The sequence below is a fragment of the Rhodovulum strictum genome (genome assembly GCF_009649175.1).
GTDB classification, from domain to species: Bacteria; Pseudomonadota; Alphaproteobacteria; order Rhodobacterales; family Rhodobacteraceae; genus Rhodovulum; species Rhodovulum strictum.
In genome coordinates this window covers 1-56117 of record NZ_WJPO01000001.1, presented here as the reverse complement: position 1 = coordinate 56117, position 56117 = coordinate 1, and the positions used below count along the sequence as shown (strand labels likewise).

Sequence of the window (56117 nt, the reverse complement as noted above, 5' to 3'; positions counted from 1 at the left end):
AGGCAAAGCCCCCCGAGCGATCCATCAGCGCGGGCACCGCCCACCCGCACGGCCCTGCGGGGGCTGAACCGGCTGGACACGGGATACCTACAGTTTCCAGAGCATCGGCCGGGGCATGGGCAACCGGGGCTGGCGGACCCGGTGTTCAGGACGTGATCGCGCCATGAACGCAATAGCCAGCCATTCCAGAGCCAAGGTGCTTCCCGTCCGCACCCGGCTCGACGCACAGCCCAAGGCCCCGAATGACGCCGCGGCCCGCGTAGAGCCGCCCTGCACGACCGGTCAGCGCAGCCGGGCTGCGGCCAGGATGCGCCCCGGCCCCGCCTTCTGGATCAGCGCCACGATCGGCTGTTCGCCCTCGATCTGGACCGTCACCACCAGCGGCTGGGCGCCATCCCAGCGCGCCACCGCCTTCCAGGCATCGACGATGTTGGCATAGACATAGGTCTGGCCCGCATTCTCGCCCCGCGTGATCTCGACCTCCTCGGTCGGGCGGTAGCGCACCAGTTGCAGGACCACATCCTCGTCGAACGATGTCTCCGAGCGCGCCCGGATCGTCACACTGTCGCCCTGCCGCTCCAGACTCAGCGCCACCGGGCTCGGCAGGACGCGATGCGCCTCGATCAGTCGGGCCACATCCATCGGGCTGTAGCCGACAACATGATCCTGCCCGCCCACCACGATCTGCGGCGTATAGACAGACCGCTGCCCGATGGCCCGCGCATAGGCTTTCTGGCGCCGCGTATAGGCGGGGTCGGCAAAGACGTCCTGCCAGCCGATATAGTCCCAGTAATCCACATGCAGCGCCAGCGGGATCACATCGTCGCGCTTGGCCAGTTCCGCGATCAGCGCATCCGCGGGCGGACAGGAGGCGCAGCCTTGCGAGGTGAAAAGCTCCACCACCACCGGCCCCCCCTCGGCCCGGGCTGTTCCGGAAAGCGCCAGCCAGGCCGAAATCAGAACCGTGATGAATGCCCGCATGATCCCTGCCCTGTTCGCCCTGTCCCCACCTTCCTACAGAACCGCCCCCTCCCCTGCCAATCAAGGATTCGGGAGGGCGCGCGGCATCCGGGCACCCGGATCCGCGACCATGTGCACCACGGTATACATAAAAATACCGTGCCCTCTTGATCGCTTGCGGCCGTTAGGGCAAGAGCATCATCAAGAGATGCGCTTGAGCCATGGAGACCGCCCCACATGCCGATCATCGTTGGACAGGATACCGCCCGCACCCGCAGGACCTTGACTGCCGGCGGCGCGAGCGTTGCGTACTACTCGATCCCGGCCGCCGAGGCTGCGGGGCTGGGCCAGTTCGCCCGCCTGCCCGCGGCGCTGAAGGTCGTGCTGGAAAACCTGCTGCGCTTCGAGGATGGCAAGACGGTCAGCGTGGACGACATCCGCGCCTTTTCCGACTGGGCGGCGAATGGCGGGCGGTCGGATCGCGAGATCGCCTATCGTCCGGCGCGGGTGCTGATGCAGGATTTCACCGGGGTTCCTGCGGTCGTCGATCTGGCCGCGATGCGGGACGGAATCGTGGCGCTGGGGGGCGATGCACAGAAGATCAACCCGCTGAACCCGGTCGATCTGGTGATCGACCATTCGGTGATGATCGACGAATTCGGCAGCCCCCGCGCCTTCCAGTTGAACGTGGACCGCGAATACGAGCGCAATATCGAGCGCTACACCTTCCTGAAATGGGGCCAGAAGGCGTTCGACAATTTCCGCGTCGTCCCGCCCGGCACCGGCATCTGCCATCAGGTGAACCTTGAATATCTGGCCCAGACCGTCTGGACCGATACCGACCAGAGCGGGGAAACCGTGGCCTATCCCGATACGCTGGTCGGCACCGACAGCCATACCACCATGGTCAACGGGCTGGGCGTGCTGGGCTGGGGCGTGGGCGGCATCGAGGCCGAGGCGGCGATGCTGGGCCAGCCCGTGTCGATGCTGATCCCCGAAGTGGTGGGCTTCCGCCTGACCGGCGCGATGATCGAGGGCACCACCGCCACCGATCTGGTGCTCAAGGTCGTGGCGATGCTGCGCAAGAAGGGTGTCGTGGGCAAGTTCGTCGAATTCCATGGCCCCGGGCTTGACCATCTGCCGCTTGCCGACCGCGCCACCATCGCCAACATGGCCCCCGAATATGGTGCGACCTGCGGTTTCTTCCCGATCGATGACGAGACGCTGCGCTATCTGCGCCAGACCGGCCGCGACGAGGCCCGCATCGCGCTGGTCGAAGCCTATGCGAAGGAAAACGGCCTGTGGCGCGGCCCCGATTACGCGCCGGTCTATACCGACACGCTGGAACTGGACATGGCCGAGGTGGTGCCCGCGATCTCGGGGCCCAAGCGGCCGCAGGATCACACGCCGCTGGATCAGGCCGCCGACAGCTTCTTCCGCGTGGTGGCGGAATATCGCGGCGAGGACGAAAGCGCCGCCGCCCATGACATGAGCGCCGAAGGGCCGGTGCCCGACACGCTGCTGGACCCGCGCCGGTCGGCCGCGGTGGCGGGGCAGGATTACGCGCTGCGCGACGGTTCGGTGGTGATCGCCTCGATCACCTCCTGCACCAATACCTCGAACCCCTATGTGATGATCGGCGCGGGGCTGGTGGCGCGCAAGGCGCGCGCGCTGGGGCTGAAGGCCAAGCCCTGGGTCAAGACCTCGCTCGCGCCCGGCTCGCAGGTGGTCAGCGAATATCTGGAAGCGGCGAACCTGCAGGAGGATCTGGACGCGCTCGGCTTCAACCTGGTGGGCTATGGCTGCACCACCTGCATCGGCAATTCCGGGCCGCTGGCCGAGGAGATCTCGAAGACGATCCATGACAATGACCTGATCGCGACCAGCGTCCTGTCGGGCAACCGCAATTTCGAGGGCCGGATTTCCCCCGACGTGCGGGCGAACTACCTGGCCTCGCCGCCGCTGGTGGTGGTCTATGCCATCGCGGGCGACATGAATGTGGACCTGACCCGCGATCCGATCGGCACCGGCAAGGACGGCAAGCCGGTCTTCATGAAGGACATCTGGCCGACCAGCAAGGAGATTGCGGAACTCGTCGAACAGACCGTCACCCGCGCGGCCTTCCTTAAGAAATATGCCGATGTCTTCAAGGGCGACGAGAAATGGCAGGCGGTCGAGACCACCGACAGCGAGACCTATGACTGGCCCGCCGCCTCGACCTATGTGCAGAACCCGCCCTATTTCCGCGGCATGGCGACCGAACCGGGCGTGATCGCCGATATCGCGGACGCCCGCGCGCTGGCGATCCTGGGCGACATGGTGACGACCGACCACATCAGCCCGGCGGGCAGCTTCAAGGACACGACACCCGCGGGCCGCTATCTGGTGGACCGTCAGGTGCCCGTGCGCGAGTTCAATTCCTACGGCTCGCGCCGCGGCAACCACGAGGTGATGATGCGCGGCACCTTTGCCAATATCCGCATCCGCAACGAGATGCTGCAAGGCGTCGAAGGCGGCTATACGCTGGGTCCGGACGGCGCGCAAAGCTCGATCTATGACGCGGCGATGGCCTGGCAGGCGCAGGGCGTGCCGCTGGTGGTGATCGGCGGCATCGAATACGGCGCGGGCAGCTCGCGCGACTGGGCGGCCAAGGGCACTGCACTTCTGGGCGTCAAGGCGGTGATCGCCGAAAGCTTCGAGCGCATCCACCGCTCGAACCTGGTGGGGATGGGCGTGATCCCGTTCGAGTTCACCGGCGGCGACAATCGCAAGACGCTGGAGTTGACGGGCGACGAAACCTTCTCGATTTCGGGGCTTGCGGGCGATCTGAAACCGCTGGCCGAGGTGCCCTGCACCATCCGCTATGCCGATGGACGCGAAAGGACGATCACGCTGAAATGCCGGATCGATACCGCCATCGAGAAGGAATATGTCGAGCATGGCGGCGTGCTGCACTATGTGCTGCGCGACCTCGCCCGCTCGGCCTGACGCCTGCACCGCTGCAAACAGAAACGCCCCCGTCCGAAAGGCGGGGGCGTTTGTCATTTCGGCGCGGCGCGATCCTTATTCGGCGGCGGCAGCCCGTTCCATCGCCGGGCGCAGGCTTGTCTCGATCACCGCCTGGGTCAGCGGCCCGGGATGGCGCAGCACGACGCGCCCCTGCCCGTCCAGCACAAAGGTTTCCGGCACGCCATAGACGCCCCATTCGATCGCCGTGCGCCCCGCCGGATCGGCGGCGATGCCCTCATAGGGATTGCCCAACTGGTCAAGAAAGCGCAGCGCGTTCGCGGGCTTGTCCTTGTAGTTGACGCCATAGATCGCCACGCCGTCACCGGCCAGCGCCGCGAGTAGCGGGTGTTCGTCCCGGCAAGGGCCGCACCAGCTTGCCCAGAAATTGACCAGAGTCACCTCGCCCTGACGCAGCACCGCATCGCCAAATATCTGGCCGTCCAGCGGCTCGACCGCCAGCGTGGGGGCGGGCTTGCCGATCAGCATCGAAGGCAAGGCGTCGCGGTCGTCCCGCCCGACGCCGAAGAAGAAAAGCGCCGCAAGCGCGACAAAGATCACCGGCGGCAGGAACATCAGCGGAGAGAGGCGTTTCTTCTCAGTCATCACGCGTCCTGCGGGCTTCGACTTCGTCCAGTTGCCGCCGCACCCGCGCTGCACGCCAGAGCGAAAGCCCGATCAACGCGGCCAGCAGAACCAGCGTGATCGCATAGGAGGACAGCACCGCGCCTGCATATTTGCCGAGATCGGGGATCATGCCATCCGCTCCCGCGCGATCAGCGCCTTGATCCGGCGAACACGAATCTCTGTCCGAGTGCGTTCCAGCACAAGCGCCACGAACAGCAGGATGAAGGCCCCGAGACAGACCAGAAGCGGCAACCAGAAGACGTTGGCAATGTTCTCCTGCTTGTCCAGCGACAGCGTCGCACCCTGATGCAGACCCTGGTTCCAGAAATTCACCGCATAACGCGACAGAACCGCAAAGACCGACCCCACGATGCACAGAACGGACGTCAGATCGGCCGCGGCATCGGGATTCTCGATCGCCTCCCACAGCGCGATATAGCCCAGATAGAACAGGAACAGGATCAGGAACGAGGTCAGCCGCGGATCCCAGGCCCAATAGGTGCCCCACATCGGCTGCCCCCAGATCGCCCCGGTCGCCAGCGCGATCAGCGTCATCGTCAGCCCCACGGGGGCCGCGGCGCGTGCCGCCAGTGCCGAAACGTGATGACGCCGGATCAGCCAGATCAGCGAGGCCACCAGCATCATCACCCAGGCATTGATCGCCATCATCGCGGCGGGCACATGCAGGTAGATGATCTTGACCGTCGAGCCGAAATTCTCGGCCTCGGGCGTCAGGAAGAAGCCCCAGACCAGACCGACCACCATCGACAGAGCCGTCAGACCCCAGATTGCGGGCAGAACGGCCTGCGAGGTCTGCATGAACTTTTGCGGATTGGCATATTCCCAGAGCGACATGAGCGTTTCCTAGAGGGCTTTTTCCGTGGTCTCAACTGAATAGCGCGTGAACCCTAGCGCAGGTTGATGCGGATCGCCGCAGCCGCCGCAAAGGGCAGAAGCGCAAGCGTGGCCAGCGTGATCCCAGCCAGCATCAGCAGCGGCGTCGCGTTCGCCTGCCCAGCCGCCCCGCGCGCCACCGCTTCGGCCCCGAAGATCAGGGTCGGCACATAAAGCGGCAGGACCAGCAGCGACAGCAAGAGACCCCCGCGCCGAAGCCCCACGGTCAGCGCCGCGCCGAAGGTGCCGATCATGCTGAGCGCGGGCGTGCCAAGCGCCAGCGACAGGACCAGCCAGCCATAGGCGGCGGGCTCCAGATGCAGCAACAGGCCCAGAACCGGCGCCGCCAGCGTCAGCGGCAGCCCGGTCGTCACCCAATGCGCCGCGGCCTTCATCGCGACCACGCCTTCCAGCGGGATCGGCGCGGTCGCCAGCAGGTCGAGCGAGCCATCCTCGAAATCGAGCGCGAAGATGCGGTCGAGCGACAGGAGGCAGGCCAGAAGCGCCCCGACCCAGAGGATCCCGGGCGCGATGGCGGCAAGGATGCCGCGCTCGGGGCCGACGCCGAAGGGCACCAGCACCACGACGATCAGGAAAAATGCCAGCCCCAGCCCGAACCCGCCGCCTGCCCGGATCGCCAGCGCAAGGTCGCGCAGGAACAGCGCGATCATGCGAAAGCCTCGTCGAACCGGTCCATCGCACGGGGGCGCGCGCGGAAGGGGGTCAGGTCAAGCTCCACGGCCTCGAATCCCAGATGGATATGGGTGGCGATCAGCGCAGACCCGCCCATGCGCAGATGCTGCGCGACGGCTGCACCGAACAGCGCGACCGAGGCGGCGTCGAGCGAGACGGTCGGCTCGTCCAACACCCAGATCGGCCGCCCGGTCACCAGCAGGCGCGCGAGCCCCAGCCGCCGCTTCTGCCCGGCCGACAGGTTCTGCGCCGGACGGTGGGCCAGTTCGGTCAGGTTGAACTCGTCCAGCGCGCGCGCGATGTCGCGCTGGCCGAAGACCCGGGCCCAGAAGCGCAGGTTCTCCTCGACGCTCAGCGTCGGCTTGAGCCCGTCGGCATGGGCAGCATAGGCCATCGCCTCGGGTGGCGCCGAGATGGTGCCGGACAGGGCGGGTTGCAGCCCCGCCAGCGTGCGCAGAAGCGTGGTCTTGCCGATGCCGTTCGGCCCGCGCAGCATCAGCGCCCGGCCCGGGCGCAGCGTGAAGCTGACCCCTTCGAGCACGGGCAGGCCGCCGCGGGCACAGGCAAGGTCTTGCACGGTCAGATCCATGCGTTTCGCATAGCCGATAGGCGGGCGGGCGGGAAGCGGGAAAGGGGGCACTCCCGTCCCCGTCCGGCGCAGGGCGCAAGCGCCCCGCTTGTCCGGGGTTGGGCCTGGCCGCGCGCGGCGCCTCCGGCGGGGGTATTTGGGCCAAGAAGAAGGCTCAGGGCGTCGGGACGGCGGCAACCGGGATCAGGGCGACGGCGACGCGGCGGCCTTCGGCGAGCAGGATGTTGTAACCGCGCGCCGCCGAGGGGCTTGACATGATCTCGACGCCGAGCCCAGCCGCTTCGAGCCGGGACTGGAGGCCACCCGGCAGCGGCACGAGGCTGTTGCCGGTGCCAATGAGCAGCACATCGACACGGGTGGCAAGTGCAAGGAGCGGCTCGGGATCCTCCGGGCCGGCCCAGGGGAGCGCGCGGCCTTCGGCGACGATAACCGCGCCCTCATGCACGCTGCCCGCGATGCGGAAGAAGCCCGGGCCGTAGCCGTCGATCGGCAGGCCGGCGGGCGGCTGGATCTCGGTCAGGCGCATCGGACCCTCCCTCCGGTCGCTGGGGGGCGGTTCCCCCCTGCTGGCAGCGCGGGGCTGCGGCCTAGCCGTCGGCCTTGGCGAATTGCGTGCCCGCGCCGCCGTCCTGATCCTTGGACCAGTCGCGCTTGACGCCGAGGAACAGAAGGATGTTCGAGGCCACGAAGACCGAGGAATAGGTGCCGACCACGATCCCCCAGATCATCGCGAAAACAAAGCCCCGGATCACGTCGCCGCCCAGCACGAACAGCGCGATCAGCGCCAGAAGCGTGGTCACCGAGGTCATCACGGTGCGCGAGAGCGTGTCGTTGATCGAGAGGTTCAGCAGATCCCTCAGTTCCATCTTCTTGTACTTGCGCAGGTTCTCGCGCACCCGGTCGAACACGACCACGGTGTCGTTCAGCGAGTAGCCGACGATGGTCAGAAGCGCCGCGATGATCGCCAGATCGAACCGGATTTGCAGAAGCGCGAAGACACCGATGGTCAGCGTCACGTCATGGACAAGCGCCACCACCGCGCCCAGCGAGAACTGCCATTCGAAGCGCAGCCAGATATAGAACAGCACCGCCACGAGCGAGAGCGCCACGGCAAGGATCGCGGTCCGGACCAGTTCGGCCGAGACCTTGGGGCCGACGCTTTCCACCGAGGGGAAGGTGATCGAGGGGTCGACGGCCTTCAGCGCGGCCTCGACCGTGTTGATCGTCTCGGGGGTGATGCTTTCCTCGGCATCCTGGGCCTGAATGCGGACCTGGGCGACGTTGCGCTCGGGGCCGAAGCTGGGATCGAAGACCTGCGAGATCGCGACATCGCCCAGATCGAGCGCCGAGAGCGCCGCACGGTAGGCGCCGACATCGACGGCCTGGGTGCTTTCGGTGCGGATCGTCGTGCCGCCGCGGAAGTCGATCCCGTAATTCAGGCCCATCACGAAGAACAGCACGATAGAGGCCACCATCGCCACGACCGATGCGCCGAAGGTGATGCTGGCAAACCGGAAGAAGTTCCAGTTGGTGTCCGAGGGGACGAGTTTCAGGCGCATCCGGCAACCCCTATACGGTGATGGTCCTGGGACGGCGGCGTTCCATCCACATCACGACCATCAGCCGCGTGACGAAGATCGCGGTGAAGACCGAGGTCAGGATGCCCAGCCCCAGCGTCACCGCAAAGCCCTTGACCGGGCCCGACCCCATCGTGAACAGGATCGTCGCGGTGATGAAGGTGGTGATATTGGCATCAAGGATCGCCGACAGCGCCTTTTCATAGCCAAGCTCGATGGCGCGGGCCGGACCCTTGGCGGATTTCAGCTCTTCGCGGATCCGCTCGAAGACCAGGACGTTGGCATCGACCGCCATCCCGATGGTCAGAACGATCCCCGCGATGCCGGGCAGCGTCAGTGTCGCCCCGATCAGCGACAGAAGCCCGAAGATCATCGCCACATTGACGATCAGCGCGATATTGGCGAACAGCCCGAACAGACCGTAGCTGGCCACCATGAAGAACAGCACCGCGACAAAGGCGACGACGCAGGCGATCTTGCCCGCTGCGATGCTGTCGGCGCCCAGTTCGGGGCCGATGGTGCGTTCCTCGAGGAACACAAGTTCCGCAGGCAGCGCGCCCGCGCGCAGCAGGATCGCCAGCTGGGTCGAATCGTCAACCGTGAAATTGCCCGTGATCTGGCCCGATCCGCCCAGAATCGGCTCGCGGATCACGGGGGCCGAGATCACCTCCTCGTCCAGCACGATGGCGAAGGGCGCGCCGACATTCTCCTGCGTAAAGCGGCCGAACTTGCGCGCACCGGCTGGGTTGAAGCGGAAGGTGACCGAGGGCAGCCCGTTCTGGTCGAAGCCGGGCTGGGCATCGGTCAGTTCCTCGCCCGAGACCACGGGCGTTCGTTCAAGCACGTAATAGATGCCCCGGTCATCCAGCGAGGGGTAAAGCACATTGCCCGCGCCGGGCGCCTCGTCGGGATTGTCGGTGCGCGAAACGACCGGGTGAAAGGTCAGCCGCGCCGTGGTTCCGATCAGCGCCTTGAGTTCCTCGGCCGAGCCTATTCCCGGCACCTGGATCAGGATGCGGTCGGCCCCCTGGCGCTGGATCGTCGGCTCGCGGGTGCCGACCTCGTCGACGCGGCGGCGCACGATTTCCAGCGACTGCTGGATCGTGCGGTTGTCGGTCGCCTCTTTCTCGGCCTCGGACAGCTGAACGATCAGCAGATCGCCCGCGCCGCGCACCTCGATATCGGAACTGCCGACCCCGGTCAGCGTGACGGTGGGCCGGGCGATCTGGCGCACCGCGGCGATTGCGGCGGCCATGCCCTCGGGCCGACCGATATTCACATGCAGCTCGGCAGGCGGCGAGTCGGCACGCCGGATCGGCCCTACCTCGTCGCGCACCGCACGCAGCGCATCGCGCACATCGGGCCAGAGCGCGTCCATGCGGTCGGCATAGACATCCGCGACCCTGACCTCGGCCAGAAGATGCGCGCCGCCGCGCAGATCGAGGCCGAGATTGACCAGCCCCGAGGGCAGCCAGCCGGGCCATGCGTCCCGGTCAGCCACAAGTTCGGGGGTCGCGCCCTGGAGTTCGATCGCCTGAACGGCGTCGTTATGCCGCTCGACCCGTTCATAGAACAGGTTCGGCATGGCCAGCGCCAGGCCGATCACGACAAGCGCCCAGATCGTGGACCGTTTCCAAAGCGCGAAGTGCAGCATCTGCGATCAGGCCTTCTCGGCGGGCTCGGTCTTGTTCAGCACCTGAACGATGGTGTGGCGCACGACGCGCACGCGCACGTTCTCGGCGATCTCGACCTCGACTTCCTCGTCATCCTTGACCTTGGAAATCTTGCCGATCAGCCCGCCCTGGGTAACGATCTGGTCGCCGCGGCGCAGCGCCTCGACCATCTGCTTGTGCTGTTTCATCTTCTTCTGCTGGGGCCGGATCAGCAGGAAATACATGATCAGGAAGATCAGGATCAGCGGCAGGAAGGTCGCGAAAGCGCCCCCGGCGCCGCCGCCACCGGCCGCTTGCGCGAAGGCAGGCGTGACAAACATCGTGAGAATCCCCGTATTCTGCGGGCAGGCGCGCTGCCCGGGTCCTTGGTCGCGGCGCACCCTATTCGGTGCCCCCCGGCTTGGCAAGGCGAAGCCGCGCGGCTTTGACCTCGGGCGGGTCCGGCGCATATCTGGGGCATGAAACGCGCGTTCCGCCTGATCGTCCTGCTGGCAGCCTGTTTCGCCGCGCCGATGGCCGCGGCAGGCGACGACCCCGTGCGGCTGAGCGATGCCGAGCACCTGTCCTGGCGCGCGATCGGTCGCATCAATGTGACCGGGTTCGACAGCGGGGGCATGTGTACCGGAACGCTGATTGCCCCCGATCTGGTACTGACCGCGGCGCATTGCCTGTTCGCGCTGAACCCCAACCGCGTGGTCCGGCCCGGACAGGTGCATTTCCTCGCCGGCTGGCTCAAGGGCGGCTACGCCGCGCACCGGGTCGCGGCCGAGATCAAGCTGCATCCCGATTACGATCAGGCCAACGGCATCAATTTCCAGACCCTTGCCAGCGATCTGGCGCTGCTGCGCCTGGCAGCGCCGATCCCGCCCGACGAGGTGCAGCCCCTGCCCGCCGATCTGGGCGCGGCCGATGGCGGCGCGCTGTCGCTGATCGGCTATCGGCGCGACCGGACCAGCGCGCTCAGCCGGCATGACGATTGCCGCGTGCTGAACCGCTGGCCGGGGATCCTCGGGCTCGATTGTCCGGTGGTCTTCGGGACATCCGGCGCGCCGGTGCTGACCCGCACCGATCAGGGCTGGCGGGTGATCGCGGTGGTCTCAGCGGGCAGCACGGGACCGGGCCGGATTCGCACCGTCGCAGCAAAGCCGGATGCGACCTTCCTGACGCCGGAGTGACCGCCCCCGCGATTCCCGGTTCAAAACCCCGTGCGGCTGGGGCATATGGGGCCGAAGACGGTCCCGCCGCCCTGCAACGGAGCCCCCATGCACGATATCCAAGCCATCCGCGAGCATCCCGACGCCTTTGACGCGGCCCTTGCCCGTCGGGGCCTTGCGCCGGTCGCAGCCGAGATTCTGGCCATCGACGCCGCGCGCCGGGCAAGGATCCAAGCCGCGCAAGAGGCGCAGGCCGCCCGCAATGCCGCCTCCAGGGAGGTTGGCGCCGCCAAGGCCAGCGGCGACGAGGCCGAGTTCAAGCGGTTGCGCGCGCTGGTCGCCGAGAAGAAGCACGAGATCGCCCGGCTGGAGGACGAGGCCCGCGCCGAGGATGCCCGGCTTGATGACCTGTTGATGCGCCTGCCCAACCTGCCGCTTGACGATGTGCCGGACGGCGCCGACGAGACGGACAATGTGGAAATCCACCGCTGGGGCAGCCCCCGCGCCTTCGACTTCGCCCCGAAAGAGCATTTCGACATACCGGGCGTCCTGCCGGGGATGGATTTCGAGGCGGCGGCGAAACTTTCGGGCGCGCGCTTCGTGGTGCTGAAAGGCGCGGTTGCCCGCATCCACCGGGCGCTGGCACAGTTCATGCTGGATACCCATGTCACCGAGAACGGGCTGACCGAGGTCAACGCGCCCGTGCTGGTGCGCGACGAGATGATGTATGGCACCGGGCAATTGCCCAAATTCGGCGAGGACAGCTATCAGACCCGCGAGGGATGGTGGCTGATCCCCACCTCCGAGGTGACGCTGACCAACACGGTCGCGGGCGAGATCCTCGACGCCACCGACCTGCCCCGCCGGATGACCGCCCATTCGCTGTGCTTCCGTTCCGAAGCGGGGTCGGCGGGCAAGGACACCCGCGGCATGTTGCGCCAGCACCAGTTCGAGAAGGTCGAGATGGTGTCCATCGTCCATCCCGATCAGGGCCGCGCGGAACTCGAACGGATGACGGCATGCGCCCAGGGCATCCTGGAAAGGCTGGGCCTGCCCTATCGCACCGTGGCGCTCTGCACCGGCGACATGGGCTTCGGCGCGCGGCGCACCCATGATATCGAGGTCTGGCTACCCGGCCAGAACACCTATCGCGAGATCTCGTCGGTATCCCTTTGCGGCGATTTCCAGGCGCGGCGCATGAACGCCCGCTTCCGCCCCGAAGGTGGCGGCAAGCCGGACTATGTCCACACCCTGAACGGTTCGGGCGTGGCGGTGGGGCGCTGCCTGATCGCGGTGCTGGAAAACGGCCAGCAAGGGGACGGCTCGGTCACGCTGCCCGCGGCGCTGGCCCCGTATCTGGGTGGCAGGACCACGCTGACGGCATCGGGGGAGCTGGTCTGATGGACCCGGTCAAGGCGATCCTTGTCTTCGTCGCGACGCTGTTCTTCGTGCTGTCACCGCTGATGTCTGGCGGCTTTTCCGGCTTCGAGCCGGGCCAGTTCCCGATCCCGCAGGAAAACCCGCCGGTGCAGCCCGCAGGCTATGCCTTCGGCATCTGGGGGCTGATCTATGTCTGGCTGATGATCTCGGCCGGGGTGGGCCTGTTCCTGCGCGCCAAGGACGAGACATGGGAGCCCGCGCGCTTGCCGCTGATCCTCTCGCTCGGCCCCGGCGCAGCCTGGATCGGGGTCGCCTCGATCTCGCCCCTCTGGGCCTCGGTTCTGCTGTGGCTGATGCTGGCCATGGCGATCTGGGCACTGGCGCGCACGCCCTTCACCGACCGCTGGACCCTTCAGGCGCCGGTGGCGGTCTATGCGGGCTGGCTGACCGCGGCAAGCTGGGTCGCGGTGGGCCTGCTGGGCGGAGGCTACGGGCTGTTCTTCGGCCCGGTGGTCTGGGCACTGATCGCGCTGGCGGGCGCGCTGGTGACGGGGGCATTGGTGCTGCTGGCGCTGGACCGCGCGCCCGAATATGGCGGCGCGCTGATCTGGGCGCTGGTGGGCGTGATCGTGGCCAATGCGACCACGACCCCGATCATCGCCTTTGCCGCCATCGCGGGCGCGGTGCTGATCGGGCTGCTGACGGTGCGGGCGGCTACCTAGCCGCCCGCCGGTCCCTTGCCCAGATGCTTGCGCAACCGCGAGGGCGTCTTGCGCTTCTTGGTCCGGAACGGGTTCTGGTCGCCCTGCCCGCGAAAGGTCAGCCGGATCGGCGTGCCCGGCATGGCGAAATCCTCGCGCAGCCCGTTGACCAGATAGCGCCGGTAGCTCTCGGGCAGCTTCTCGGGGTTCGAGGCCATCACCACGAAACCCGGCGGCCGCGTCTTGACCTGGGTCATGTAGCGCAGCTTGATCCGGCGCCCGCCCGGCGCGGGTGGCGGGTGCAGTTCCAGCATGCCCGCCAGCCAGCGGTTCAGCTTCGCCGTCGAGACCCGGCGGTTCCAGACCGCATAGGCCGACATCACCGCCTCGTTCAGCCGGTCAAGCCCGCGGCCCGTCAGCGCCGAGACCGTCACCAGCGGCGCGCCCTTGATCTGGGGCAATGCGCGGGCGAATTCCTCTTTCAGCGCTTTCAGCTTGCCCTGCCGGTCCTCTTCCAGATCCCATTTGTTGACCGCCACGACCACCGCGCGCCCCTCGCGCTCGGCCAGATCGGCGATCTTGAGATCCTGGGTCTCGAACGGCGCCTGCCCGTCCAGCAGCACCACCACGACCTCGGCGAACTTGATCGCGCGCAGCGCATCGCCCACCGACAGCTTTTCGACCTTGTCCTGCACCCGCGCCTTCTTGCGCATGCCTGCGGTGTCGAAGACGCGCATCGGCACGCCCTGCCAGTCCAGCACCACGGAAATCGCGTCGCGCGTGATCCCGGCCTCGGGGCCGGTCAAAAGCCTTTCCTCGCCGAGAATCGCGTTGACCAGCGTCGACTTGCCCGCGTTCGGGCGGCCCACCACGGCGATCTGCAACGGCTTTGCCCGGGTCGGCACGCGGGGGCCGGTCTCCTCGTCCTCCTCGCCGATATCGACATCGGTCTCGGGCGCGGCCTCCTCGATCTGGCGGATCTCGGCCTCCTCGACCAGCGGCGCGAGGGCTGCGTAAAGATCGCCCATCCCCTCGCCATGCTCGGCCGAGATGCGCACCGGATCGCCCAGACCCAGCGCAAACGCCTCGATCACGCCCGCATCCGCCGCCGCGCCCTCGGCCTTGTTGGCGGCCAGGATCACATGGGCGGACTTGCGGCGCAGGATATCGGCAAGGATCTCGTCGGCGGGCAGCACGCCCACCCGCGCGTCGATCAGGAACAGGCAGGCATCCGCCATGCCCACCGCCCGCTCGGTCAGCTTGCGCATCCGGCCCTGAAGGCTTTCATCGGTTGCTTCTTCCAGCCCGGCGGTGTCGATCACGGTGAACCGCAGATCTCCCAGCCGCGCCTCGCCCTCGCGCAGGTCGCGGGTGACGCCCGGCTGGTCGTCGACCAGCGCCAGCCGCTTGCCGACAAGGCGGTTGAACAGCGTGGACTTGCCCACATTGGGCCGGCCCACGATGGCGAGGGTAAAGCTCATCGAACGACACTCCGGACGGATCGAACCGCCCGCCTACACCAATCACGCCTCAGCGGAAAGCGTGGAGTTGCCCGCGGGTCGAGACGACGTAAAGCGTGCCGCCCGCCACGACGGGACGCGACGCCGCGCCTCCGGGCAACTCGACCGTCTGGACCAGCGCCCCGCTTTCGGGGCTGAAGGCACGCAACAGCCCGTCATCGGACGCCACCCAGAGCCGTCCACCGGCCAGAACCGGCCCGTAATGGGCATGGATCGCCTTGAACCGCTTGGGTTTTTCCTTGGTGAAATAGGGCAGGTCCACCGTCCAGATCGTGGCGCCGCTTGCCGCGTCCAGCCGCACCAGCCGCGCCTGGTCGGACACCAGGAACACCGAGCCCCCCACCGGCAGCACCGCACCATAGGCGCCTTCCTCGGCGGTCCAGAGCCGTTCGCCCGAACTGGCGGCCAGCGCCGCCGTGCGGCCCGACTGGTTGCCGACGTAAAGAACCTCGCCCGCGATCACCGGATCGGCGACCAGATCGGTCACATTGGCATAGACATGGCCGCGGCGCTGGCCCGCCACCGTCGCCTGCCAGACCCGCACGCCCGACTGGCGCAGCGTCGCCACCAGTTCGGCCGAGCCGAAGGGAAAGATCGCCAGCCGGTCGGACACCGCAGGCGCCGCCGCCCCGGTCATGCCCGCGGGCGAGGGCGTTCCGGGCAATTGCCATTGTACGCGCCCATCCTCGGCCCGGACCGCCCAGGCCCGGCTGTCGCGGCTGACCACATAGACCAGCCCATCGCGATAGGCAGGCGCCCCCGACACCGGCGCATCGGTGCGTTGCGTCCAGAGTTGTGCCCCCGTGGCGGGATCGAGCGCGACCAGCGATCCGAAGCCCGTTGTCGCGAACAGCCGCCCGTCGCCAAAGGCCAGCCCCCCGCCCGAGGCCGAGCGCGCACGTTCCGAGGGCGGTGTCAGATCGGCCGCCCACAGCACCTGCCCCCCGGTCGAAACCGCGGTGACCCGGCTTTGGGCGTCAAGCGTGAAGATGGCACCGCCCGCCACGACCGGGCTGGCGGTGATGCGGTGACGGCGCGTGTCGCCCTGCCCGATACTGGCCGACCAGATCCGCGCGGGTGCGGCCGAAAGCGCGGCATGTTCGGGCAGATGGGTGGCGCTGCCGCCGGGCTGGGGGTGATCGGCACGGGACACGGGTGCGGGAAGCGTGATCGCGACTGCGACCGGGGCCACCGGGGCGCTGGCCGCATCTTCGAGGCCCAGCGCCTCGCGCACACCCAGACGCTCGCCCGGCAGGATCGCCTCTTTCTGGCCGCATCCGGCCAGAAGTGCGACCGCCGTCAGGGTTCCGATTGCAGAAGCGAATTTCACCGCGCGAGTCCCCTCGTCAAACCAGAAACCGGGCCGTCAGCCCTCGTCGGACCCGCCGCCGAGCGCCACAATCAACTGAGAGGCGCGCTGACGCAAGCCCGCGCTCGCACCTGAATCCTCGACCAGCGCGCGCAGATGGCCAAGCGCGGCCGCCGGGTTGTCCGCGTCGATCTCGGCCAGCGCCATCTGTTCCAGCGCCAGCGGGCGGAACGGCCGCCCCGGCTCGGCCAGCGGGGCAAGGGTTTGCAGACGCTCCGCGGGGCTGGCCGCGCGCCCCTCGATCATCACCAGCTTGAGCGCGGCAAGATGGGTGTAATGCAGCGGCAGCGACGGATCGTCCGCCATCGCCCGCAAGGCCGGTGCCGCCTCGGCACCGGTTTCGCCCGCGATCAGCAGCTTGACCAGCCCGCGCGCCTCTCCGGTTGCGGGCAGCGCCTCGAGCGCGGCAACGCGCGCGGCCGGATCGGGCGCCTCCAGCGCGGTCAGGATGCCGTCGCCCAGCGCCTCGGCGGCCGCCCGGTCCTGCGCGGCACGCCATTCCCGCCAGCTTGCGCCGCCCACCAGCAGCAGTACCGCCAGCACCGCGATCCAGCCATAGCGGCGCATCCAGCGGAAAAGCCGGTCGCGGCGCACCTCTTCGGTGACTTCCTCGATGAAACTGTCGGGGTTGCTCATCCTGCCTCGCTCGGCCCGGTCAAGTCTGGCCTCGGGCCTCTCATACCCCAGCCCGGACGGGATTGCAAAGCCCCGCCGACCGGCGCGGCACAGGCTTGAAAGACGGGCGTTTGCGCTATAATCTGAACCAATTGGTTCACCCGATTGCAAGCATCCCGTCCCGGCCCGCGCGGCGGCGCCGAGTGCGGGAAAGGGACGCGGATAACCGACGAAAGAGGCAGAGCCCCGATGCGCTGGATCTCGATGCTCACCGCGTTGATGGTGTGCCTGTCCCTTTATCTGCTGCTGATGCAGCGCGAACGGGTGATGGCCTTCGCCGGGGCCGAGCCCATCCCCGCCACCGCCGAGGCCGCAGCGGAGGAGGCCGAGCGCCGGGTATCCGTCGTGGTGCAGAAAAGCCGGGCCGAGACGGTCCAGGGCGCGGTACGCGTGCGCGGCGAAACCCAGGCGGCGCGGCAGGTCGAGGTGCGCGCGGAAACCGGCGGGCGGGTGATCTCCGAGCCGTTGCGCCGCGGTGCGACGGTCGATGAGGGCACCGTCCTGTGCGAGCTTGATCCCGGCACGCGGCCCGAGGCGCTGGCCCAGGCCGAGGCGGCCCTGGCCGAGGCGCGCGCGCGGCTGCCCGAGGCACGCGCCAACGTGACCCAGGCCGAGGCCCGGCTGTCAGAGGCCGAGATCAACGACCGCGCGGCGCGGCGGCTGGCGCAGGACGGGTTCGCCTCGGACACGAGGGTTGCGGGCACGCAATCGGCGGTGTCTACGGCCGAGGCCGGGCTTGCCTCGGCACAGGCCGGGCTTGAGGCGGCGGAAACCGCGATCCGTGCGGGCGAGGCAAATGTGGCGGCGGCGCTGACGGAAATCGGGCGGCTGACCATTGCCGCACCCTTTGCCGGTCTGCTGGACGCCGACACGGCCGAGCTTGGCACGCTGATGCAGCCCGGCTCGCTTTGCGCAACGGTCATCCAGCTCGACCCGATCCATCTGGTCGGCTACGTCCCCGAAACCCAGCTTGACCGGATCGAGATGGGCGCACTGGCGGGCGGGCGGCTTGCCTCGGGCGCCGAGGTAATGGGGCGGGTCAGCTTTGTTGCCCGCACCGCCGATCCCGCCACCCGCACCTTCCGGGTCGAGGTTGCAGTCCAGAACGGCGCGGGCAGCATCCGCGCGGGCCAGGCCGCCGAGATGCTGATCGCCGCGCCCGGCCAGACCGCCCATCTGGTGCCGCAATCGGCGCTGACGCTTGACGATGCCGGGCGGCTTGGCCTGCGCCTGTCGGATGCGGATGCGACCGCCCGCTTCTACCCCGTCGAGATCCTGCGCGACACACTGGACGGGTTCTGGGTCGCGGGCCTGCCGGACGAGGCAGAAATCATCGTGGTCGGACAGGAATTCGTCACCGATGGCGTGCCGCTGGCCGTCAGCTATCGCGGAGCGCCCGAATGACCGGGATCATCGACTGGGCCGCCAGCCGCGCCCGGATGGTCGTGGCCTTCGTCATCATGTCGATCGTCGCCGGGTCCATGGCCTATGTCGGACTGCCCAAGGAGGGCGAGCCGGATATCGAGATCCCCGCCCTTTTCATCTCGGTCCCCTTCCCCGGCATTTCGGCCGAGGATGCCGAAAAGCTGCTGGTCAAGCCGATGGAGACGGAACTTTCCGATCTCGACGGTCTGGACAGCATGACCGCCACCGCGCGCGAGGGGTTTGCCGCGATCGCGCTGGAATTCGAATTCGGCTGGGACAAGACCAAGACCATCGCAGATGTCCGCGACCGGATGAACACCGCCGAGGGCAAGTTCCCGGCAGGCTACGAGAAATATTCGATCACCGAGATCAATTTCTCGGAATTCCCGATCATCATCGTGAACCTTTCGGGTCCGCTGCCCGAACGCACGCTCTTGCGCGTGGCCAAGGCGCTTCAGGACCGGCTGGAGGCGCTGGACCCGGTGCTTGAGGTCGTGCTGACCGGCCATCGCGACGAGATGGTAGAAGTCATCATCGACCCGCTGCGGCTCGAATCCTACAACGTCACCGCGGGCGAACTGATCGAGGTCGTGCGCAACAACAACCAGCTGATCGCCGCGGGCGAGGTCGACGCGCCGCAGGGCACCTTCTCGGTCAAGATCCCCGCCTCGTTCGGGGGTGTGCAGGACATCTATGCGCTGCCGGTCAAGGTGAGCGGCGACCGGGTGGTGACGCTGGGCGATCTGGCCGAGATCCGGCTGACCTTCGAGGATCGCACCTCGACCGCACGCTTCAACGGCGAGCCGACGGTTGCGTTGCAGATCGTCAAGCGCAAGGGCTTCAACATCATCGACACCGCCGCGCTGATCCGCAGCGAGGTTGCGGCCGCCCGCGCCGCCTGGCCTGAGGATCTGCGCGATGCGGTGATCGTCGGCACCTCGAACGACCAGTCGCACACGGTCGATTCGATGGTGCGCCAGCTCGAAGGCTCGGTCCTGACCGCCATCGCGCTGGTGATGATCGTGGTGCTGGCCTTTCTGGGCACCCGCTCGGCGCTGCTGGTGGGCTTCGCGATCCCCACCTCGTTCCTTTTGTGCTTCGTGCTGTTCGGCATCCTTGGCGTCGCGATCAACAACATCGTGATGTTCGGGCTGATCCTTGCGGTGGGCATGCTGGTCGATGGCGCCATCGTGGTGGTCGAATATGCCGACCGGCGCATCTCCGAGGGATCAGGCCCGATGCACGCCTTTTCCGAGGCTGCCAAGCGGATGTTCTGGCCCATCGTCAGTTCCACCGCCACCACGCTTTGCGCCTTTCTGCCGATGCTGTTCTGGCCCGGCGTCGCGGGCGAGTTCATGGGGATGCTGCCGATCACGCTGATCTTCGTGCTGTCGGCCAGCCTGATGGTGGCGCTGGTCTACCTGCCGGTGGTGGGGGGCGTCGCGGGCCGCTTCTCGCGCATCCTGTGGCGCATCACCACGCGCGTGCGCCCCTGGCCGCTGGCCACGCGCGCCGGGCTGATGGCGCTTGCGCTGGCACTGACCTTCCTTGCCGCGCTCAGGATGCTGAACCCCGCTTTCCCGGCCGCCTCGCCCGGGCCTTCGGGGCTGGCCGACATGCTGCCGGGCGTGCTGCTGTTCATGGCCGGGCTCGTGCTCTGTTCCATCGCGGTCAATGCCCTCAAGACCCCGCGCCGTCCGCCCGTGCGCGCAGGCTATCGACGCACCGCCTTTGGCCATGTGATCCGCGCGATTGCCGGAAATCCCGTCATGCCAGTTGTCACCGTGGCCGCCGTGCTGGCCTTCGTGGTCGGCGTGTTCCTTTATTTCGGAAAGCATAACAACGGGGTAGAGTTCTTCGTCCAGTCCGAACCCGAACAGGCCATCGTCTATGTCCGCGCCCGCGGCAACCTTTCGCTGGACGAAAAGGATGCGCTGGTGCGCCGGGCCGAGGCGGTGGTTCTGGCCGAACGCGGGGTGCGCAATGCCTTTGCCTTTGCCGGCGAAGGCGGGCTGAACTCGAACACAGCAGGCGCCAGCCCGCCGCTCGACACGATCGGCCAGATCCAGATCGAGCTGATCCCCTGGGAGGAACGCGCCGGGATTGTCGAGCTTGGCGGCCATCTGGTGCTCGACCGCATCATGCAAGGGCTGGCGACCATTCCGGGCATCCGCGCCGAGATCCTCGATCTTGCGATGGGGCCCGCCTCGCCCAAGCCGGTGCATCTGCGCGTGATGGGCGAGGATTGGGACAGCCTGACCGTCGCCGCCCGGACCGTGATCGCCCGGTTCGAGGCGACCGAGGGGCTGCGCGACATCGAGGATACGCTGCCCCTGCCCGGCATCGACTGGCAGATCGACGTCGATGTAGAAACCGCAGGCCGTTTCGGCGCCAGTGCAGCCAGTGTCGGCGCCATGGTCCAGCTTGTCACCCGCGGCATCCTGCTCGACACGATGCGGGTGCCCAGTTCCGACGAGGAAATCGAGATCCGCGTCCGCCTGCCTGAACAGGACCGGCTGCTGTCCACCCTCGACACGCTCAAGCTGCGCACCTCCGAGGGGCTGGTGCCGCTTGCGAATTTCATCACGCTGACCCCGGTGGAGAAACTCGGCCGGATCAACCGCGTGGACGGCAAGCGCTATTTCGACGTCAAGGCGGCTGTCGCCAGCGGGCTCGGCAACGAGGCAGGCGTACCGATCAACGCAAATGAACGCATCGCGCATCTGACCGAATGGCTGAACACCAACCCGCTGCCCGCGGGCGTCACTTGGGAATGGACCGGCGATCAGGCCGACCAGCAGGAAAGCTCGGCCTTCCTGTCCAAGGCCTTCGGCGCGGCGCTGGGGCTGATGTTCATCATCCTGCTGGCGCAGTTCAACAGCTTCTACAACGCGGTGCTGGTGCTGCTGGCGGTGGTGCTGTCAACCACGGGCGTCCTGATCGGGATGCTGGTGATGAACCAGCCCTTCTCGATCATCATGACCGGCACCGGCATCGTGGCGCTGGCGGGCATCGTGGTGAACAACAACATCGTGCTGATCGACACCTATCAGGAATACGCCCGCTACATGCCGCGGATCGAGGCCATCGTGCGCACGGTCGAAATACGCCTGCGCCCGGTCCTGCTGACCACGGTGACGACCATGGCGGGGCTCAGTTCGATGATGCTGGGGGTCAGCTTCGACTTCCTGAATGGCGGCTATACCATCGACAGCCCGACCGCGCTGTGGTGGAAGCAGCTTGCGACCGCGGTGGTCTTCGGGCTGGGCATCGCGACGCTGCTGACACTGGTCTTCACGCCCTCGCTGCTGGCGATCCGCGTATGGTTCTGGGCGGGGGTCTACGGCTCGGCCCGCCGCTTCATGGCAGCCATGGCCGGCCCCGACAGCGCCGCCGCCCGCGAGATCGCGCTGGACCAAGCCGCACGCGGCGTCGGCTCACCCCAGTTGCTGTGGTCCGACCTGCCCCCGGACGGCCCCGAGCCCGACAGCGCCAAGCCCCCCGGCACGCTCCGCGCCGCCGAATAGGGCGCAGGGCACATCATCACCGGGCTTCTTCTGGCCACAAATATCCAGATCCCGCGCTCACCACCCACCGCAGCGACCGGCAAGGAAAGCGCGCCATCCGTCTCACGCCGCTTCCACGTCCTCGTCCTCGCCCGCCTGCTGGCGCGCCCACATCGCCGCGTAGCGCCCACCGCGGGCGACCAGTGCCTCGTGGCTGCCGCGCTCGACCACCTGGCCGTCTTCCAGCACCACGATCTCGTCGGCATCGACGATGGTGGACAGCCGGTGCGCGATCGCGATCACCGTGCGCCCCTCGCCCATCGCCTTGAGCTGGGCCTGGATGCCTGCCTCGGTCTCGCTGTCCAGCGCCGAGGTCGCCTCGTCCAGCAACAGGATCGGCGGGTTCTTCAACAGGGTGCGCGCGATCCCCACCCGCTGCTTCTCGCCGCCCGACAGCTTCAACCCGCGCTCGCCCACCATGGTCTCGTAGCCCCTGGGCAGCCCCGCGACGAAATCGTGGATCTGGGCGGCGCGCGCGGCGGCCTCGATCTGCTCCCGCGTGGCGTCGGGGCGGCCATAGGCGATGTTGTAAAGGATCGTGTCGTTGAACAGCACGGTGTCCTGCGGCACCACCCCGATCTGCGCATGCAGGCTGTCCTGCGTGATGTCGCGCACATCCTGACCGTCGATCAGCACCGCGCCACCCGTCACATCATAGAACCGGAACAGAAGCCGCCCGATGGTGGACTTGCCCGCCCCCGACGGCCCGACAATGGCCACCTTGCGCCCCGCGGGCACCTCGATGGTCACGCCCTTCAGGATCGGCCGCTCGGCATCATAGCCGAAGCGGACATCGCGGAACGCAACCGCGCCGCCCGTCACCGCCAGCGCGGGCGCGCCGGGCTTGTCCATCACTTCGGCGGGCTGTTCCAGCAGGGCGAACATCTCGGCCATGTCGACCAGGCTTTGCCGGATCTCGCGATAGACGGTGCCCAGGAAATTCAGGGGCATGGTGATCTGGATCATGTAGGCATTGACCATCACGAAATCGCCCACGGTCAGCTTGCCCGCCTGCACCCCCATCGCCGCCATCACCATCACCGCGACCAGACCGCCGGTGATCAGCAGCGCCTGCCCGAAATTCAGGAAGGCGAGCGAGAGCGAGGTCTTGATCGCGGCATCCTCGTAGCCCTCCATGGCGCGGTCGTAGCGGTCTGCCTCGCGGGCCTCGGCGCCGAAATACTTGACCGTCTCGAAATTCAGCAGGCTGTCGATCGCCTTCTGGTTGGCGTCGGTGTCCTGGTCGTTCATCTTCTTGCGGATCTTCAGCCGCCAGTCGGTCACGACGAAGGTGAACTTGATATAGGCCGCGATGGTGACAGCCACCACGGCCAGATACCAGATGTCGAAGGCGACATAGAGGATCACCCCTACCAGCGCCAGTTCGATCACCAGCGGCCCGATCGAGAACAGCAGGAAGCGCAGCAGGAAATCGACACCCTTCACGCCGCGCTCGATGATGCGCGACAGCCCGCCGGTCTTGCGCGTGATGTGATAGCGCAAGGACAGCCGGTGGATATGGGTGAACGTCTCCAGCGCGATCCGGCGCAGCGCCCGCTGCCCCACCCGGGCAAAGATCGCGTCGCGCAATTGCTGGAAGCCGGTATTCATCAGCTTGGCCATGCCATAGGCAATGGTCAGCCCCACCGCGCCCACCGCCATCAGCATCGCCTCGGGCGCGCCCTCCCCGGTCAGGCTGTCGACGGCGGCCTTGTAGAAGAAGGGGGTGATGACCGCGACCACCTTGGCCAGCACCAGCGCCAGCATCGCCAGCACCACGCGGCGTTTCACCCAGCCCTGCCCCTCGGGCCAGAGATAGGGCGCGACCTTGCGGATCGTGCGCATCCCCTGACTGCGGTCAAGCTGCGAGAGATCGGCAGTGGTGGGGCGGCGTCCGCGGCGCATATGCAGGGTCCGGTTGGGAAAGTTCCCTGAACCTAATGCCCGAAAAGGGGAAAGACCAGTGACGCAGTCACTCGGGCAGGGTGAAGATCTGGCCCGGATAGATCAGGTCGGGGTCGCGGATCTGGGCTCGATTGGCGCTGAAGATCTTCACGTACTGGATCCCGCTGCCATAGGTCCGGTCGGCGATGCCCCACAGCGTGAAGCCCGGCTGCACGGTAATGACCCGCGCCTCGGCACCGCCGGGGGCAGCGGTCGAGGCAAGGGCGGCAATCTCGTCGGGCGGTTCGCGCCGGAACGGGGTCTCGAACCGGGCCGAAACGCTGCCATCTGGGTTCAGCAGGTCGGCGCGCAGCGTGTAAAGCCCCGGCGCCACCGCGTCGAGCCGGTGCGCCCAGCGCCCCGCATCGTCGATCCGGCCCCCGGCAATGGCGGCATTGTCCAGGTAAAGCCGCAGCGCGCCCCCGGCCTGACCGCGCCCCGACAGCGCCACCGCGCCATCCGCATCGTAGGCGATGGCCTCGATCAGCACGCCCGCGATGCCCGGCGGCAGATCGCCCTGGGGCGGCTGCAACACGCGCACCCCGCCCGCATCCGACAACAGGACCTCGGGCGCGCGGGGCGAGGCGGGTTCTGGCGTGGCGGGAGCTTGCGGTTCGGCCAGATCCGCGGCGGGCACCCCCGCCGGGGCGTCCGGTTCGGGCTGGTCGGCCGCGATCCCGACAGCTTGCGGCGCGGGCACGGGCGCCGGCGCCAGGAACACCGTCGCGCCCGACGCGATGGTTAGCCCGTCGGCAAGCTCCATCCGCAATGACAGCGCCCGCGGCACATCGGACGGGGGCAGATCCGCGAACAGGCTGAACGACCCGTCTGATCCCGCCTCGGCCCGTGCGGCCTCGTCGCCCTCGACCAGCAACACCACGATGCTGCCCGGTTCGGCCCGCCCCGCGATCAGCGCATTGCCCGCCGGATCGACGCGCACCACGTCGAAGCCGGGCGGCGCGGGGACCGCCTCTGCCGCATCGTCCGGGGCGGATTGCTCGGTGACCGGGGGTGCGGGCTCGGGCGCCGGGGCGTCCTTGTCCCGGCTGAGAAACCAGTTCAGCACCATGAGCACGATCACGATCTCGCCCACGATCAGGGTCCAGGCCAATGGACCCAGTTTCCGCTTGCCATCCGACATCGCCCGGCCTCCATGGCGGTTCGCCCCGCGCTTGCCGGACCATAGCAACCCCGGTATCACGGGTCCAGAAATCCCATGAAAAGGTTCCCCCGATGCCCCCCCAGCCCCCTTCGATCTGCGTCTTCTGCGGCTCGCGCGACGGGCGCGACCCGGCCCATGCCGCCGCGGCCGAAACCTTCGGGCGTGCCCTGGCCGAAGCGGGCTGGCGGCTGGTCTATGGCGCAGGGGATGTGGGGCTGATGGGGCGGGTGGCGCGCAGCGCGCAGATCGCGGGCGGACAGACCTTTGGCGTGATCCCGGTGCATCTGTTCGACCGCGAGGTGGGCAAGCGCGACCTGACCACCTTCATCGTCACCGAGAACATGCACGAACGCAAGAAGGTCATGTTCATGAACTCGGACGCGATCGTGGTGCTGCCCGGGGGCGCGGGCTCGCTGGACGAGTTCTTCGAGGTGCTGACCTGGCGGCAGCTGGGCCTGCATGCGAAGCCGATCTTCCTGCTCTCGACCGACGGGTTCTGGACGCCGCTGACCGCGCTCATCGACCATTTCATCGACGAAGGTTTCGCCGAGCCCAGCCTGCGCGACTATTTCGGCGTCGTGCCCGACGTGCCCGAATTGCTGGACGCCCTGCGCGCCGCCCTTTCGCCGCGCAGGCTTTCGGCCGAGTAAAGCGCCAGCGCCGCCCAGATCAGCGCAAAGGCCATGGCGTGCCACGGCGTGAACGCCTCGCGGAAAACCAGCGTCGCGACAAGGAATTGCAGCGTGGGATTGATGTACTGCACAAGCCCCACCGTGGCATAGCTGACCCGCCGCGCAGCATAGGAGAACAGGATCAGCGGCGTCGCGGTCAGGGGGCCTGCCAGCATCAGCAGAAGGCTGTCGGACAGGTCATGGCCGAAGGCGCCCAGATGGCGCCCGGTCAGCCCGGTCCAGCCCTGCGCATGCACCCCCCAAAGCCAGACCAGCGCCAGCGGCGCCAGCAGCACCACCTCGGCGGTGACGGACACCACCGGTCCTGCCGCCACGCCGCGCTTGACCAGCCCGTAGATCCCGAACGTGCCCGCCAGCGCCAGCGAGACCCAGGGCGCGACCCCAAGCCCCCAGGTCAGCCCGGCCACCGCGACACAGGCTAGGCCAACCGCCACCCATTTCGGCACGGAATGCCGCTCGCCCAGGAACAGGAAGCCCAGCGCCACCGCGACCAGCGGGAAGATGTAATAGCCAAGCGACGCCTCGACCGCGTGGCCGATCTGGATCGAATAGATGAACAGGAACCAGTTGGCCGAGATCATCAGCGCCGCCAGCGCCACCAGCGCCAGCGCGCGCGGCCGCGCCATCAGCGCCCCGATTTCCGCCAGCCGCCCCTGCCCGGCCAGCACCAGCCCGAAAAAGACCAGCGACCAGAGCGTGCGATGGCCCAGCACCTCCTCGGGGGGGACATGTGCGAGCAGCTTGTAATACATCGAGGACAGGCCCCAGATCACGCAGGCCGCGACCATCGCCAGGATGCCCTTGCGCGCCTCCTCCACTCAGCGCGCCGCCATGAAGCGGGAAAGGCGCGCAAGTCCTTCCTCGATATCCGCGGTCGAGCGCGCATAGGAAAAGCGCAGCGTGCCTGCGCCACGCAGGGGATCGAAATCCAGCCCCGGCGTCACCGCAACCCCGGCCTTTTCCAGGATCTCGGCGGCAAAGGCGCGGCTGTCATCGGTCAGGTCCGAGACATCGGCATAGACATAGAACGCCCCGTCCGGCGGCGCGATCTTCGTGAAGCCCGCCTTGGGCAGCCCCTCCATCATCAGCGCGCGATTCCGCCGGTAGACCGCCATGTTGGCCTGCAACTCGTCGGTGCAGTCCAGCGCGGCCAGCGCCACCACCTGGCTTGCATGGGGGGCGCAGATGAACAGGTTCTGCACCAGCCTTTCGATCCGGCGGATGTGATCCTCGGGCACCACCATCCAACCGACGCGCCAGCCCGTCATCGAGAAATACTTGGAGAACGAGTTGATGACATAGGTCTGATCGGTGATTTCCAGCGCGGTCACGGCTTTGCGGTCATATTCGATGCCGTGATAGATCTCGTCCGAGATGAAGGCCGCGCCGCGATCAGCACAGGCCCCGATCAGCGCGGCCAGCGCATCGCGGTCCAGCATCGTGCCCGTGGGATTCGCGGGCGAGGCCACCAGAAGCCCGTCCAGTTCTGCGGGCAGGTCTTCGGGCACGGGCTGATAGCGGTGCTGGGCCTCGGTGCCGATCATCACGGTTTCCAGCCCCAGCGCCTGAAGGATCGCCTTGTAGGACGGATAGCCCGGCGCCCCGATGCCGACCCGCGCGCCCACATCGAACAGCGCGGTGAAGGCCAGCGTGAAGCCCCCCGACGAGCCCGGCGTGATGACCACCCGCTCGGGGTTCAGATCGACGCCATACCAGTCGCCGTAAAGCCGCGCGATGCGGGCGCGCAGTTCGGGCAGGCCCAGACCCACGGTATAGCCCAGCGCGTTCTCCTCCATCGCGCGCGCCAGCGCCGCGCGCGCCGCGGCGGGGGCGGGCGTGCCGGGCTGGCCGACCTCCATATGGATGATGTGCCGGCCCGCAGCCTCGGCCCGGGCGGCGGCCTGCATCACATCCATCACGATGAAGGGATCGACATCGCCGCGGCTTGAAACCCTCATGCCCGACTCCTTAGGGTGCCTGTCATGCAGGCTTTCTTCCAGCGCGGGGAAACAACGTCAATGGCAGCCATCCGGCATGTCCTGGGGCTCGGACTGGTGCTGATGCTCGCCCTTGCCCCGCTGGCCGCCCGCGCGCAGGGCCTGATCCGGGATGCCGAGATCGAACATGCGCTGCGCCAGCTCGCCCAGCCGCTGGCGGCCGAGGCGGGGATCAGCCCCTCGGCGCTGCGCATCCTTCTGATCGCAGATGACAGGCTGAACGCCTTTGTCGCCGACGGGCAGACGATCCTGATCAATTCGGGGCTGGTGCTGCGGCTGGAAAGCGCCGCGCAGCTTCAGGCGGTAATCGCGCACGAGATCGCGCATATCGCGAACGGCCATATTACGCGCAGGCTGGCGAACATGCGCAGCGCGCAATCGACCGCGGCCCTGGGGCTGATGATGTCGCTGGCCGTGGGTGCCGCCACCGGCAGCGCCGAGGCGGGCGCGGGGCTGGCCATGGGCACGGCCTCGTCGGCGCAGCGGCTGTTCTTTGCCCATACCCGCGCCGAAGAAGCCTCGGCCGATCAGGCCGGTCTGCGCTACATGGCGCGCGCCGGGATCGACCCGCAGGCGATGGTCGAGGTGCTGGACCTGTTCCGCGGCCAGGAGGCGCTGAGCGCCTCGCGCCAGGATCCCTATGCCCGCACCCATCCCCTGTCGGCTGATCGGGTGCGCGCGCTCAAGGGCTACGCGGCGGCCTATGGCGGGCAGACGCAGAAGAACGAGACGGCCGAGTACTGGTTCGCCCGCGCCAAGGGCAAGCTGGGGGCATTCCTTCAAAACCCGCGCTACACGCTCCGGCGGGCCGAACGGGACCAGAGCGCGGTTGGCATGATGCGCCGCGCCGTCGCCCATCACCGCACCCCCGCCCCGGACAAGGCGCTAGCCGAAATGGCCCGGCTGGAGGCAGCGCGGCCGAACGATGCTTATGTGCATGAACTCAAGGGCCAGATCCTGCTGGAATCCCGCCGTGTGGGACCGGCGGTCAATGCCTATGCCCGCGCCGCCGCCCTTGCCCCGAATGAACCCCTGATCCTTGCAGGCCATGGCCGCGCGCTGCTTGCGCTGGAGACCGCCGAGGGCAACCGGCAGGCGCTGGCGGTGCTGGAACGGGCGCGCGGGCGCGATCCACATGACCCGCGGATGCTGCGCGATCTGGCGCTGGCCTATGCGCGGGCGGGCAATAACGGCATGGCCTCGGTCGCGACGGCCGAACGCTATGCGCTGGCCGGACGGATGGATACGGCCGCAACCCATGCCACGCGGGCGTCGGGCCTGTTGCCGCGCGGCTCGCCGGGCTGGCTGCGGGCGCAGGACGTGCTGAGCGCGGCCGAAGGGGCGGGGCGCCGGCGGTGAGGATCGTGCTTGCGCTGGCGCTTGCGGCCCTGCCCCTTGCGGCGGGAGCGTCGGGTCTGGACCCCGAGGCGCGCGCCGCCTTCCGCGCCGAGATCCGCGCCTATCTGCTGGACCATCCCGAACTTATCGACGAGGTTCTGGCCGAGGCCGAGCGGCGGCGCTTTGGCGATGCCGTCTCGGGCGATCTTGCGCTGATCGCGGCGCATCGCGCCGCACTGTTCGACGACCCGGCCGACTGGACCGGCGGCAACCCCGAAGGCGATGTGACGCTGGTGGCCTTCGTCGATTACACCTGCGACCGCTGTGCCCCCGCGCTGGCGGCGGCCCGCGCGCTGGCGGCCAGCGATCCGGGCCTGCGGCTTGTGGTCAAGGATGCGCCCGCCCCTGAGGACGAAACCGCCGCGCGGTTCGCCCGGGCGGTGCTGGCACTGTCCGGCCCTGACGCCTATTTGCGCGCGCAGGACGCGCTGTTCGCGGCGCCGGACATGCAGCAGGGCACGCTGGACGGCATCGCCCGCGCGCTGGGGCTCGACCCCGCGGCGGTCGCCGACCGGATGGCCGATCCCGCGATCGCGGCCGCCCTTGCCGCCAACCGCGCGCTTCTCGATGCGCTCGACCTTGGACCCGCCCCCGCCTATGTGTTCGAACGCAGCCTTGTGCGGGGCGATCTGCCCGAGGTGGCGCTGGCCGCGATCGCGCAGACGATGCGCCGCAAGAATTGACCGCAGCGGGCGAAATTGACCATTGGCCCAGCCCGCGCGATGTGCTGCAACGGGGCAACCCGGAAATGGAGAACGCCACATGACCCGCCTGCCCGCCGCAGCCCTGCTGAGCCTCGGCCTTGCCCTGCCCGCCCAGGCCTTCGACATGGCCGCGATGTCCGAGGCCGAGCGCGAATTGTTCCGTGCCGAGGTCCGCAGCTACCTGCTGGAGAATCCCGAGGTGCTGATGGAAGCGATCAGCGTGCTGGAACAGCGCCAGGCCGAAGCGCAGACAGCCAATGACGAAACGCTGGTTCAAGTCAACGCCTCCGAGATCTTCGAGGACGGCCATTCCTGGGTCGGCGGCAATCCCGAGGGCGACGTCACCCTGGTCGAGTTCGTCGATTACCGCTGCGGCTATTGCCGCAAGGCGCATGACGAGGTCGCCGAACTGGTGGCGAGCGACGGCAATATACGCCTGATTATGAAGGAATTCCCGATCCTTGGCGAACAATCGGTGCTGTCCGCCCGATTCGCCGTGGCGACGCTTCAGATCGCCGGGCCGGACGCCTATGAGAAAGCGCATGACGCGCTGATTACCTTCCGTGGCAATGTCACCGAGGACAGCCTGAAAGACCTTGCCGCCACGCTGGGGATCGACGGTGCCGCGATTCTGGCCCGCATGACCGCGCCCGAGGTCGATGCGGTGCTGGCCTCGAACCAGAGCCTTGCCCAGCGGATGCAGATCTCGGGGACACCGACCTTCATCGTCGGTCCGCAGATGCTGCGCGGCTACATGCCGCTCGACGGCATGCGCCGGATCGTGTCCGAGATTCGCGAGAACTGAGGCGCAACGCCCACCGCGGGGCGGGCAGCGCGCCTTACTCTGCCGCCTCGGCCTCTGACGCCGCGCGCGCGGCGTCGATCTCGGCGGCCTTCTTCTCGACCTCGGCGACGATGCGCTCGATCATTTCCTCGTTGGCGATGCGGTGATCCTGCTTGCCGGCAAGATAGACCATGCCATGCCCGGCCCCGCCGCCGGTAAAGCCCACATCGGTCATCAGCGCCTCGCCCGGGCCGTTCACCACGCAGCCGATGATCGACAGGCTCATCGGCGTCTTGATATGCTCAAGCCGCTTTTCCAGTTCGGCAACCGTCGAGATCACGTCGAAACCCTGCCTTGCACAACTGGGGCAGGAGATGATGTTGACGCCGCGATGGCGCAGGCCCAGTGATTTCAGGATCTCGTAGCCGACCTTGACCTCCTCGACCGGATCGGCCGAAAGTGAGACGCGGATCGTGTCGCCGATCCCCGACCACAGCAGGTTGCCCAACCCGACGGCCGACTTGATCGTGCCCGACACGAAGCCGCCCGCCTCGGTGATGCCCAGATGGATCGGCGCATCCGTCGCCTCGGCGATGCCCTGATAGGCGGCGGCGGCAAGGAAGACGTCGGACGCCTTCACGGAAATCTTGAACTCGAAGAAATCGTTGTCTTCAAGGATGCGGATATGGTCGAGCGCGCTTTCGACCATCGCTTCGGGGCAGGGCTCGCCATATTTGTCGAGCAGGTGCTTTTCCAGCGAGCCCGCATTCACCCCGATCCGCATCGAACAGCCATGATCGCGCGCGGCCTTGATCACCTCGCGCACGCGCTTTTCGTCGCCGATATTGCCCGGGTTGATCCGCAGGCAGGCCGCGCCCGCCTCGGCCGCCTCGATGCCGCGGCGGTAGTGGAAATGGATGTCGGCCACGATCGGCACCGGGCTTTCGGCGACGATTTCCTTCAGCGCCTTCGACGACGCCTCGTCCGGGATCGAGATGCGCACGATATCCGCCCCCGCCTCGGCCGCGCGCTGGACCTGTTCTATCGTCGCCCGGATGTCGGTGGTGACCGTATTGGTCATGGTCTGCACCGAAATCGGCGCATCGCCCCCTACGGCGACGGGGCCCACATGAATCTGGCGGGACTTGCGGCGTTCGATATGGCGCCAGGGGCGCACGGCATGCAGCGACATCGGGGTTTCCTGTCCGGCGAAGAGAGCGATTTCGCCCCATGGATAAAGGATTGGCCGAGTCGCCGCAACGCGCGCTGACGCGCGGGCGTCATTCGGTCCCGTTGCCGTCCCCGTTCATCGCAAGCGCGACCGCCAGATCGGGATCGGCGCCGACATTGGCGATCTGGAACCGTTCGGTCAGCGCCTCGGCAGACAGTTCGACATTCCGGGCGACCTGCGCACCGGGCGCGGCAGGGCCATAGGTCTGGCCGTTGACCGCGAAATAGACCGCGCCCGAATTGCCTGCACGCAGCCGCGCCGGCTGATCGGTATCGGGCAGGACATAACGCTCACCCGCATCGAGGATCTTTTCCAGAAGCACCGATCCATCCGCCGCGGACACCCGCACCCAGGCGGGCCGGACCGCGATGATCGCCACTTCGGGCAGGCGCGACTCGGCCACCACCTGCACCTGTCCGGGAATGGCGGAGTCGGACCGGTCGGTCGTGGCGCCAGAGGCGAAACGCTGCTCGGTCGAGCGCTCGGCGACCAGAACCCCGATCTCGCCCGGATCAAGCGTGGCGATGGGGCCATCGCGCGGAACCAGAACGGGGCGGTCCAGCACCTGCGGACGATAGAGCCGGTCCAGCGCCTCGGTCGTGGGCGGGGTCATCGGCGCCTGGGCCAGGATGGTTTCTTCGGTGGTGGCAAGCGGATCCACATCGGCCAGCAGGCCGGGCTGGTGATCGAGCGGCGCCAGCTTGACCTGCTGGATCTGCTGCAACACCGACCAGCCACCATAGCCCAGCACCCCCATCAGGGCCAGCAGAACCGCCAACGAGCCGATGGCGCCGGGTTCGATTCGCGACAGGAACGCCTCGCCGCGCGGCACGAAGATGGCATTGGGATCGGCCAGCGGATCGCGCACCTCGGACGGCTTGCGGCGTTGCGCGGGTTTCGGCGTGGTGGCGGCGGGGCTCATGCCGTGGACGGTGGCGAAATTGCCTTCGTCGCAGAATCGCCGATACGCCCATTCGGGATCGAGCCCCAGATAGCGGGCATAGGACCGCACATAGCCTGCGATGAAGCCGGGGGTCTCGAAGGCGGTGGGGTCGGCATTCTCGATCGCGGCGATATAGGTCGCGCGAATCTTCAACTCGCGCTGCACATCCAGAAGCGACTTGCCCAGCGTTGCGCGTTCGCCGCGCATGACATCGCCCAGACGCAACTCATAGGCGTCGAATCCCTTGGGTATGTCCTGAGAGCCCTCAGCCGCGATGCGCGACTGCCTGCGCCTGATCATCAGTACCGTCCCGTGCCTGCCTTTGTTGCCTCAGGTCCGGCGGCGATCCAGGGGAATCGCCGCCTTCCGTCCTGAAAACTATCACAAGCTCGGGAGTGCTGCACCCGCAGAACGCTGTCAGGCCGTAAGCTCGGCGCGATTCAGCGCACAATGCGACCAGTACTCGTCCATCGCGCGGACCAGCAGATCCATCTGTTCCTGGGTATGCACCGGCGAGGGCGTGAAGCGCAGCCGCTCGGTGCCGCGGGGTACGGTGGGGAAGTTGATCGGCTGGACATAGATGCCATAAAGCTCCAGCAGCTTGTCCGAGATCAGCTTGGTATGGACCGGGTCGCCCACGATCACCGGCACGATATGGCTGCCATGGTCGATCACCGGCATCCCCAGCCCCTTGAAGCGCGCCTTGAGCACGCGGGCGCGGTCCTGGTGCTTTTCGCGCAGCCGCGTATCACCCTTGAGGAACCGCACCGAAGCGGCGGCACCGGCAGCAACGGCAGGCGGCAGCGAGGTCGAGAAGATGAAGCCCGGCGCATAGGACCGCACCGCGTCGCACATCTTGGCCGAGGCCGCGATATAGCCGCCGAACACGCCATAGGCCTTGGCCAGCGTGCCGTTGATGATGTCGATGCGGTGCATCAGCCCGTCACGCTCGGCCACACCGGCGCCACGCTCGCCATACATGCCGACGGCATGGACCTCGTCGATATAGGTCAGCGCGCCGAACTCGTCGGCAAGGTCGCAGATCTCCTTGATCGGGCCGAAATCGCCATCCATCGAATAGACCGACTCAAAGGCGATCAGGATCGGCCGACCCTTCTCGACCTTCTCGAGGATCTGGCGCAGATGCGCGACGTCGTTGTGGCGGAAGACATGCTTTTCGCAGCGACCGCGCAGGATCCCCTGGATCATCGAGGCGTGGTTCAGCTCGTCCGAGATGATGACCAGATTCGGGAACAGCACCGGCAGCGTCGACAGCGTCGCGTCATTGGCATTGTAGGCCGACGAAAAGACCAGCGCGGCCTCTTTCTGGTGCAGATCCGCCAGTTCGGCCTCGAGTTGCTTGTGATAGACCGTGGTGCCCGAGATGTTGCGCGTGCCGCCCGACCCGGCGCCGGTGGCCTTCAGCGCCTCATGCATCGCGTCCAGAACGACCGGGTGCTGGCCCATCCCCAGATAGTCGTTTCCGCACCAGACCACGATATCCTGTTTCCCACCATCGGGACGGCTCCAGACGGCGTTGGGGAACTGGCCCTTCCGGCGCTCGATGTCGATGAAGGTGCGGTAGCGCCCCTCGTCGTGCAGCCGGTTGATGGCCGTGTCCAGTGCTGCGGAATAATCCACCGGGTCTCTCCTTGCGTTTTCGGACCCCGAAAGGTCTCTGGCTGCCCGGTGATCGTTCCCCGCGGCGCGGGGGCCGTCCGGGTCCTCCGTTTTTGTACGGGCGTCTTTCGGCGCCCCCTCGTGGCCCCGGCCGCACCCCTCTCGGGGACGCGCGGCGGCGCCGCTCCTCTTCTCCCTGCGCGCCCTTCTTATCCGAAAAACGCCGGTTGTCTAAGTGTGTTGCTGTGGATCCCGCCCGTCTTCCGCAATCCTTCGCCGCATTCCGTCTGCCGAGTGGTCCTCGCGGAACCCTTTGCCCCTACGGGCAACCCGGCGGCCGGGATACGACGCGATTCCGTCTGTCGGGTGGCTCGCGCGCTCCACATCTTCCTCACGTTAATGGCAACAAGCATCGCCAGACTTTGACCTCTGTCAAGTGAAACTGACAGAGATGCTGTCAATTGAACTGGACATCCGGAATCAGCGGTCGGCGACGACCACGCGGCAATCGTCGCGGGCCGATTGACGGGCGCAGCTTGCCACAGCGTCGCGCCCGGCCTCGGCGCCCCTTGCGACCGCCCAGATGCCCGTCGCAGGCGATATCGCCAGCGCCTTGGCGCCCCGCGCCGGGCGATAGGTCTTGCGCAGGCCCTCGCTGGCATCTGCGCTCAGGCTGATCTGCCGGGGCGTCCAGCCGATCGGCCGGATCTCGGCGACGATCACGCAGGCCGGCCCGCCCTTGCGCACCGAATCGCACCCTTTCAGCGCCGCGATCCGGGCGGACTCGACATCGTGGTAATTCGCCGCCGCCACCGTCGCCTCGGATCGCAGCCCCTCACCCGGCGCCGCCGCGATGGCGCCGTAATATTTCTGCTGCGTCGCGACGAAGTCCAGCACTGTGCGATCCTTTGCCGACAGGAAATCCAGCGCCATCACCGTGACCTCGACCCCCGAGGGCTCGAAGATCTGGGCCCGCGCGGTCGCGCCGTCCAGGGGCTCGGCCGACGCTGTGCTCGCCGCCAGCGCAGTCACCAGTCCCAGAAGGATCGCCCGCATCGCCGCCTCCGAAGCCTTGTTGTCCGGGCGTCAGACTAGCGCGGCGCCAGGGGGACCGCCAGCCCGCGGTCAAAGCCCTGCCCCCACTGGACAGCGCCCGCGCCCCTGTTACGCTCCGCCCCGACCCTGCGAACCCGGAGCCGCCCCATGACCCTCGAAGCCGTCCTGTCCCGAATCGACGCCGATCTGCCCCACGCGCTCGACCGGCTGATGGCGCTGATGCATATCCCCTCGATCTCGACGGACCCGGCCCATGCCTCCCATTGTGCCGCCGCCGCCGACTGGCTGGCCGAGGATCTGCGCGCCATCGGCTTCGACGCCCGGCCCTGCCCCACGCCCGGCCATCCGATGGTGCTGGGCAAGGGGGGCGAAACGGGGCCGCATCTGCTGTTCTATGGCCATTACGATGTCCAGCCCGTCGATCCGCTGGAATTGTGGCACCGCAACCCGTTCGAGCCCGCGATCGAGGAAACCCCGCGCGGCCGGGTGATCCGCGGCCGCGGCGCGTCCGACGACAAGGGGCAGTTGATGACCTTTGTCGAGGCATGCCGGGCGTGGAAGGCGGTTCACGGCGCCCTGCCCGCCCGGATCACGATGTTCTTCGAAGGCGAGGAGGAATCGGGCTCGCCCTCGCTGGTGCCGTTCCTCGAACAGAATGCCGAGGCCCTGAAGGCCGATATCGCGCTGATCTGCGACACCGGCCTGTTTGCCGAGGGCACGCCCGGCATCGTGACCATGCTGCGCGGACTTGTCGGCGAGGAGGTGACGATCACCGGCCCCGCGATGGACCTGCATTCGGGCATGTATGGCGGGGCGGCGATGAACCCGATCCGCGTTCTGGCCCGCATCATCGCCGCGCTGCATGATGCCGATGGGCGGGTGACGGTGCCCGGCTTCTATGATGGGGTCGAGGAATTGCCCGACGCGCTCGCCCGGCAATGGCAGGGCCTCGGCTTCGACGCGGGCGCGTTCCTGGGCGAGGTCGGGCTGTCGCATCCCGCCGGCGAAAAGGGGCGCACGCCGCTTGAAATGATCTGGTCGCGCCCGACCTGCGAGCTGAACGGCATATCGGGCGGCTATGCGGGCGCGGGTTTCAAGACGGTGCTGCCCTCGAAGGCATCCGCCAAGATCAGCTTCCGCCTTGTCGGCCACCAGGACCCGCTGGCAATCCGCGAGTCGTTCCGCGCGATGGTCCGCGCCATGCTGCCCCCCGATTGTTCGGTCGAATTCCACGGACATGGCGCCTCGCCCGCGGCGCAGATGTCGATCGCCGATCCCGCCTTCGAAAAGGCGCGCGCCGCACTGTCGGCGGAATGGCCGAATCCGGCGGCCTTCATCGGCTCGGGCGGGTCGATCCCGGTGGCGGGCCATTTCAAGGACATGCTGGGGATGGACTCGATGCTGATCGGCTTTGCCCGCGACGATGACGCGATCCATTCGCCGAACGAGAAATACGACGTCGCAAGCTTTCACAAGGGCATCCGAAGCTGGGCGCGCATCCTCGCTGCGCTGGCCGCCTGACGCGCCACCCGGACCGGGCGCAACCGCGCCGCGCCGCTGGCGCGGCGCCACGCCCAACCGGAGGCGACGGCGCCAGCCGCCAACGCAGCGCGGGAGCGCCCGGCTTTCGGTCCTCAGCCCCGCCGCAGCGCCATCCGGCCCAGCTTGGCCAGAGCCACCAGCCAGGGCGCAGCGTGCAGGCCCAGATCGAAGATGTCGATGCCGCGCCGCAACTCGCCCGCCGCCAGCATCCTGAGCTTTTCCCAGACATGCGGCTCGGGCACGAAGGGGGCCAGCCCCACCGTCAGCACCAGAAGCAGCGCCAGCCATAGCGGCAACGCGTCGAGCAGGCGGGCCATGAACGCTCCGAAGCTTGGGAAAGTGGCGCGGTTGACGGGGCTCGAACCCGCGACCCCCGGCGTGACAGGCCGGTACTCTAACCGACTGAGCTACAACCGCGCATCTCGCGGGGCATATCGGACGGGCGATGGCGCGGTTGACGGGGCTCGAACCCGCGACCCCCGGCGTGACAGGCCGGTACTCTAACCAACTGAGCTACAACCGCAGCGCCGTCCGGGCGCGCCCGGCGTGAGGTGCCTTTTAGGCCCCCCCACCGGCGGCGTCAAGCGCCTCGCGACCGGAAAATCGGGTCGCGTTCAACCTTCCCCGCCTCAGCCGAGGATCTCGAAGCGGTCCACATCCACCATCCCGCGATCGGTGATCTTCAGCGCCGGAATCACCGGCAGGCACAGAAAGGCAAGTTGCAGGAACGGCTCTTCCAGCGTCACCCCCAGCGAGCGCGCCGCGGACCGCAGATGGTCAAGCCGCGCCTCGACGATCTCGAAGGGCTCAAGGCTCATCAGCCCCGCCACCGGCAGCGCCAGCTCGGCCAGAATCGTCCCCTGCCCCGCCACGACGAATCCGCCCTCGATCTGGCTCAGCCGCATGACGGCGCGCGCCATGTCATCCTCCGACATGCCGACCACGACGATATTATGGTGGTCATGGCAGACGGTCGAGGCGATGGCGCCCTCGGTCATGCCGAATCCGCGGACGAATCCGACCGCGATATTGCCGTTCTGGCCATGCCGTTCGACCACCGCGATCTTGGCCAGCCCGCGCGCCGGATCGGCGCGTTTCTCACCATCTTCGGGGATGATCTGCTCGACCAGATGCTCGGTCAGGATCTTGCCCTCGATGATGCCGATCACATGGGTCTCGGCCGTGTTCGCCGCGGCGCGAAAGCTTTCGGGCGTCACCACAGGCGCCCGGACAGAACTGCGGCCCACCGGCGCGATCTCGTCGCGCGCGTCGAACGCGGCGTCGTCGACCACACGCCCGCCCGCGATCACCAGGTCCGCCCGGCAGTCCGCCAGATCCGCCAAGGCCACGATATCGGCCCGCCGCCCCGGCGCCACCAGCCCGCGATCCTTCAGCCCGAACGCCTCGGCCGCCGACAGGGACGCCGCGCGATAGACCGCCAGCGGGTCGCTGCCCTGCCCGATCATCCAGCGGATCATGTGGTCGAGATGGCCGTATTCGGCAATGTCCAACGGGTTCCGGTCATCGGTGCACAGGCACATATAAGGCGCGGTGCGTTCGCTCAGCAGCGGGCGCAGCGCCGCCATGTCCTTGCTGACCGAGCCTTCGCGGATCAGCACGCGCAGGCCGCGCTGCAATTTCTCGCGCGCCTCCGCGGCGTTCGTCGCCTCGTGCTCGGTGCGGATGCCGGCGGCGACATAGCCGTTCAGATCGCGCCCCGACAGAAGCGGCGCATGCCCGTCGACATGGCGGCCCCGGAACGCCTCGAGCTTGGCCAGAACCTCCGGATCGCCCGCCAGAACACCCGGATAGTTCATCATCTCGGCCAGCCCGATCACGCGAGGATGATCCATCAGACGCGACAGATCCTCTGCCCCTATCCGCGCGCCTGCGGTCTCCATCGCGGTCGAGGGCACGCAGGACGAGAGGTTCACGCGAATGTCCATCACCGTGCGCGCAGCCGCATCGAGGAAATATTCGATCCCCGGCAATCCGATCACATTGGCGATTTCATGCGGGTCGCAGATCGCGGTGGTCACGCCGCGGGGGCAGACGCAGCGGTCGAATTCGAAGGGCGTGACAAGGCTGCTTTCGATATGCAGATGCGTGTCGATGAAGCCCGGCACCAGCGTCAGGCCGGAAACGTCGATCACCTGCCGCCCCTCATAGGCGGCGCCGATCCCGACAATGGTTTCGCCGCAGATCGCCACATCGCCCGGGATCATGTCGCCGGTCACAAGGTCGAACACGACGCCGCCTTGCAGAACCAGATCGGCGGGGACCAATCCCCGGCCCTGGGCGATCAGATCGGACAGCGGACGGGTCATGGGCGTCTCCTTTCGAGCCTTTTGCCTGACCCTCGCAGGGGATGGCGGCAGGATCAAGACAGGGCGCCATGGTGGGCGATGAGAGACTCGAACTCCCGACATCCTCGGTGTAAACGAGGCGCTCTACCAACTGAGCTAATCGCCCGCCCCGAAGCCTTTAGACCGGGGCGGCCCGCTGCCGCAAGCCCCCGGCAGCAGAAACCGGCAAGCAGACGCCCGGCGTGAACCGCCTGTTAACCAGTTCCGGTGTTTCCTTCCTGTTGCCCGATTTCTGCCCGAAACGCGGGGATTCCTGAGGGCGCAGGAGGTGGCTCACATGGCTGTTGCAATCGTTCTCTTTTCCGTGCTGACCGGCGCGCTGTCCGCAGGCGTTGCCGCCTTCGTGTGGGAGGCTGGCATTCTGGGCATCGCCCTGGCCTATTGGCTGGGCGGAATGGCGGGTGCGATGGCCCTGATGCTGCGCGCAGCCCTGCTGCCGGACGCCGGGGGCGAATGCTGCGGCGACGCCCGGAGCGCGCGCGTCACCGCCTGACCTGCCGGCCGCGCGCGACGCGGCCCGTAGCCCATCAGGATTTTCAGCCAAGGAAACAGGGTGCCCGGCCAAGGCGCCCTTGCTGCGTTTCGGCGGGCGATGCGATACGGCCCGCCTTGCACGCAACGCACGGTTTCGACGGCACGCGCGACCCCCGAAAGCCTCTGCGCGTCGCGTGGCCGACGCCATTAACCCAGCGGGCTAAGGCGTCCGCGGCAGCGGGGGAAGACACGCGGCCGGAACTGCCAGACCCGGAAGACGGAAAAGGCGCGCCGTTTCCAGCGCGCCCTTCAAGACCGGCCCGGTCGGGGTCAGTGTGCGATCTGGCTCGCGGCATCCTCGGCGGCAGCCTTGGCCGCGGCCTGGGCGGCAGCCTCTTCGGCGGCCTCGTCCCAGATGATGGGCACGGGCGACCGGACCAGCGCGTGTTTCAACACGTCACGCACATTGGCCACGGGGATGATCGTCATCCCCTGTTTCACGTTCTCGGGGATCTCGCGCAGATCCTTTTCGTTTTCCTCGGGGATCAGCACGGTCTTGATGCCGCCCCGAAGCGCCGCCAGCAGCTTTTCCTTGAGCCCACCGATGGCCAGCACATTGCCGCGCAGCGTCACCTCGCCGGTCATGGCGATGTCCTTGCGCACCGGGATGCCGGTCAGCACCGAGACGATGGAGGTCACCATCGCGATGCCCGCCGACGGCCCGTCCTTGGGCGTGGCGCCCTCGGGGACGTGGACGTGGATATCCACCTTCTCGAACTGGGGCGGCCTGACGCCGATCTCGGGCGCGATGGAGCGCACGAAGGACGAGGCCGCGTCGATCGATTCCTTCATCACGTCGCCGAGCTTGCCGGTGGTCTTCATCCGGCCCTTGCCGGGCAGCTTGAGCGCCTCGATCGACAGCAGGTCGCCGCCGACGCTGGTCCAGGCCAGCCCCGTGACCACGCCGACCTGGTCTTCCTTCTCGGCCAGGCCATAGCGGAACTTCTTGACGCCGAGGTAATCCTCGAGCTGCTCGGGCGCGATGGTGACCTTGTCGGTCTCCTTCTTGATGAGCCGGGTCACCGACTTGCGCGCCAGCTTGGCAATCTCGCGTTCCAGGTTCCGTACCCCCGCCTCGCGGGTATAGCGGCGGATGATCTCGGTCAGCGCGGGCTCGGTCAGCTCGAATTCCCTGGGCTTCAGCCCGTGGTTCTTCATCTGCTTGGGCACAAGATGACGGGTCGCGATCTCGCGCTTCTCGTCCTCGGTGTAGCCCGCAAGGCTGATGATCTCCATCCGGTCCAGCAGCGGGCCGGGCATGTTGTAGGAATTCGCCGTGGTGATGAACATCACGTTCGAGAGGTCGTATTCCACCTCGAGGTAGTGGTCGACGAAGCTCGCGTTCTGTTCGGGGTCCAGCACCTCCAGCATCGCGCTGGCCGGATCGCCGCGGAAGTCCTGGCCCATCTTGTCGATCTCGTCGAGCAGGATCAGCGGGTTGGTGGACTTGGCCTTCTTCATCGCCTGGATGATCTTGCCCGGCATCGAGCCGATATAGGTGCGCCGGTGGCCGCGGATCTCGGATTCGTCGCGCACACCGCCCAGGCTGATGCGGATGAACTCGCGCCCCGTGGCCCGCGCGACCGACTTGCCGAGCGAGGTCTTGCCCACGCCCGGAGGTCCGACAAGGCACAGGATCGGCCCCTTCAGCTTCTGGCTGCGCTGCTGCACCGCCAGATATTCGACGATACGTTCCTTGACCTTTTCCAGCCCGAAATGATCCTCGTCCAGAACGGCCTCGGCGCGGGTCAGATCCTTCTTGACCCGGGTCTTGACGTTCCAGGGCAGCGACAGCATCCATTCCAGATAGTTGCGCACCACGGTCGCCTCGGCCGACATCGGCGACATCGACTTGAGCTTCTTGATCTCGGCCTCGGCCTTCTCGCGCGCCTCCTTCGAGAGCTTGACGCCCGCTACGCGCTCCTCAAGCTCGGCGATCTCGTTCTGGCCCTCGTCGCCATCGCCAAGCTCGCGCTGGATCGCCTTCATCTGCTCGTTGAGGTAATATTCGCGCTGGGTCCGCTCCATCTGCGACTTGACGCGGGTCTTGATCTTCTTCTCGACCTGAAGGACGCTCATCTCGCCCTGCATCAGGCCATAGACCTTTTCCAGCCGCTCGGCGATCACCAGCGTTTCCAGAAGTTCCTGCTTCTGGGCGACGTCGATACCCAGATGGCCCGCGATCAGGTCGGCCAGCTTGTCGGGCGTGCGCGTCTCGGCAACGGTGGACAGCGCCTCTTCGGGGATGTTCTTCTTGATCTTGGAATAACGCTCGAACTCGGGTCCGACCGAACGCAGCAGCGCCTCGACCGTGGCCTGGTCGCCCAGATCCTCGGCCAGATGCTCGGCCCGAGCCTCGAAGAACGCGGCGTTTTCAAGGAATTCGGTGATGCGCACCCGCGTCTTGCCCTCGACCAGAACCTTCACGGTCCCGTCGGGCAGCTTGAGCAGTTGCAGCACATTCGCCAGAACGCCGGTGCGGTAGATGCCATCGGTCGCGGGCTCGTCCACCGAGGGGTCGATCTGCGCCGACAGCAGGATCTGCTTGTCGTCCTGCATCACCTCTTCCAGCGCGCGAACGGATTTCTCGCGGCCCACGAAGAGCGGCACGATCATGTGGGGAAAGACCACGATGTCGCGCAGCGGCAGAACGGGATAGGATTGGGCGGTAAGGTTAGTCATGCGTGTTCCCTGGTCTGGCAAGAGGACACCGGCCCCGGCTGGCGGCAGCCCATCGGCCCTCTCCGGTCTGGCCCAACATCTGGGGGTTTTCCCCCGGGGATTCAACCAGACGGCTTCGAGTTGCCGTTCAGAATGCCTGCCCGGCCCGCTCGGCGCAAGCGTGCATGTGCGGCGCAGAGGCCCGTCTCCCTCCCCCGAGAGGCAAAAGCCGTCACAATGTCTTCGCAATAGCTTTATGCGAATTTGATCCAACCGTCGCGCATTCCGCCTAATCCGTCGCCAGTGGATGGACTGTTTCCACACTCCCGAATGCGTTCCTCACAGGAGACTGGCATGACTCGCATGATCGCGACCGCCGCGGCCTTGGCCATGGCAATGATCGCCCCGGCCCAGGCGGCCACCGTTTACAATACCCTGTCCGGCGAGGCGCCGCTGGTGATCGCCCATCGCGGCGCAAGCGGCCACCTGCCCGAGCACACGCTGGCGGCCTATGAACTGGCCATCAAGATGGGCGCGCAGGTGGTCGAGCCCGACCTGCAACTGACCGCCGATGGCGTTCTGGTCGCCATCCATGACGCCACGCTGACCCGTACCACGAATGTCGCCGAGCTGTTCGAGCCGCGCAATGGCGGCTACCTTGTGTCCGATTTCACGCTGGCCGAGATCAAGACCCTGACCGCCCTGCCCACGCGCACCGCCAGCACGTCCTATCCGGACTACACCCCCTCGATGGCAGACCCGTTCAAGGTGCCCACCTTCCAGGAGGTGATGGATCTGGTGAACGCCCATAACGCGGCGACCGGCGCGCAGATCGGCATCTATCCGGAATCGAAGGTGCCGAACAATCCGGTGATGAACGTGCAGATCGTCAACGAGATGAAGGCCAACGGCTTTGACGGGTCGGCACCGAACAGCTTCCTTCAGACCTTCAGCCATGAGGGCGCGCGCCATCTGTCCGAATTGCAGGCGGCGCTGGGCATGACCAATGGCGTCGCCGCGCTGGGCTATGTCATCAAGACCGACGATGTCTATGGCGTCTACGACGCCACGACGGCCGCGATCTCGTCGCTGGACGAGCTTGCGGGGTTTGTCACCGGGCTGGGCGTGAACCTCGGCTACGATCTCGATGCCGGCTTCATCGCGGCAGCCCATGCGCTGGGCCTTGTCGTGCATGGCTGGACCTTCCGCCCGACCACGCTCGAGGCGGCCGAGGCGCAATTCCTGCCCTGGATCGCGGCCGGGATGGACGGTTTCTTCACCGACTATCCCGATCTCGCGGTGGCGGTTCTCGACGGGCTGAGCCCGGCGCCGGTGCCGCTGCCGGCCGGTCTGCCGCTGCTGGCCGCAGGGGTTGGCGCGCTTGTCCTCGTCCGCCGTCGCCGCTGAGTGCGGCATGGGCCGGGGGCGTCCCGTCTGCCGGGGCGCCCTGCCGCTTGCGCGGTCACAGCGGCTCGATATCGCCCTCGGCACGCAGCGCATGGAAATCGGCCTGCCAGCCCGCAAAGCGCCCCTCGGCGATGGCCGCGCGCATGCCGGCCATGATCTCCTGATAGTAATGCAGGTTGTGCCAGGTCAGCAGCATCGAGGCGATGATCTCCTGCGACCGGAAGACGTGATGCAGATAGGCGCGCGAATAGCTGCGACAGGCCGGGCAGGTGCAGGTCTCGTCGATGGGGCGCGGGTCGTCCTGATGGCGGGCATTCTTGATGTTCAGCGCCCCGCGCCGGGTAAAGACCTGCCCCGTCCGGCCCGAGCGCGTCGGCAGCACGCAATCCATCATGTCGATGCCGCGCGCGACCGCGCCCACGATATCCTCGGGCTTGCCCACGCCCATCAGGTAACGCGGCTTGTCCGCGGGCAGGAAACCCGGCGCATAATCCAGCACGCCGAACATCGCCGCCTGCCCCTCGCCCACGGCGAGCCCGCCGACCGCGTAGCCGTCAAAGCCGATGGCCTTCAGCGCCTCGGCCGATTCCTCGCGCAGCGCCCGGTTCACGCCACCCTGCATGATCCCGAACAGCGCATGGCCGGGGCGGTCGCCGAACGCCGCCTTCGAGCGTTCCGCCCAGCGCATCGACAGCCGCATCGCGCGCGCCACCTCCTCGTCGCTTGCAGGCAGCGCGGGGCATTCGTCGAAACACATCACGATGTCCGACCCCAGCAGCCGCTGGATCTCCATCGACCGTTCCGGGGTCAGCTCGTGGCGCGAGCCGTCGATATGGCTCTTGAAGGTCACCCCCTGCTCGGTCAGCTTGCGCAGCGCGGCCAGGCTCATCACCTGGAAACCGCCCGAATCCGTCAGGATCGGCCGCTCCCAGTTCATGAAGCGGTGCAGCCCCCCCAGCCGCGCCACCCGCTCGGCACCCGGCCGCAGCATCAGGTGATAGGTGTTGCCCAGCACGATATCGGCGCCGGTCGCCGCCACGCTGTCAGGCAGCATCGCCTTGACCGTGCCCGCCGTGCCCACCGGCATGAAGGCCGGGGTGCGGATCGTGCCGCGGGGTGTGGCGATCACGCCGGTTCGCGCCGCACCATCGGTTGCCGTAAGATCGAAGTTGAACGCCGTCGCCATATCTGGTCTCGCATCGCCGCGCCGAAGATGCGTTCTTAGGCGATTCTGAAAGAATGCCAAGGAGGCGCCCCGCATGAGCACCGGCACAGCCCTTGCCGACCCTCTGTTCCGCCTCGGCTGGGAGGAATGGGTCGCGCTGCCCGGCCTCGGCCTGCCCGCGATGAAGGCCAAGGTCGATACCGGCGCACGCACCTCTGCGCTGCATGCCTTCGACATCGAACCCTTCGGCCCGGCCAGCCGCCCCCGGGTGCGCTTTGCCGTCCACCCCATCCCCGGCCGCGAGGATCTGTCGATCCCCTGCTCGGCCGAGATCGTGGACCGGCGCGAAGTCACCTCGTCGAACGGCGATTCCGAATGGCGCTTTGTCATCCGCTCGGAAATCGAGGTCGGCAACCGCCGCTGGCCCATCGACCTGACGCTGACCCATCGCGGCGGCATGGCCTACCGGATGCTGCTGGGCCGCCAGGCGCTGGGCGAGGATGTCATCGTCAGCCCCGTCGACAGCTTCTGCCAGCCGCGCCTGTCCTACGAGGTCTACCACACCGACGAGGTGCGCCAGGTCGCCCCCGCCCGCGTGCTGCGGATCGCCGTTCTCAGCCGCGAACCGCACACCTATTCCACCACGCGGCTGGTGGCCGAGGGCGAGGCGCGCGGCCATGTGGTCGAGGTGATCGACACCGCGCGCTGCTACATGGCGCTGGATGCGCTGACCCCCGAAGTGCATTACGACGGCACCCGCCTGCCCCGCTATGACGCGATCATCCCGCGCATCGGCGCCTCGGTCACTTCCTATGGCACCGCCGTAATCCGCCAGTTCGAGACCATCGGCACCTATTGCGTGAACGGCTCGGACGGGATCACGGCCAGCCGCGACAAGCTGCACGCCCACCAGATCCTTGCCCGCCACCGCATCGGCATGCCCACCACCGCCTTTGCCGCCTCGCCCAAGGATACCGGCAACCTGATCTCGCTGGTGGGGGGCGCGCCGCTGATCGTCAAGCTGCTGGAATCGACGCAAGGCAAGGGCGTGGTGCTGGCCGAGACCAAAAAGGCCGCCGAATCGGTGATCTCGGCCTTTCGCGGGCTCAAGGCGTCGTTCCTGGTGCAGCATTTCATCAAGGAGGCGGCGGGCGAGGATATCCGCTGCCTCGTCGTCGGTTCGCGCGTGGTCGCGGCGATGAAGCGCACGGGGGCCGAGGGCGATTTCCGCTCGAACCTGCATCAGGGCGGCCACGCGGTCCCGGTGCGCATCACCCGCGACGAACGCGAAATGGCAATCCGCGCCGCCCGCGCATTCCGGCTGAACCTGGCCGGGGTGGACCTGCTGCGCTCGGCGGACGGGCCGAAGGTGCTGGAGGTCAATTCCTCGCCCGGCCTCGAAGGCATCGAAAAGGCCACCGGCAAGAACATCGTCGGCCTGCTCTATGACGAGATCGAAAAGCGCGTCCGCCCGGTCCCGGTGCCCAAGGCAAGGCGACGGAAATGACCCCGGACCGGCGTGCGTGAGGCCGGGGGCGGTGGGTTGGCACCCACCCTACGGGTGCATGCCTAGAAAGAATCTTCAAAGAAATCCAAGTAGGCACGAACCTTCCAACCTTTGGACGTGACTTGTATTGATTTCCGCCGTTTATCAGACTCGTCCACTGCACTTTTCAACAGGCCTACAGCTTCTAAATTACGAATCTGCTGCCTCATTGCGTTCGGAGTCTCATATCCAAAAACCTCACAGTCACTTGGAGAAAAAACTTCAAATTGACACGCAGTCTCAAACACCTCAAGCGCACGCGGTCGCAATTCCGATCTAACGGAATAGAATGCCGTCTCAAGCTCCTCTGCCAACCATGCCTCAAAGAAATCATCTTCAAACTCATCACGCTCCTCGACCCGGTCTGAAACCCACATGCAGAAATCATCGCACTCGCTAAGAACGCTCCTTAGATTTCCGCGCATTATGTCATAGATCTCAATGAATTGAGATCGACTCAAAGGGAGTTTGGAAGAGCGAGAGTCCCGAAAAGCCCTTATTCGATTATCGAATATTTCACCAGCAAACTTCTCATCGAGATCCTCAACAACTACAGGCTTGTGCAATTTTCCGTCGAGTCGAGGTGAAGATGCAACGCCATGAACGATGCCCAAAGCGCCACAAAGCACCCAACGCACGCCACGGACAGAAAATAGAGAATCGCGAAGACGCTCAAGTGCATCGCGAGCATTCTGGCAAGTCTGGAGCAACTCTAGATTATCAATAATGCAAACAACGCCACCAGATGTCGAAGTTGGAAATATTTGCTCCAGCCAGTCTAAAACCGCCTTCTCAAAACCACTCTTCTCAAACCCTGAACCAGTATTAGTTTCCGATGAATAGCCGAGGCCAAACTGAAGCAAACTACCGGAGAAGGACTTTACCTGTGGACTATTCAAAAAACGATCTAAAGCCGTATTATTGGTCGTCCTTGTTCGCCCTGGTGGAGGCGGTATTTCAGCATGACATTCAATTAGTGTTTGCGCAACCTCGCGTAAGACGCTTAACCTAAATTCATCGGCATCAACATCTACCGATAGCTGAAAAGGTTTTCGACACGGGACGTACAGGGGACCGATGCCAGTCCTCAGGGTCTCACTAAAGGCCCTGTAAGCCATAACATTCACAACGCTAGTCTTACCTACGCCGTTCAACCCTTCAACCGTCACGATCTTGGAACTATTGTCCAGACGGCGCTTTATGTTTCGTAGAACTTCATCGCGCCCGACAAGCAGTTTGCTACCATGCTCGGTGGGCGGCAGCGGATCAGTCCCAAAAGGATTGTCCCAAAACCCCCAGTTCCGGTATGCCAATGCATTAACCTCCTAAAACCCCCTCAAACTCCCGCCATTCCCCCGCCGACATGCCGGAATTCTCCTGCGTCACATTCTCCCCCCTCAGCATCCGCCGAACACACTCCATCGCGGTCGCCGAGAGATTCACCCCGCCCATACGATAATCGGCAAAGGCCTTGTAGGCCAGCGGCACCCAGTCGGCGACGATCTCGCACATCACCTGGGCATAGACGCGGATCTCGTATTGCGCGTGGATGTCGGCGCGCAGGCGCAGGAAGTGGAAGAGGTTGTGCAGGTCGGTCTTCCAATACCATTGGGTGTAGATATTGGCGGGCAGGTTCATGCGGGCCAGTTCGCGGGCCAGGCCCTTTTGCCCCTCGGTGGACAGCATCGCCTCGTAATTGTCGTAGGCCCGCGCGGCGTCGGATTTCAGGATGTCCAGGACGCGGGCAGCCTCCTCGCCCTCCAGCAATTCGCCGCGGCCCTGGTTGTTGACCGTCGATTGCGCGGCCAGCGCGTCGGGGGCGGGGATATAGAACTCGCGGTCAAGGATCGAATAGCGGGCCGAGTATTCGTTGACGTTCGCGGTGCGGTGCCGGATCCATTGCCGCGCGACGAAGACCGGCAACTTGACGTGGAATTTCACCTCGCACATCTCGAAGGGGGTCGAGTGCCAATGCCGCATCAGGTAGCGGATCAGCCCCTCGTCATTGCTGACCGCCTTGGTCCCGCGGCCATAGGACACCCGCGCCGCCTGGCAGATCGCCGCGTCGTCGCCCATGTAGTCGATGACCCGGATCAACCCGTGGTCAAGCACCGGATGGGCCGTGTAAAGCCGCTGTTCCATGCCGGGCGAGACGGCGCGCAGCGTCGGGCGGGTCTCGGCGCGCTGGGCCTCGATCTCGGCAAGCTGGTCCTGGGTGAGCATGGCGTGGTCCTTTCACGGAAGACGAGTCGCGTGACACTATATCTATGCGTGCGCCTCGGCGAAACACCCAGATGCAGGGGGTGTGGCATGGGCGCCGCAGCGTGCTAGGCTCAGCCGGGAAAAAGGAGGGCGCGCATGCAAATCCGCTATCTGCACACGATGGTCCGGGTAAAGGATCTGGAGAAGTCCAAGGCGTTCTACGAGTTGCTGGGCCTGAGGGAGGTCCGGCGAATCGACAGCGAACAGGGCCGCTTCACGCTGGTCTTCATGGCGCCGCCGGGACAGCAGGACTGCCCGGTGGAACTGACCTGGAACTGGGACGGGGATGAGGGGCTGCCGTCCGACAGCCGCCATTTCGGCCATCTGGCCTATGCCGTCGAGAATATCTACGAGATCTGCGCCCATCTACAGGCGAACGGCGTCACGATCAACCGCCCGCCCCGGGACGGGCGGATGGCCTTCGTGCGCAGCCCCGACAACATCTCGATCGAACTGTTGCAGATGGACGGGCGGCTCGACCCGCAGGAGCCCTGGGCGAGCATGCCCAATACCGGGCACTGGTAGCACGGACGGCCCCGCACGGGGGCCGGGCCGTCAGTAGATGTAGCGGATCTGGTCGCTCCAGTAGCGTTCCATCCGTTTCAGCGCCTCGGTGATCTCGCTCAGCCCGTCGGCGGTGACCACGCCACGCAGCACCAGCCCCTCGGCATGGCGGGAGAACAGCCCGGCCACGATGTCGCGAATCTCGCGGCCATGCGGGGTCAGGCGGACGCGGACCGAACGGCGGTCGATCTCGCAGCGCTGGTGGTGCATGAAGCCCTTTTCCACCAGCTTCTTGAGGTTGTAGGACACGTTCGAGCCCTGGTAATAGCCGCGGGTCTTCAGCTCGCCCGCGGTCACCTCGTTTTCCCCGATATTGAACAGCAAAAGCGCCTGCACCGCGTTCAGTTCCAGAACGCCCAGCCGCTCGAACTCGTCCTTTATGACATCCAGAAGCAGCCGGTGCAGCCGTTCGACAAGCGAGAGCGCCTCAAGATAGTCGCTCATCACGCCGGTCCTGCCGCCTGCCTGAATGGGGGAATGGATACTCATCTGTTGCTCCGCCGTTCGCTGTGTTCCGGCAGGAATACGGAATCAGTCACAAATATTCGGTTAAAGCATGAGAAAAGCTGTCTAAACGGCTGTTCGAGCGGCCAATTCCCCGACCAGGACCGCCAGGCGGGCGGGTGGCACCGACTGCCCCGTAACCCATTGGTAGAGGTCGTGATCGTCCTCGGCCAGCAGCGCATCGAAGGCGTCGAGCGCCGGGCCGTCCATTGCCGCCAGATGCGCGTCGGCATAGCCGCCCAGAATCAGGTCCATCTCGCGCGTGCCCCGCCGCCAGGCGCGGATGCTCATCCGCTTGCGCCGCGCCTCAATCGTCTCGGACATGCTCATCCCTGCTCCTTCAATACGCTGCGCAGCCGCTTTTCCAGAACCGCCAGCCGGTCGGCGAGCCGCCCCATCTGCGACCGGACCTCGCGGATCTCGGACAGGATCGCGCGCACATCGCCCGGAATCGTCGCCTCGTCGGGCGGGCCGTCCAGCCCGTCGCCCTGCCCGTTCATCAACCACATCATCGAGACGTTCAGCAACCCCGCCAGCATCTGCAGCCGGTTGGCGCGTGGCTCGGCGCGGTCCTCTTCCCAAGCCTTGAGTGTCGAAAGCCGCACCCCCAGCCGCCTGGCAAGCTCGGCCTGGGTCATGCCCAGCGCCTCTCGCGCATCGGCAAGGCGGTCGCCGAAGGTTGCGGTCTCGTCGGAATACCAGCCGCTGGTGCTGTCGGTCATCGCGGGCTCCTTTCGGTGAAGGCGCTTGAACGGCTTCGGGCGAAACCCTATGGGAAAGCGTCCCGATGTTCAAACCGGAGCCCGACCATGCCCTTCCTCTCCGAGACACTTGCCCGCGTCAAACCCTCGCCGACCATCGCAGTCACGACCAAGGCGCGCGAGCTCAAGGCGGCGGGCAAGGACGTGATCGGGCTGGGCGCGGGCGAGCCGGATTTCGACACGCCGCAGAACATCAAGGATGCGGCCAAGGCGGCCATCGACCGGGGCGAGACAAAATATACCGCCGTGGACGGGCTGCCGGAACTCAAGGCGGCGATCTGCGCCAAGTTCAAGGCCGATAACGGGCTGGACTACACGCCCGCGCAGGTCACGGTGGGCACCGGCGGCAAGCAGGTGCTCTACAACGCGCTGATGGCCACCCTGAACCCCGGCGACGAGGTCATCATCCCCGCGCCCTACTGGGTCAGCTACCCGGACATGGTGCTGCTGGCGGGCGGAACGCCGGTGATCGTCGAGGGCGGGGCCGAGACCGGCTATCGCATCACGCCCGAGGCGCTGGAGGCCGCGATCACGCCGAAGACCAAGTGGTTCATCTTCAACTCGCCCTCGAACCCGACGGGTGCGGCCTATACGCGCGAACAGCTCAAGGCGCTGACCGATGTGCTGATGCGCCATCCCCATGTCTGGGTGATGTCGGACGACATGTATGAAAAGCTGGTCTATGGCGATTACGTCTTCTGCACGCCCGCCGAGGTGGAACCGGGCCTTTACGACCGCACGCTGACCTGCAACGGCGTGTCCAAGGCCTATTGCATGACCGGCTGGCGGATCGGCTATGCCGCGGGGCCTGCGCCGCTGATCAAGGCCATCGGCACCTTGCAGTCGCAATCGACCTCGAACCCCTGTTCGATCGCGCAATGGGCGGCGGTCGAGGCGCTGACCGGTCCGCAGGATTTCATCGCCGCGAACAACGCGGTGTTCCAGCGCCGCCGCGACATGGTGGTGGAGATGCTGAACGCCGCCGAAGGTATCGAATGCCCGGTGCCCGAGGGGGCGTTCTATGTCTATCCGTCCATCGCGGGCTGCATCGGCAAGACCTCGGCCGGCGGCGCGAAGATCATGGACGACGAGGCGTTTGCCACGGCGCTGCTGGAGGAAAAGGGCGTCGCGGTGGTGTTCGGCGCGGCCTTCGGCGGCTCGCCCGCCTTCCGCATCAGCTACGCCACATCGGACGCGGCCCTGAAGGAAGCCTGCACCCGCATTCAGGACTTCTGCGCCGGGCTCAGCTGAACGCGGCATCTTGCGCGGGGCGCGCGTGACCCCGCATCCGCGAGAACGGGCGCGGGGGGCGCTGCCCCCCGGTCCTTCGGACTCCCCCCGGGATATTTCGGTCCAGAAGAAGCAGGCGGCGTCAGGTGCCGGGATAGCGGGCGCGGCATGCCTCCAGCGCGCGGGCGGCGCTACGGGCGGATTCGGTGCGTTTGAGCCGCAGTTCGGCCAGTTTGGCGCGTTCGGCGCGCAGGTCGACCGCGACGGGACGATCACGGAACGCGATGTCGGGGCGATTGCACCAGACCATGCCGATCCGGTCGCGGTCGCCGAAGCGGTTAGCGTAGCAAAGCTCAAGACTGGATGTCCGGTAGGGTTCGCGTTCCAGCGCAAAGCCGCGGGCGATGGTCTGCTCGGTCTCGCGGATCACGAGGTCGAGCATCCTGAGGTCATAAAGCGCGTTGCGTTCGCAGGCCTGGCGCGGGCTGGTGCAGGCGGCGAGCGACATCAGGCAGATCAGGACAAGCGCGCGCATGGGGCGATTCCTTTCGGCTGCGCCAATGATACGCCCCGGGCGGCCCGGACCCAAGATGGCGGCGCGGTGGAACGACGGGCGCAAAACTGCTAGGCAGGGCCGAACAGGGAGACGCGAAAATGACCGAGCAATTCGACGAGCACAAGACACGGGCCGCGGCCTGGTTCCGGGCGCTGCGCGACGAGATCGTGACCGCCTTCGAGGCGCTGGAGGACGCGCATGCGACGGGGCCGTTCCACGATGCATCCCCGGGGCGGTTCGAGGTGACCGAGACGCGGCGCCAGTCCGAGGACGGGTCGGATGCGGGCGGCGGGCTGATGAGCGTGATGCGCGGCGGCCGCGTGTTCGAGAAGGTGGGCGTCGCTGTCTCGACCGTGCATGGGCGGCTGAACAAGCGGGCGCAGGCGGCGATGATGGCGCGCAAGGATCTGCCGGGGATGGCGGAGGATCCGCGCTTCTGGGCCAGCGGCATCAGCCTTGTGGCGCATATGCAGAACCCGCACACGCCGGCGGTGCATCTGAACACCCGGATGTTCTGGACCCCGCATGGCTGGTGGTTCGGCGGCGGCACGGATCTGAACCCCTGCCTGCCCCATGACGAGGATACGGCCGATTTCCATGCCGTGTTGCGGGCGGCCTGCGACCGGCACGACCCGGACTATTACCCGCGCTTCAAGGCTTGGGCGGACGAGTATTTCTTTGTCCCGCATCGCGGCCGGGCGCGCGGTGTGGGCGGCATCTTCTATGACGATCTGAACAACGGCGACTGGGCGGCGGATTTCGCCTTTACCCAGGAGGTCGGCCGCGCCTTCCTGCCCGCCTTCCTGCCGCTGGTCGAACGCCGCCGCGACATGCCCTGGACCGAGGCCGACCGCGCCGCGCAGCTTGCCCATCGCGGGCTTTATGCCGAATACAACCTGCTTTACGACCGCGGCACGAAATTCGGGCTGGAAACCGGCCATGACCCGGAGGCCGTTCTGATGACCATGCCGCCGCTGGCGACCTGGCCCTGAACCGGTCTCCGGGCATGAGAACGCCCCGGGCCATGGCCCGGGGCGCTTGTGGTCAGAGAAGCACAGGCGGGATCAGCCGCGCAGCGCCTCGAGCATGACATGCACGTTCTCGGGATCGGCTTCGGGGGTGATGCCATGGCCGAGATTGAAGATATGCGGCCCCTTCGAGAAGGCGGCCTTGATCCGCTTCGTCTCGTCGATCAGGGCCTGTCCGCCGGTCACCATCAGGTTGGGGGCCATGTTGCCCTGCACGCAGCCATCGACCTGCACATGCGCCGCCGCCCAGTCGGCATCCACCGAATTGTCCAGCGCCACGCAATCGGCCCCGGTCGCCTTGGCGAAGCCGATATAGTTCTCGCCCGCCTCGCGCGGGAAGGCGATGCAGGGCAGGCCGGGGTGGCGCGATTTCAACTCGGCGATGATCCGCTTGGCGGGCTCCAGCGCGTAGCGGGTGAAATCCTCGCCCTTGAGCGAACCGGCCCAGCTGTCGAAGATCTTGACCACTTCGGCGCCGGCCTCGACCTGTTGCGACAGGTATTCGATGGTCGAGTCCGTCAGCAGGTCGATCAGCGCCTCGAAGGTGGCGCGATCCTCGGCCTTCAGCGCATGGGCCGGGGCCTGATCGGGCGTGCCGCGACCCGCGATCATGTAGGTCGCCACGGTCCAGGGGGCACCCGCGAATCCGATCAGCGTGGTTTCGCCGGGCAGTTCGCGTGCCAGGATCCGCACGGTTTCATAGACCGGGGCCATGTGGTCGTGGATGTCATCCTTGCCTTTCAGCGCCTTCAGCCCCTCGGCCCCCGTGATGGTCGAGAGCCGCGGGCCTTCGCCGGTCTCGAACCACAGTTCGGCCCCCAGCGCCTGCGGCAGCAGCAGGATGTCGGCGAACAGAATCGCCGCGTCAAAGCCATAACGGCGGATCGGTTGCAGCGTCACCTCTGCGGCAAGGTCCGAGTTGTAGCACAGCGACAGGAAGTCGCCTGCCTCGGCCCGGGTCGCGCGGTATTCGGGCAGGTAGCGGCCCGCCTGGCGCATCAGCCACACGGGCGGCACCTCCTGCACTTCCCCCGCCAGCGACCTCAGAAGTTTTTTGGTTTCCGCCATCGTCTTCCCCGTTTATTGGTGCGGCCTGTCGTCCTCTGCCTGCGTCGGCTTGTCAAGTCGGGCCGAGTTGTCAGGACGACGTGACGCGAATAGAGGTTTGGCGCATGGCTATCACACTTCCCTCCCCCGCTTCACCCCTCAAGATCGGCACCCGCGGTTCTCCGCTGGCGCTGGCTCAGGCCCATGAAACCCGCGCGCGCCTGATGGCGGCCTTCGATCTGCCCGAAGACGCCTTCGAGATCGTGGTGATCCAGACCATCGCCGACCGCGTGCTGGACCGGGCGCTCAAGGAGATCGGGGGCAAGGGGCTTTTCACCAAGGAAATCGAGGAGGCCATGCTCGAGGGCCGCATCGACATCGCGGTACACTCGACCAAGGACATGGGCGTGGAACAGCCCGCGGGGCTGGTGCTTGACACCTTCCTGCCGCGCGAGGATTTCCGCGACGCCTTCATCTCGCACTCGGTCGGCGCGATCCCGGATCTGGCACAGGGCGCGGTGGTCGGCACCTCGTCGCTGCGGCGCAAGGCGCAGCTTCTGAACCGCCGCCCCGATCTTCAGGTGGTCGAGTTCCGCGGCAACGTGCAGACCCGGCTGAAAAAGCTCGAGGATGGCGTGGCGGTGGCCAGCTTCCTGGCCATGGCCGGGCTGAATCGGCTGGGCATGAGCCATGTGGCCCGCTCGGCCATCGAGCCCGAGGAAATGCTGCCCGCCGTCGCCCAGGGCGCCATCGGGATCGAGCGGCGCAAGGACGACGCGCTGTCCGCCCACATGCTCGAGGCGCTGCACCACGCGCCCACCGGGCAGCAGATGGCCGCCGAACGCTTCTTCCTGGCCGCGCTTGACGGCTCCTGCGAGACGCCGATTGCCGGGCTGGCCCAGCACGAAGGCGGCACGATCTGGCTGCGCGGCGAGATCCTGCGCCCCGATGGCAGCGAAAGCATCAAGGGCGAGGCCCGCGCGCCAATCGAGGATGCGTCCGAAATGGGCTGGAAACTGGGCAAGGACCTGCTGGCCCAGGCGGGCGAAGGCTTCTTCGACTGGAAATGACCCCTGCCCCGGGAAAGCCGCCGGTCCGGGGATGCCCGGGCCGGTGGGTGGGGTGGCGAGTGGTGGGTTGGCACCCATGTTACGGTTCCCCGGTGCGGGGCGTGGTTTGGCAGCCGCGATATGGAAACTATTTTCTGGACGAAAAGGATTTCTCGGCCAGGTGGTTTTCAAGGGCCTCCTTTCTAATTGAGCAATAAGCGTCTATCAGAGATGTTAGATTTTCACAGCTCAGCGGCGATCTCTGCATAAGGCGCTTTGGCGTTCCGTCGGGGCGAAAAGATTTTTGCTTCCATATGCCTATTATCAATTTTTGCAAAAGTTTAGTTGGTGCAGTAAGATCCTTTGGCTTCATGCTTGCCAAATAATCTCGCTCGCGTCTTTCAAGCTTGTCTTGGTGAATTCTGTTTCTTGACTTGTCGAGATCGTCAAATATTTCGCGCATTCCTGAATCTGCGCTTAGGGTCAGGACCCATTGATATACTTGAAGCTGTCCGGCCTGCGTGATTCAAGCTCCCGAACTGACGGGGGTGGAGA

50 protein-coding genes and 3 tRNA genes are annotated in these 56117 nt (G+C 66.7%); 18 read left to right on the top strand and 35 right to left on the bottom strand.

The window, feature by feature from the left end; translation table 11 throughout:
* Positions 1–282 precede the first annotated feature (282 nt).
* Positions 283–981 (bottom strand): DUF1223 domain-containing protein, encoded by a 699-nt coding sequence (locus GH815_RS00265; RefSeq protein ID WP_153746735.1) that lies wholly within the window; start codon positions 979–981, stop codon positions 283–285.
* A 216-nt stretch (positions 982–1197) separates the two neighbouring features.
* Between GH815_RS00265 and acnA the strand changes: the two genes are divergently transcribed.
* On the top strand, positions 1198–3948 hold the full coding sequence (gene acnA, locus GH815_RS00260) for an aconitate hydratase AcnA (RefSeq protein WP_153746734.1): 2751 nt from the start codon (positions 1198–1200) through the stop codon (positions 3946–3948).
* 75 nt (positions 3949–4023) lie between these two features.
* Here acnA and GH815_RS00255 read toward each other — a convergent pair whose 3' ends face one another.
* The 9 genes from GH815_RS00255 to yajC form a co-directional block, all read right to left on the bottom strand.
* Positions 4024–4572: a DsbE family thiol:disulfide interchange protein gene (locus GH815_RS00255; protein WP_246176232.1), complete on the bottom strand. Its 549-nt coding sequence runs from the start codon at positions 4570–4572 to the stop codon at positions 4024–4026.
* Complete coding sequence (gene ccmD, locus GH815_RS00250) at positions 4565–4723, bottom strand: heme exporter protein CcmD (RefSeq protein WP_153746733.1); 159 nt, start codon at positions 4721–4723, stop codon at positions 4565–4567. Before ccmD ends, GH815_RS00255 begins: the two co-directional genes overlap by 8 nt.
* Positions 4720–5448: a heme ABC transporter permease gene (locus tag GH815_RS00245; protein WP_153746732.1), complete on the bottom strand. Its 729-nt coding sequence runs from the start codon at positions 5446–5448 to the stop codon at positions 4720–4722. The genes ccmD and GH815_RS00245 overlap by 4 nt, the downstream gene beginning before the upstream one ends.
* Before the next feature lie 53 nt (positions 5449–5501).
* Positions 5502–6158: a heme exporter protein CcmB gene (gene ccmB / locus GH815_RS00240; protein ID WP_153746731.1), complete on the bottom strand. Its 657-nt coding sequence runs from the start codon at positions 6156–6158 to the stop codon at positions 5502–5504.
* Positions 6155–6769, bottom strand: a complete 615-nt coding sequence (gene ccmA / locus GH815_RS00235; protein WP_153746730.1) for a heme ABC exporter ATP-binding protein CcmA — start codon at positions 6767–6769, stop codon at positions 6155–6157. Before ccmA ends, ccmB begins: the two co-directional genes overlap by 4 nt.
* A 154-nt stretch (positions 6770–6923) precedes the next feature.
* Positions 6924–7295 (bottom strand): Mth938-like domain-containing protein, encoded by a 372-nt coding sequence (locus GH815_RS00230; protein ID WP_153746729.1) that lies wholly within the window; start codon positions 7293–7295, stop codon positions 6924–6926.
* A 61-nt stretch (positions 7296–7356) separates the two neighbouring features.
* On the bottom strand, positions 7357–8328 hold the full coding sequence (gene secF / locus GH815_RS00225) for a protein translocase subunit SecF (protein ID WP_153746728.1): 972 nt from the start codon (positions 8326–8328) through the stop codon (positions 7357–7359).
* Between the two features lie 10 nt (positions 8329–8338).
* A complete protein-coding gene (secD, locus tag GH815_RS00220; RefSeq protein ID WP_153746727.1) occupies positions 8339–10000 on the bottom strand; it encodes a protein translocase subunit SecD in 1662 nt (553 codons plus the stop codon).
* A gap of 6 nt (positions 10001–10006) precedes the next feature.
* Positions 10007–10339 carry a preprotein translocase subunit YajC gene (yajC, locus tag GH815_RS00215; RefSeq protein ID WP_153746726.1) on the bottom strand — a complete coding sequence of 111 codons (333 nt, stop codon included), beginning with the start codon at positions 10337–10339 and terminating at the stop codon, positions 10007–10009.
* Positions 10340–10477: 138 nt separating this feature from the next.
* Here yajC and GH815_RS00210 point away from each other — a divergent pair, with 138 nt between their 5' ends.
* The 3 genes from GH815_RS00210 to GH815_RS00200 all read left to right on the top strand — a co-directional run bounded on the left by GH815_RS00210 (position 10478) and on the right by GH815_RS00200 (position 13275).
* Positions 10478–11194: a trypsin-like serine peptidase gene (locus GH815_RS00210; RefSeq protein WP_153746725.1), complete on the top strand. Its 717-nt coding sequence runs from the start codon at positions 10478–10480 to the stop codon at positions 11192–11194.
* An 87-nt stretch (positions 11195–11281) separates the two neighbouring features.
* Positions 11282–12574, top strand: coding sequence for a serine--tRNA ligase (serS, locus tag GH815_RS00205; protein ID WP_153746724.1), 1293 nt, complete (start codon positions 11282–11284; stop codon positions 12572–12574).
* On the top strand, positions 12574–13275 hold the full coding sequence (locus GH815_RS00200) for a hypothetical protein (protein WP_211365023.1): 702 nt from the start codon (positions 12574–12576) through the stop codon (positions 13273–13275). Before serS ends, GH815_RS00200 begins: the two co-directional genes overlap by 1 nt.
* Here GH815_RS00200 and der read toward each other — a convergent pair.
* From der to GH815_RS00185, 3 genes are read right to left on the bottom strand one after another with little or no spacing between them, the layout of a single operon-like run.
* Entirely contained in the window at positions 13272–14735 is a 1464-nt protein-coding gene (gene der / locus GH815_RS00195; protein WP_153746723.1) for a ribosome biogenesis GTPase Der, read from the bottom strand. The genes GH815_RS00200 and der overlap by 4 nt on opposite strands.
* Before the next feature lie 49 nt (positions 14736–14784).
* A complete protein-coding gene (locus tag GH815_RS00190) occupies positions 14785–16104 on the bottom strand; it encodes a PQQ-like beta-propeller repeat protein (RefSeq protein WP_343030588.1) in 1320 nt (439 codons plus the stop codon).
* A gap of 36 nt (positions 16105–16140) precedes the next feature.
* A complete protein-coding gene (locus tag GH815_RS00185) occupies positions 16141–16779 on the bottom strand; it encodes a hypothetical protein (RefSeq protein ID WP_153746722.1) in 639 nt (212 codons plus the stop codon).
* A 228-nt stretch (positions 16780–17007) separates the two neighbouring features.
* Here GH815_RS00185 and GH815_RS00180 point away from each other — a divergent pair, with 228 nt between their 5' ends.
* Both GH815_RS00180 and GH815_RS00175 read left to right on the top strand, forming a co-directional pair.
* Complete coding sequence (locus GH815_RS00180; RefSeq protein WP_153746721.1) at positions 17008–18222, top strand: efflux RND transporter periplasmic adaptor subunit; 1215 nt, start codon at positions 17008–17010, stop codon at positions 18220–18222.
* Complete coding sequence (locus GH815_RS00175; protein ID WP_153746720.1) at positions 18219–21770, top strand: efflux RND transporter permease subunit; 3552 nt, start codon at positions 18219–18221, stop codon at positions 21768–21770. The genes GH815_RS00180 and GH815_RS00175 overlap by 4 nt, the downstream gene beginning before the upstream one ends.
* A gap of 102 nt (positions 21771–21872) precedes the next feature.
* Here GH815_RS00175 and GH815_RS00170 read toward each other — a convergent pair whose 3' ends face one another.
* Positions 21873–23714 (bottom strand): ABCB family ABC transporter ATP-binding protein/permease, encoded by a 1842-nt coding sequence (locus GH815_RS00170; protein WP_153746719.1) that lies wholly within the window; start codon positions 23712–23714, stop codon positions 21873–21875.
* Positions 23715–23781: 67 nt separating this feature from the next.
* Entirely contained in the window at positions 23782–24894 is a 1113-nt protein-coding gene (locus GH815_RS00165; protein WP_153746718.1) for a LysM peptidoglycan-binding domain-containing protein, read from the bottom strand.
* A 92-nt stretch (positions 24895–24986) separates the two neighbouring features.
* Between GH815_RS00165 and GH815_RS00160 the strand changes: the two genes are divergently transcribed.
* Positions 24987–25565 (top strand): LOG family protein, encoded by a 579-nt coding sequence (locus tag GH815_RS00160; protein WP_153746717.1) that lies wholly within the window; start codon positions 24987–24989, stop codon positions 25563–25565.
* On the opposite strand, the gene rarD is transcribed toward GH815_RS00160, so the two are convergent.
* Positions 25481–26425, bottom strand: coding sequence for an EamA family transporter RarD (gene rarD, locus GH815_RS00155; RefSeq protein WP_343030587.1), 945 nt, complete (start codon positions 26423–26425; stop codon positions 25481–25483). The two genes, GH815_RS00160 and rarD, sit on opposite strands and share 85 nt — an antisense overlap.
* Positions 26426–27565, bottom strand: a complete 1140-nt coding sequence (locus GH815_RS00150; RefSeq protein WP_153746716.1) for a pyridoxal phosphate-dependent aminotransferase — start codon at positions 27563–27565, stop codon at positions 26426–26428.
* 60 nt (positions 27566–27625) lie between these two features.
* On the opposite strand from GH815_RS00150, the gene GH815_RS00145 reads away from it, so the two are divergent.
* From GH815_RS00145 to GH815_RS00135, 3 genes are all read left to right on the top strand, one after another.
* The gene (locus GH815_RS00145) at positions 27626–28963 is read left to right on the top strand and encodes a M48 family metalloprotease (RefSeq protein WP_153746715.1); all 1338 of its coding nucleotides are present in this window, start codon (positions 27626–27628) and stop codon (positions 28961–28963) included.
* Positions 28960–29685 carry a thioredoxin domain-containing protein gene (locus GH815_RS19095; protein WP_153746714.1) on the top strand — a complete coding sequence of 242 codons (726 nt, stop codon included), beginning with the start codon at positions 28960–28962 and terminating at the stop codon, positions 29683–29685. The genes GH815_RS00145 and GH815_RS19095 overlap by 4 nt, the downstream gene beginning before the upstream one ends.
* A 79-nt stretch (positions 29686–29764) precedes the next feature.
* Positions 29765–30511 carry a DsbA family protein gene (locus GH815_RS00135; RefSeq protein ID WP_153746713.1) on the top strand — a complete coding sequence of 249 codons (747 nt, stop codon included), beginning with the start codon at positions 29765–29767 and terminating at the stop codon, positions 30509–30511.
* Positions 30512–30545: 34 nt separating this feature from the next.
* Here the strand turns inward: GH815_RS00135 and ispG are convergent, their stop codons facing one another.
* The 4 genes from ispG to GH815_RS00115 form a co-directional block, all read right to left on the bottom strand.
* Positions 30546–31682: a flavodoxin-dependent (E)-4-hydroxy-3-methylbut-2-enyl-diphosphate synthase gene (gene ispG / locus GH815_RS00130; protein ID WP_153746712.1), complete on the bottom strand. Its 1137-nt coding sequence runs from the start codon at positions 31680–31682 to the stop codon at positions 30546–30548.
* 88 nt (positions 31683–31770) lie between these two features.
* Complete coding sequence (locus tag GH815_RS00125; protein WP_153746711.1) at positions 31771–32964, bottom strand: helix-turn-helix domain-containing protein; 1194 nt, start codon at positions 32962–32964, stop codon at positions 31771–31773.
* Positions 32965–33081: 117 nt separating this feature from the next.
* Positions 33082–34305: a 5-aminolevulinate synthase gene (hemA, locus tag GH815_RS00120; RefSeq protein ID WP_343030585.1), complete on the bottom strand. Its 1224-nt coding sequence runs from the start codon at positions 34303–34305 to the stop codon at positions 33082–33084.
* A 459-nt stretch (positions 34306–34764) separates the two neighbouring features.
* Complete coding sequence (locus tag GH815_RS00115; protein WP_153746710.1) at positions 34765–35340, bottom strand: 5-aminolevulic acid synthase; 576 nt, start codon at positions 35338–35340, stop codon at positions 34765–34767.
* A 147-nt stretch (positions 35341–35487) separates the two neighbouring features.
* Here GH815_RS00115 and GH815_RS00110 point away from each other — a divergent pair, with 147 nt between their 5' ends.
* Entirely contained in the window at positions 35488–36861 is a 1374-nt protein-coding gene (locus tag GH815_RS00110) for a M20/M25/M40 family metallo-hydrolase (protein ID WP_153746709.1), read from the top strand.
* Positions 36862–36974: 113 nt separating this feature from the next.
* Here GH815_RS00110 and GH815_RS00105 read toward each other — a convergent pair whose 3' ends face one another.
* The 5 genes from GH815_RS00105 to GH815_RS00085 all read right to left on the bottom strand — a co-directional run bounded on the left by GH815_RS00105 (position 36975) and on the right by GH815_RS00085 (position 39354).
* Positions 36975–37199 carry an RND transporter gene (locus GH815_RS00105; RefSeq protein ID WP_153746708.1) on the bottom strand — a complete coding sequence of 75 codons (225 nt, stop codon included), beginning with the start codon at positions 37197–37199 and terminating at the stop codon, positions 36975–36977.
* A 23-nt stretch (positions 37200–37222) separates the two neighbouring features.
* Positions 37223–37299: transfer RNA gene (locus GH815_RS00100), tRNA-Asp, on the bottom strand.
* Positions 37300–37328: 29 nt separating this feature from the next.
* Positions 37329–37405, bottom strand: a tRNA-Asp gene (locus tag GH815_RS00095).
* Positions 37406–37511: 106 nt separating this feature from the next.
* Positions 37512–39209, bottom strand: coding sequence for an adenine deaminase (ade, locus tag GH815_RS00090; RefSeq protein WP_153746707.1), 1698 nt, complete (start codon positions 39207–39209; stop codon positions 37512–37514).
* Between the two features lie 69 nt (positions 39210–39278).
* Positions 39279–39354 (bottom strand) — tRNA-Val (locus GH815_RS00085).
* Positions 39355–39525: 171 nt separating this feature from the next.
* Here GH815_RS00085 and GH815_RS00080 point away from each other — a divergent pair.
* The gene (locus GH815_RS00080; RefSeq protein WP_153746706.1) at positions 39526–39741 is read left to right on the top strand and encodes a hypothetical protein; all 216 of its coding nucleotides are present in this window, start codon (positions 39526–39528) and stop codon (positions 39739–39741) included.
* A 311-nt stretch (positions 39742–40052) separates the two neighbouring features.
* Here the strand turns inward: GH815_RS00080 and lon are convergent, their stop codons facing one another.
* Complete coding sequence (gene lon / locus GH815_RS00075) at positions 40053–42464, bottom strand: endopeptidase La (protein ID WP_153746705.1); 2412 nt, start codon at positions 42462–42464, stop codon at positions 40053–40055.
* A gap of 333 nt (positions 42465–42797) precedes the next feature.
* Between lon and GH815_RS00070 the strand changes: the two genes are divergently transcribed.
* Entirely contained in the window at positions 42798–43850 is a 1053-nt protein-coding gene (locus GH815_RS00070; protein WP_170290263.1) for a glycerophosphodiester phosphodiesterase family protein, read from the top strand.
* A 55-nt stretch (positions 43851–43905) separates the two neighbouring features.
* On the opposite strand, the gene tgt is transcribed toward GH815_RS00070, so the two are convergent.
* Positions 43906–45036, bottom strand: coding sequence for a tRNA guanosine(34) transglycosylase Tgt (gene tgt, locus GH815_RS00065; protein ID WP_153746704.1), 1131 nt, complete (start codon positions 45034–45036; stop codon positions 43906–43908).
* 73 nt (positions 45037–45109) lie between these two features.
* Here tgt and rimK point away from each other — a divergent pair, with 73 nt between their 5' ends.
* Complete coding sequence (rimK, locus tag GH815_RS00060; protein ID WP_153746703.1) at positions 45110–46522, top strand: 30S ribosomal protein S6--L-glutamate ligase; 1413 nt, start codon at positions 45110–45112, stop codon at positions 46520–46522.
* A gap of 62 nt (positions 46523–46584) precedes the next feature.
* On the opposite strand, the gene GH815_RS00055 is transcribed toward rimK, so the two are convergent.
* Positions 46585–47874 carry a P-loop NTPase family protein gene (locus GH815_RS00055; RefSeq protein ID WP_153746702.1) on the bottom strand — a complete coding sequence of 430 codons (1290 nt, stop codon included), beginning with the start codon at positions 47872–47874 and terminating at the stop codon, positions 46585–46587.
* A gap of 4 nt (positions 47875–47878) precedes the next feature.
* Positions 47879–48784, bottom strand: a complete 906-nt coding sequence (gene thyX, locus GH815_RS00050) for an FAD-dependent thymidylate synthase (protein WP_153746701.1) — start codon at positions 48782–48784, stop codon at positions 47879–47881.
* A 135-nt stretch (positions 48785–48919) separates the two neighbouring features.
* On the opposite strand from thyX, the gene GH815_RS00045 reads away from it, so the two are divergent.
* Positions 48920–49348, top strand: coding sequence for a VOC family protein (locus tag GH815_RS00045; protein ID WP_153746700.1), 429 nt, complete (start codon positions 48920–48922; stop codon positions 49346–49348).
* Between the two features lie 30 nt (positions 49349–49378).
* Here GH815_RS00045 and GH815_RS00040 read toward each other — a convergent pair whose 3' ends face one another.
* The 3 genes from GH815_RS00040 to GH815_RS00030 form a co-directional block, all read right to left on the bottom strand.
* The gene (locus GH815_RS00040) at positions 49379–49876 is read right to left on the bottom strand and encodes a MarR family winged helix-turn-helix transcriptional regulator (RefSeq protein ID WP_153746699.1); all 498 of its coding nucleotides are present in this window, start codon (positions 49874–49876) and stop codon (positions 49379–49381) included.
* Positions 49877–49957: 81 nt separating this feature from the next.
* Positions 49958–50215: an FAD assembly factor SdhE gene (locus tag GH815_RS00035; protein WP_153746698.1), complete on the bottom strand. Its 258-nt coding sequence runs from the start codon at positions 50213–50215 to the stop codon at positions 49958–49960.
* Between the two features lie 2 nt (positions 50216–50217).
* A complete protein-coding gene (locus tag GH815_RS00030; protein WP_153746697.1) occupies positions 50218–50613 on the bottom strand; it encodes a helix-turn-helix domain-containing protein in 396 nt (131 codons plus the stop codon).
* 87 nt (positions 50614–50700) lie between these two features.
* Here GH815_RS00030 and GH815_RS00025 point away from each other — a divergent pair, with 87 nt between their 5' ends.
* Positions 50701–51903 carry a pyridoxal phosphate-dependent aminotransferase gene (locus GH815_RS00025; RefSeq protein ID WP_153746696.1) on the top strand — a complete coding sequence of 401 codons (1203 nt, stop codon included), beginning with the start codon at positions 50701–50703 and terminating at the stop codon, positions 51901–51903.
* Positions 51904–52024: 121 nt separating this feature from the next.
* On the opposite strand, the gene GH815_RS00020 is transcribed toward GH815_RS00025, so the two are convergent.
* Complete coding sequence (locus tag GH815_RS00020; RefSeq protein WP_153746695.1) at positions 52025–52417, bottom strand: hypothetical protein; 393 nt, start codon at positions 52415–52417, stop codon at positions 52025–52027.
* A 119-nt stretch (positions 52418–52536) separates the two neighbouring features.
* Between GH815_RS00020 and hemF the strand changes: the two genes are divergently transcribed.
* Positions 52537–53430 carry an oxygen-dependent coproporphyrinogen oxidase gene (hemF, locus tag GH815_RS00015; protein ID WP_153746694.1) on the top strand — a complete coding sequence of 298 codons (894 nt, stop codon included), beginning with the start codon at positions 52537–52539 and terminating at the stop codon, positions 53428–53430.
* A gap of 72 nt (positions 53431–53502) precedes the next feature.
* Here hemF and hemE read toward each other — a convergent pair whose 3' ends face one another.
* The gene (hemE, locus tag GH815_RS00010) at positions 53503–54534 is read right to left on the bottom strand and encodes a uroporphyrinogen decarboxylase (RefSeq protein ID WP_153746693.1); all 1032 of its coding nucleotides are present in this window, start codon (positions 54532–54534) and stop codon (positions 53503–53505) included.
* A gap of 104 nt (positions 54535–54638) precedes the next feature.
* On the opposite strand from hemE, the gene hemC reads away from it, so the two are divergent.
* Complete coding sequence (hemC, locus tag GH815_RS00005) at positions 54639–55583, top strand: hydroxymethylbilane synthase (protein WP_153746692.1); 945 nt, start codon at positions 54639–54641, stop codon at positions 55581–55583.
* The last annotated feature ends 534 nt before the right edge of the window (positions 55584–56117 follow it).

Coding starts and splice junctions, on each gene's coding strand:
- thyX (WP_153746701.1), bottom strand. CDS start 48,784: ATGCTCACCCAGGACCAGCTTGCCGAGATCGAGGCCCAGCGCGCCGAG.
- GH815_RS00045 (WP_153746700.1), top strand. CDS start 48,920: ATGCAAATCCGCTATCTGCACACGATGGTCCGGGTAAAGGATCTGGAG.
- GH815_RS00180 (WP_153746721.1), top strand. CDS start 17,008: ATGCGCTGGATCTCGATGCTCACCGCGTTGATGGTGTGCCTGTCCCTT.
- GH815_RS00210 (WP_153746725.1), top strand. CDS start 10,478: ATGAAACGCGCGTTCCGCCTGATCGTCCTGCTGGCAGCCTGTTTCGCC.
- rimK (WP_153746703.1), top strand. CDS start 45,110: ATGAGCACCGGCACAGCCCTTGCCGACCCTCTGTTCCGCCTCGGCTGG.
- hemF (WP_153746694.1), top strand. CDS start 52,537: ATGACCGAGCAATTCGACGAGCACAAGACACGGGCCGCGGCCTGGTTC.
- GH815_RS00175 (WP_153746720.1), top strand. CDS start 18,219: ATGACCGGGATCATCGACTGGGCCGCCAGCCGCGCCCGGATGGTCGTG.
- ade (WP_153746707.1), bottom strand. CDS start 39,209: ATGACCCGTCCGCTGTCCGATCTGATCGCCCAGGGCCGGGGATTGGTC.
- hemC (WP_153746692.1), top strand. CDS start 54,639: ATGGCTATCACACTTCCCTCCCCCGCTTCACCCCTCAAGATCGGCACC.
- GH815_RS00135 (WP_153746713.1), top strand. CDS start 29,765: ATGACCCGCCTGCCCGCCGCAGCCCTGCTGAGCCTCGGCCTTGCCCTG.
- ccmD (WP_153746733.1), bottom strand. CDS start 4,723: ATGATCCCCGATCTCGGCAAATATGCAGGCGCGGTGCTGTCCTCCTAT.
- GH815_RS00185 (WP_153746722.1), bottom strand. CDS start 16,779: ATGAGCAACCCCGACAGTTTCATCGAGGAAGTCACCGAAGAGGTGCGC.
- GH815_RS00070 (WP_170290263.1), top strand. CDS start 42,798: ATGACTCGCATGATCGCGACCGCCGCGGCCTTGGCCATGGCAATGATC.
- GH815_RS00125 (WP_153746711.1), bottom strand. CDS start 32,964: ATGATCAGGCGCAGGCAGTCGCGCATCGCGGCTGAGGGCTCTCAGGAC.
- yajC (WP_153746726.1), bottom strand. CDS start 10,339: ATGTTTGTCACGCCTGCCTTCGCGCAAGCGGCCGGTGGCGGCGGCGCC.
- acnA (WP_153746734.1), top strand. CDS start 1,198: ATGCCGATCATCGTTGGACAGGATACCGCCCGCACCCGCAGGACCTTG.
- GH815_RS00255 (WP_246176232.1), bottom strand. CDS start 4,572: ATGACTGAGAAGAAACGCCTCTCTCCGCTGATGTTCCTGCCGCCGGTG.
- GH815_RS00200 (WP_211365023.1), top strand. CDS start 12,574: ATGGACCCGGTCAAGGCGATCCTTGTCTTCGTCGCGACGCTGTTCTTC.
- GH815_RS00030 (WP_153746697.1), bottom strand. CDS start 50,613: ATGACCGACAGCACCAGCGGCTGGTATTCCGACGAGACCGCAACCTTC.
- GH815_RS00080 (WP_153746706.1), top strand. CDS start 39,526: ATGGCTGTTGCAATCGTTCTCTTTTCCGTGCTGACCGGCGCGCTGTCC.
- GH815_RS00110 (WP_153746709.1), top strand. CDS start 35,488: ATGACCCTCGAAGCCGTCCTGTCCCGAATCGACGCCGATCTGCCCCAC.
- GH815_RS00245 (WP_153746732.1), bottom strand. CDS start 5,448: ATGTCGCTCTGGGAATATGCCAATCCGCAAAAGTTCATGCAGACCTCG.
- GH815_RS00040 (WP_153746699.1), bottom strand. CDS start 49,876: ATGAGTATCCATTCCCCCATTCAGGCAGGCGGCAGGACCGGCGTGATG.
- GH815_RS00145 (WP_153746715.1), top strand. CDS start 27,626: ATGGCAGCCATCCGGCATGTCCTGGGGCTCGGACTGGTGCTGATGCTC.
- GH815_RS00170 (WP_153746719.1), bottom strand. CDS start 23,714: ATGCGCCGCGGACGCCGCCCCACCACTGCCGATCTCTCGCAGCTTGAC.
- secF (WP_153746728.1), bottom strand. CDS start 8,328: ATGCGCCTGAAACTCGTCCCCTCGGACACCAACTGGAACTTCTTCCGG.
- hemE (WP_153746693.1), bottom strand. CDS start 54,534: ATGGCGGAAACCAAAAAACTTCTGAGGTCGCTGGCGGGGGAAGTGCAG.
- GH815_RS00020 (WP_153746695.1), bottom strand. CDS start 52,417: ATGCGCGCGCTTGTCCTGATCTGCCTGATGTCGCTCGCCGCCTGCACC.
- ispG (WP_153746712.1), bottom strand. CDS start 31,682: ATGTCGCTGCATGCCGTGCGCCCCTGGCGCCATATCGAACGCCGCAAG.
- tgt (WP_153746704.1), bottom strand. CDS start 45,036: ATGGCGACGGCGTTCAACTTCGATCTTACGGCAACCGATGGTGCGGCG.
- GH815_RS00265 (WP_153746735.1), bottom strand. CDS start 981: ATGCGGGCATTCATCACGGTTCTGATTTCGGCCTGGCTGGCGCTTTCC.
- GH815_RS00025 (WP_153746696.1), top strand. CDS start 50,701: ATGCCCTTCCTCTCCGAGACACTTGCCCGCGTCAAACCCTCGCCGACC.
- ccmA (WP_153746730.1), bottom strand. CDS start 6,769: ATGGATCTGACCGTGCAAGACCTTGCCTGTGCCCGCGGCGGCCTGCCC.
- GH815_RS00230 (WP_153746729.1), bottom strand. CDS start 7,295: ATGCGCCTGACCGAGATCCAGCCGCCCGCCGGCCTGCCGATCGACGGC.
- GH815_RS00165 (WP_153746718.1), bottom strand. CDS start 24,894: ATGTCGGATGGCAAGCGGAAACTGGGTCCATTGGCCTGGACCCTGATC.
- GH815_RS00160 (WP_153746717.1), top strand. CDS start 24,987: ATGCCCCCCCAGCCCCCTTCGATCTGCGTCTTCTGCGGCTCGCGCGAC.
- secD (WP_153746727.1), bottom strand. CDS start 10,000: ATGCTGCACTTCGCGCTTTGGAAACGGTCCACGATCTGGGCGCTTGTC.
- GH815_RS00105 (WP_153746708.1), bottom strand. CDS start 37,199: ATGGCCCGCCTGCTCGACGCGTTGCCGCTATGGCTGGCGCTGCTTCTG.
- GH815_RS00035 (WP_153746698.1), bottom strand. CDS start 50,215: ATGTCCGAGACGATTGAGGCGCGGCGCAAGCGGATGAGCATCCGCGCC.
- GH815_RS00115 (WP_153746710.1), bottom strand. CDS start 35,340: ATGCGGGCGATCCTTCTGGGACTGGTGACTGCGCTGGCGGCGAGCACA.
- serS (WP_153746724.1), top strand. CDS start 11,282: ATGCACGATATCCAAGCCATCCGCGAGCATCCCGACGCCTTTGACGCG.
- der (WP_153746723.1), bottom strand. CDS start 14,735: ATGAGCTTTACCCTCGCCATCGTGGGCCGGCCCAATGTGGGCAAGTCC.
- lon (WP_153746705.1), bottom strand. CDS start 42,464: ATGACTAACCTTACCGCCCAATCCTATCCCGTTCTGCCGCTGCGCGAC.
- GH815_RS00150 (WP_153746716.1), bottom strand. CDS start 27,565: ATGAGGGTTTCAAGCCGCGGCGATGTCGATCCCTTCATCGTGATGGAT.
- ccmB (WP_153746731.1), bottom strand. CDS start 6,158: ATGATCGCGCTGTTCCTGCGCGACCTTGCGCTGGCGATCCGGGCAGGC.